Source organism: Pseudomonas putida (assembly GCF_028682635.1).
Taxonomy (GTDB): domain Bacteria; phylum Pseudomonadota; class Gammaproteobacteria; order Pseudomonadales; family Pseudomonadaceae; genus Aquipseudomonas; species Aquipseudomonas putida_AE.
This window is the reverse complement of the sequence record NZ_JANHLK010000002.1, coordinates 335,511-378,832: the sequence shown is the minus strand read 5'-3', so window position 1 is coordinate 378,832 and position 43,322 is coordinate 335,511. Positions and strand designations below refer to the sequence as shown.

General features: G+C 61.0%; 38 protein-coding genes, 1 tRNA gene and 1 pseudogene (1 of these 40 only partly in view). 24 read left to right on the top strand and 16 right to left on the bottom strand.

The features are described from left to right. Positions 1-1,266 (bottom strand): retention module-containing protein (locus NPS56_RS04215; RefSeq protein WP_274073595.1); only part of this gene is annotated, 1,266 nt, incomplete at its 3' end. On the opposite strand from NPS56_RS04215, the gene NPS56_RS04210 reads away from it, so the two are divergent. From NPS56_RS04210 to NPS56_RS04195, 4 genes are all read left to right on the top strand, one after another. Next, on the top strand, positions 1,267-1,734 hold the full coding sequence (locus NPS56_RS04210) for a hypothetical protein (RefSeq protein ID WP_274073594.1): 468 nt from the start codon (positions 1,267-1,269) through the stop codon (positions 1,732-1,734). 57 nt (positions 1,735-1,791) lie between these two features. Continuing rightward, positions 1,792-3,150, top strand: coding sequence for a TolC family outer membrane protein (locus tag NPS56_RS04205; protein ID WP_274073593.1), 1,359 nt, complete (start codon positions 1,792-1,794; stop codon positions 3,148-3,150). A 73-nt stretch (positions 3,151-3,223) separates the two neighbouring features. Next, positions 3,224-5,383, top strand: coding sequence for a type I secretion system permease/ATPase (locus NPS56_RS04200; protein WP_274073592.1), 2,160 nt, complete (start codon positions 3,224-3,226; stop codon positions 5,381-5,383). A gap of 9 nt (positions 5,384-5,392) precedes the next feature. After that, positions 5,393-6,757: an HlyD family type I secretion periplasmic adaptor subunit gene (locus tag NPS56_RS04195; protein WP_274073591.1), complete on the top strand. Its 1,365-nt coding sequence runs from the start codon at positions 5,393-5,395 to the stop codon at positions 6,755-6,757. A 138-nt stretch (positions 6,758-6,895) separates the two neighbouring features. Here the strand turns inward: NPS56_RS04195 and NPS56_RS04190 are convergent, their stop codons facing one another. Next, positions 6,896-7,492, bottom strand: coding sequence for a tRNA-uridine aminocarboxypropyltransferase (locus tag NPS56_RS04190; RefSeq protein WP_274073590.1), 597 nt, complete (start codon positions 7,490-7,492; stop codon positions 6,896-6,898). A 5-nt stretch (positions 7,493-7,497) separates the two neighbouring features. Further along, positions 7,498-8,391, bottom strand: a complete 894-nt coding sequence (locus NPS56_RS04185; RefSeq protein ID WP_046816836.1) for a LysR family transcriptional regulator — start codon at positions 8,389-8,391, stop codon at positions 7,498-7,500. Positions 8,392-8,738: 347 nt separating this feature from the next. On the opposite strand from NPS56_RS04185, the gene speB reads away from it, so the two are divergent. The 6 genes and pseudogenes from speB to NPS56_RS04155 all read left to right on the top strand — a co-directional run. Then, positions 8,739-9,689 (top strand): agmatinase, encoded by a 951-nt coding sequence (gene speB / locus NPS56_RS04180; RefSeq protein WP_110752643.1) that lies wholly within the window; start codon positions 8,739-8,741, stop codon positions 9,687-9,689. 9 nt (positions 9,690-9,698) lie between these two features. Further along, complete coding sequence (locus NPS56_RS04175) at positions 9,699-10,121, top strand: YybH family protein (RefSeq protein WP_077047813.1); 423 nt, start codon at positions 9,699-9,701, stop codon at positions 10,119-10,121. A gap of 54 nt (positions 10,122-10,175) precedes the next feature. Beyond that, positions 10,176-11,687, top strand: coding sequence for a purine-cytosine permease family protein (locus tag NPS56_RS04170; RefSeq protein WP_274073589.1), 1,512 nt, complete (start codon positions 10,176-10,178; stop codon positions 11,685-11,687). A gap of 156 nt (positions 11,688-11,843) precedes the next feature. Next, positions 11,844-13,223 carry a sodium:solute symporter gene (locus tag NPS56_RS04165; protein ID WP_274073588.1) on the top strand — a complete coding sequence of 460 codons (1,380 nt, stop codon included), beginning with the start codon at positions 11,844-11,846 and terminating at the stop codon, positions 13,221-13,223. Positions 13,224-13,309: 86 nt separating this feature from the next. After that, positions 13,310-14,035: an MBL fold metallo-hydrolase gene (locus NPS56_RS04160; RefSeq protein ID WP_274073587.1), complete on the top strand. Its 726-nt coding sequence runs from the start codon at positions 13,310-13,312 to the stop codon at positions 14,033-14,035. Then, positions 14,032-14,196 (top strand): annotated as a pseudogene (locus tag NPS56_RS04155) (acyl carrier protein); the annotation flags it as partial. The gene NPS56_RS04160 and the pseudogene NPS56_RS04155, both read left to right, overlap by 4 nt. A 77-nt stretch (positions 14,197-14,273) precedes the next feature. Here NPS56_RS04155 and NPS56_RS04150 read toward each other — a convergent pair. From NPS56_RS04150 to NPS56_RS04140, 3 genes are all read right to left on the bottom strand, one after another. Continuing rightward, positions 14,274-14,402, bottom strand: a complete 129-nt coding sequence (locus tag NPS56_RS04150; protein ID WP_007914492.1) for a PA1414 family protein — start codon at positions 14,400-14,402, stop codon at positions 14,274-14,276. A 174-nt stretch (positions 14,403-14,576) separates the two neighbouring features. Further along, on the bottom strand, positions 14,577-15,509 hold the full coding sequence (locus tag NPS56_RS04145) for a DMT family transporter (RefSeq protein ID WP_274073586.1): 933 nt from the start codon (positions 15,507-15,509) through the stop codon (positions 14,577-14,579). A gap of 33 nt (positions 15,510-15,542) precedes the next feature. Further along, the gene (locus NPS56_RS04140; protein ID WP_008060121.1) at positions 15,543-16,379 is read right to left on the bottom strand and encodes a CvfB family protein; all 837 of its coding nucleotides are present in this window, start codon (positions 16,377-16,379) and stop codon (positions 15,543-15,545) included. 348 nt (positions 16,380-16,727) lie between these two features. Here NPS56_RS04140 and NPS56_RS04135 point away from each other — a divergent pair, with 348 nt between their 5' ends. From NPS56_RS04135 to NPS56_RS04125, 3 genes are all read left to right on the top strand, one after another. After that, on the top strand, positions 16,728-16,916 hold the full coding sequence (locus NPS56_RS04135; RefSeq protein WP_172668627.1) for a hypothetical protein: 189 nt from the start codon (positions 16,728-16,730) through the stop codon (positions 16,914-16,916). A 206-nt stretch (positions 16,917-17,122) separates the two neighbouring features. Next, complete coding sequence (locus tag NPS56_RS04130) at positions 17,123-17,845, top strand: TorF family putative porin (protein WP_274073585.1); 723 nt, start codon at positions 17,123-17,125, stop codon at positions 17,843-17,845. Positions 17,846-17,922: 77 nt separating this feature from the next. Next, on the top strand, positions 17,923-18,792 hold the full coding sequence (locus NPS56_RS04125) for a DUF6279 family lipoprotein (RefSeq protein ID WP_274073584.1): 870 nt from the start codon (positions 17,923-17,925) through the stop codon (positions 18,790-18,792). A gap of 81 nt (positions 18,793-18,873) precedes the next feature. On the opposite strand, the gene NPS56_RS04120 is transcribed toward NPS56_RS04125, so the two are convergent. Beyond that, complete coding sequence (locus NPS56_RS04120; RefSeq protein ID WP_274073583.1) at positions 18,874-19,263, bottom strand: transcriptional regulator; 390 nt, start codon at positions 19,261-19,263, stop codon at positions 18,874-18,876. Between the two features lie 176 nt (positions 19,264-19,439). Here NPS56_RS04120 and NPS56_RS04115 point away from each other — a divergent pair, with 176 nt between their 5' ends. Then, positions 19,440-20,174, top strand: a complete 735-nt coding sequence (locus tag NPS56_RS04115; protein ID WP_274073582.1) for a DUF899 domain-containing protein — start codon at positions 19,440-19,442, stop codon at positions 20,172-20,174. A gap of 68 nt (positions 20,175-20,242) precedes the next feature. After that, positions 20,243-20,518, top strand: a complete 276-nt coding sequence (locus NPS56_RS04110; RefSeq protein ID WP_274073581.1) for a hypothetical protein — start codon at positions 20,243-20,245, stop codon at positions 20,516-20,518. Positions 20,519-20,613: 95 nt separating this feature from the next. Here NPS56_RS04110 and NPS56_RS04105 read toward each other — a convergent pair whose 3' ends face one another. Further along, the gene (locus NPS56_RS04105) at positions 20,614-21,954 is read right to left on the bottom strand and encodes a DEAD/DEAH box helicase (protein ID WP_046816823.1); all 1,341 of its coding nucleotides are present in this window, start codon (positions 21,952-21,954) and stop codon (positions 20,614-20,616) included. Between the two features lie 193 nt (positions 21,955-22,147). On the opposite strand from NPS56_RS04105, the gene NPS56_RS04100 reads away from it, so the two are divergent. Together NPS56_RS04100 and NPS56_RS04095 are read left to right on the top strand one after the other, a co-directional pair. Further along, positions 22,148-23,446 (top strand): mechanosensitive ion channel family protein, encoded by a 1,299-nt coding sequence (locus tag NPS56_RS04100; protein WP_274073580.1) that lies wholly within the window; start codon positions 22,148-22,150, stop codon positions 23,444-23,446. Between the two features lie 84 nt (positions 23,447-23,530). Continuing rightward, a tRNA-Phe gene (locus NPS56_RS04095) sits at positions 23,531-23,606 on the top strand. A 74-nt stretch (positions 23,607-23,680) separates the two neighbouring features. Here the strand turns inward: NPS56_RS04095 and NPS56_RS04090 are convergent. The 3 genes from NPS56_RS04090 to NPS56_RS04080 all read right to left on the bottom strand — a co-directional run bounded on the left by NPS56_RS04090 (position 23,681) and on the right by NPS56_RS04080 (position 25,852). After that, positions 23,681-24,547 carry a carboxylate/amino acid/amine transporter gene (locus tag NPS56_RS04090; RefSeq protein ID WP_274073579.1) on the bottom strand — a complete coding sequence of 289 codons (867 nt, stop codon included), beginning with the start codon at positions 24,545-24,547 and terminating at the stop codon, positions 23,681-23,683. A gap of 240 nt (positions 24,548-24,787) precedes the next feature. Further along, positions 24,788-25,387, bottom strand: a complete 600-nt coding sequence (locus tag NPS56_RS04085; protein WP_274073578.1) for an FMN-dependent NADH-azoreductase — start codon at positions 25,385-25,387, stop codon at positions 24,788-24,790. Positions 25,388-25,537: 150 nt separating this feature from the next. Next, positions 25,538-25,852, bottom strand: a complete 315-nt coding sequence (locus tag NPS56_RS04080; protein WP_274073577.1) for a 3-phosphoglycerate kinase — start codon at positions 25,850-25,852, stop codon at positions 25,538-25,540. 50 nt (positions 25,853-25,902) lie between these two features. Here NPS56_RS04080 and NPS56_RS04075 point away from each other — a divergent pair, with 50 nt between their 5' ends. The 5 genes from NPS56_RS04075 to aqpZ all read left to right on the top strand — a co-directional run bounded on the left by NPS56_RS04075 (position 25,903) and on the right by aqpZ (position 31,003). Further along, positions 25,903-26,826, top strand: a complete 924-nt coding sequence (locus tag NPS56_RS04075; protein ID WP_110964427.1) for a LysR family transcriptional regulator — start codon at positions 25,903-25,905, stop codon at positions 26,824-26,826. Positions 26,827-26,840: 14 nt separating this feature from the next. After that, positions 26,841-27,644 (top strand): alpha/beta fold hydrolase, encoded by an 804-nt coding sequence (locus NPS56_RS04070; RefSeq protein WP_274073576.1) that lies wholly within the window; start codon positions 26,841-26,843, stop codon positions 27,642-27,644. Between the two features lie 3 nt (positions 27,645-27,647). Beyond that, a complete protein-coding gene (locus tag NPS56_RS04065; RefSeq protein ID WP_008060092.1) occupies positions 27,648-28,205 on the top strand; it encodes a peptidylprolyl isomerase A in 558 nt (185 codons plus the stop codon). A gap of 93 nt (positions 28,206-28,298) precedes the next feature. Then, a complete protein-coding gene (locus NPS56_RS04060) occupies positions 28,299-30,131 on the top strand; it encodes an ABC transporter ATP-binding protein (RefSeq protein ID WP_274073575.1) in 1,833 nt (610 codons plus the stop codon). Between the two features lie 173 nt (positions 30,132-30,304). Continuing rightward, on the top strand, positions 30,305-31,003 hold the full coding sequence (gene aqpZ, locus NPS56_RS04055) for an aquaporin Z (protein WP_274073574.1): 699 nt from the start codon (positions 30,305-30,307) through the stop codon (positions 31,001-31,003). 18 nt (positions 31,004-31,021) lie between these two features. Here aqpZ and NPS56_RS04050 read toward each other — a convergent pair whose 3' ends face one another. After that, positions 31,022-32,146, bottom strand: coding sequence for a GNAT family N-acetyltransferase (locus tag NPS56_RS04050; protein ID WP_274073573.1), 1,125 nt, complete (start codon positions 32,144-32,146; stop codon positions 31,022-31,024). Between the two features lie 282 nt (positions 32,147-32,428). Between NPS56_RS04050 and NPS56_RS04045 the strand changes: the two genes are divergently transcribed. Further along, on the top strand, positions 32,429-33,748 hold the full coding sequence (locus tag NPS56_RS04045; protein ID WP_274073572.1) for a putative porin: 1,320 nt from the start codon (positions 32,429-32,431) through the stop codon (positions 33,746-33,748). A gap of 236 nt (positions 33,749-33,984) precedes the next feature. On the opposite strand, the gene NPS56_RS04040 is transcribed toward NPS56_RS04045, so the two are convergent. From NPS56_RS04040 to aceK, 3 genes are all read right to left on the bottom strand, one after another. Beyond that, the gene (locus NPS56_RS04040) at positions 33,985-35,106 is read right to left on the bottom strand and encodes a beta-ketoacyl-ACP synthase III (RefSeq protein WP_274073571.1); all 1,122 of its coding nucleotides are present in this window, start codon (positions 35,104-35,106) and stop codon (positions 33,985-33,987) included. 327 nt (positions 35,107-35,433) lie between these two features. Further along, positions 35,434-39,330, bottom strand: a complete 3,897-nt coding sequence (gene hrpA, locus NPS56_RS04035; RefSeq protein WP_274073570.1) for an ATP-dependent RNA helicase HrpA — start codon at positions 39,328-39,330, stop codon at positions 35,434-35,436. A 74-nt stretch (positions 39,331-39,404) separates the two neighbouring features. After that, on the bottom strand, positions 39,405-41,114 hold the full coding sequence (aceK, locus tag NPS56_RS04030) for a bifunctional isocitrate dehydrogenase kinase/phosphatase (RefSeq protein ID WP_274073569.1): 1,710 nt from the start codon (positions 41,112-41,114) through the stop codon (positions 39,405-39,407). A 157-nt stretch (positions 41,115-41,271) separates the two neighbouring features. Between aceK and NPS56_RS04025 the strand changes: the two genes are divergently transcribed. Then, positions 41,272-42,177, top strand: a complete 906-nt coding sequence (locus NPS56_RS04025) for a DMT family transporter (protein WP_274073568.1) — start codon at positions 41,272-41,274, stop codon at positions 42,175-42,177. A 110-nt stretch (positions 42,178-42,287) separates the two neighbouring features. Here NPS56_RS04025 and NPS56_RS04020 read toward each other — a convergent pair whose 3' ends face one another. Next, positions 42,288-43,322, bottom strand: the 3' portion of a protein-coding gene (locus NPS56_RS04020; RefSeq protein ID WP_274073567.1) for an aldehyde dehydrogenase (NADP(+)). Its footprint extends 546 nt past the window's final position; only the last 1,035 of its 1,581 coding nucleotides appear in the window; its start codon lies off the right edge, out of view; the stop codon is at positions 42,288-42,290.

Below are 43,322 nucleotides of genomic sequence, written 5' to 3'. Positions count from 1 at the left end.
ACCGTTGGCGTTGAGCACGAGGGTGCCGTAGGTGCCGACGAAGGTGCCGGGGGTGATTGGGCCACTGTTGGGGCCGGTCGCTACGCGGTCGGCGCCTTGCACGTCGTTGCCCAGGACGTTGCCTTCGAGGGTGAGTCGGGTTTCCGAGGCGGTGCTGAGATTGTTGTCATCGATCGCGTTGGGCAGGTCATCGGTGATGTTGACGTCCAGAGTGCCGGTGGCGGTGTCGCCGTTGCTGTCACCGGCCACCACGGTGAAATGTTCGCTGAGTTGGGTGCCGTCGCCGGTCGAATGGTTTTCGCTGCCGTTGAGGGTGTAGCTGTAACTCACCACGCCCGTGGTCGGGTTGTAGCCGGTGATGGTCAGGGTGCTGCCCAGCGGCGTGGTGATCGATTGCGGAAAACCGTTGGCCACGCCAGCGCTGATCACGCTGATCCCGCCGATGCTCAGGCTGGTCAGGCCGTCAGGTGCCGTGACGGTGAAGGTGCCGCTCTGGGTCAGCGCGTCGGGATTGCTCGCCGAACCTTCGGCCAGGTTGGCTTCCTTGACGGTCAGTTCACCGCCCGCCACCGACAGCCCGGTGAGGCTGACCGGATTGTTCTCGGGCGGGGTGACGACAGGGGGTATGACTTCCGGTGGTGTGACTACCGGCGGCGTGACTTCAGGTGGTGTTACCAAGGGTGGTACTACCACCACAGGCGGTGTAATGACTGGCGGCGTAATCAGCGGTGCAGAGGCGCCATCCTCAGGGTTGCGATCGCCGTCGTGCCGCTCCCGCGGAAACTCCGGAATACCGTTGAACCCGGCGGTTGGGAAACCGATGGTCGGATCGACATGTCCCCCCACTTCCTCAAGCATGACAAAACTGTGGCCCCCGCCCAGTGCGCCCCCAGCAGGTCCGGTCGAACCCGGGCCGGCCGCCGTGGCTTCAGCGGTCTGGGTCGGGTCGTCACCGGCGGCAATGGCTTTTTGCAGTTGCTCGACATCGGTCAACTGCGCCTGGCTCGGGGTCGTCGCTTCAGCGGTATCCACATGGGGCGAAGTTTGCGCCAGCAACTGGTCAGTCATCTGCAGGCTACTGCCACGGCCCAGCGTCAATTCCTGGCCGTTTTGCAGATGCACCGCCACCGCGCCTTCGGCCCCGGTCACCAGTTGATCGCCGGCAAACAACCGGTCCCCCTCGACCAGCACTCGACGGGCGCCGTCACCCGCCACCGCGAAGACCTGACCGACAACCTTGCTGACGATACCGATGAGCGTAGCCATGTGCATTCCCTCCGCTGCCAACGCTTTGTCGGCACCCTGTCTGAATGCGGAGAACATGCACATGGGCTCAAGCAGGTTGCCTGGCGAATTGCCGCCGCTGTTCGCGAACCGGATAACCCCTTTGCAATCAATGGCATTGGGCTACCTGTCGAAAATAACGTCATCCGCCAGCATTGCGTAACAGTCCTGAATCACCTTGGCGACAAAAAACCGTCACCCCAGTCTGCCTCGCACCCCTCCCCTCCAGCACTTCTCCGCTCTTTGTCGATAAGTGGACTTGAACTTTCCTCAAGCCGTGATGAGCGCCATAAGGCACATAAATCAAGGGCTTTCGCAGTGAACAATGTGCTGGATTTGGCAGAGTACATAAGTTTTTTTTGGCATAAGTCTTATGAGAAAAACTTCTTAGGTCCGCCTGAAAATGTTCTTAGCTCTCTTGTTACAAGCATGAAACGGTTTGACCTATAAATGTCGTCAAATAATTGGCGACGCATAAAGTACCACTAGGATTCAGGGAGATGGACCATGCGCCTTTTAAACCCCCTCTGCAGCGCGGTTTTGCTGGCAATTGCCTGCAGTTCCCAAGCGCATGCCATGTCACTGACCGAAGCGATCCAGAGCACTATCGCGACCCACCCGGAGCTGGCATCGCGGGTGGACAGCCGTCTGTCGGCTGATGAAGATGTTAAAGTCGCCAAGGGCGGTTTTTATCCATCGGTGGACCTGAATGCCGCGTACGGGCGCGGGTACAGCGACAACACCAACACCCGGGCGCTGGGCAATCACCACACCGAAATCCTCAACTACACCCAGTCTGAACTGCGTCTGCGGCAGATGCTCTTCGACGGGTTCAACACCGCCAACGAAGTCGAGCGGACCAAGGGCGTCGTCAACTCCCGGGCGTATTACGCCCAGGGCACCGCCCAGGACCTGGCCCTGCGCACCACCGAGGTCTACCTCGAAGTGCTCAAGCGCCGCGAGCTGGTGACATTGGCCAAGAACAACCTGCAAGCGCACTTGCGCGTCAACGATCAGATCGGCCTGCGCACCGAGCGCGGGGTCGGCAGCAACGCCGACGCCGACCAGTCCAGCGCCCGTCGAGCCCTGGCGGAAAACAACCTCGACACCGCCGAAGTCGATCTGGCCGACGCCGAGTCGAACTTCGCCGCCGTAGTCGGGCGCCTGCCCGATGAACTCGAAGCACCGCCGTCGATCCGTGGTGAAGTGCCAGCCTCGCTGACCGATGCCCAGCAAAGCATGGTCGACAACAACCCCTACCTGAAATCCGCCCAGGCCGACGTGCAATCGGCCGAGAGCCAGTACGAAGTCGCCAAATCGCCGTTCTACCCACGCTTCGACGCCGAAGCCGCGGTGGGCGCGAACAACAACATCGCCGGCGAAGAAGGCCATGACAACGAATGGCGGGTCGGCGTGGTGATGAACTACAACCTGTTCCGCGGCGGCAGCGACAAGGCGCGCCTGCAGTCCGATGCCCACAAGATCAATCAGGCGATGGACATCCGCAACAACGCCCTGCGCCAGCTCAACGAAAACATCAACCTGGCCTGGAACGCCATGGTCAACGCCAAGAAACAAACGCCGACCGCCCGCGAGTACGCCGAGACCAGCCGACGCGTGCGCGTGGCGTATCAGGATCAGTTCGGCCTCGGCCAACGTACCCTGCTCGACCTGCTGGACAGCGAAAACGAGCTGTACAACGCCAACCGCCGCTACACCGAGGTCCGCTACACCGAGGAGTATTCGATGTACCGCGTGCTGGCGAACATGGGCCAGTTGCTGAGCAAGCAACACGTGGTGCTGCCGGCCGACGCCGTCGCCCAGGCGGAAGTGAAAAGCGAAGCTCGCCTGCCTGAACTCAGATGAACACAAGGAGATGTGAACAGGGGGATGTGCAGATACCCATGCCAGATGCCGTAGCGCAACGGGAGCGATCAATGTGACCAGCATGGAAACCGCCAACACCGGTGTCGATCCACGCCTGAGCTTCGATGACCCGCTTCTGGACGGTCTGTTGATCCTCTGCAAACTCCACGGCGCGACGGTCAGTCGCGCCAGCCTCAGTGCCGGGCTCCCAATGGCACACCAACGCCTGAGCCTGGACCTGCTGCCCCGCGCAGCGGCCCGGGCGGGATTGCAGGCACGCCTGCTGCGCCGCGACCTGAAAGACATCAGCGCGCTCAACCTGCCGGTGCTGCTGTTGCTCAACAACGGCCGCACCACCGTGCTGCGCCGCTTTGGCGAGGATGGCCGGGTCCTGGTCCTGCCCAGCGAAGCCGATGGCGGCGAGCAATGGACCACCACACAAGAGCTTGCCGAACACTACAGTGGCCAGGCGCTGTTCGCCCGGCCCCGGCATGAACTCGAAGACCTCCGTTCCCCCCTGGTGCCGCGGGTAGAGGCCTGGTTTCGCGACACGTTGAAGCTGTCGAAATGGCTGTACAGCGACGCGATCCTGGCGAGCTTCCTGATCAACCTGCTGGGCCTGATGGTGCCGCTGTTCGTGATGCAGACCTACGACCGCGTGGTGCCGAACCAGGCCACCTCGACCCTGTGGGTGCTGTCCATCGGCCTGCTGATCGGTACCGGTTTCGAACTGGTGCTGCGGGTGGTGCGCGCGCACTTGCTGGACACCGCCGGCAGAAAGACCGACGTGATTCTCTCGGCGACCCTGTTCGAACGCATCACCGGCATGGCGATGAAGGCCAAGCCTGTGACCATCGGTGGCTTTGCCCAGAGCATTCACGACTTCCAGGGGCTGCGCGAGTTTCTCACCGCCGTGACCCTCACCAGCCTGATCGACCTGCCCTTTGCCCTGCTGATGCTGGTGGTGATCGGCCTGCTGGGCGGCTGGCTGGTGGTGATTCCGGTCCTGGCGTTTCCGATCACGATCATTTTCGCCATGATCATCCAGGCGCGCTTGCGCGACACCGTGCAGAAAAGCCTGAGCCTGGGCGCCGAACGCCAGGCCCTGCTGATCGAAACCCTCGGCGGCCTGGAAACCCTCAAGGCCTGCAGCGCCGAAAGCGAGCGCCAGCACAAATGGGAAAGCACCCACGGCGCCCTCACCCGCCTCGACAGCCATGCGCGCAACCTCTCGGCACTGGCCACCAATGGCACGCTGTTCATCCAGCAGTTTTCCGGCATGGCGACCATCGTCGCCGGGGTCTACAGCATCATCGCCGGTAACCTCAGCGTCGGCGCACTGGTGGCGACCTACATGCTCGGCAGCCGGGTACTGGCACCACTGGGACAGATCGCCGGCCTGATCACGCGCTACCAGCAAGCGCAACTGACCATGAAAAGCACCGACGCACTGATGTCCCTGCCGCAAGAACGCGATGCCAATCAAAGGCCGCTGGAACGCACGCAACTGCAAGGCGCGCTGGATGTGGTCGGCGCGACCTTCCACTACAACGGCCAGAATGCCCCGGCGCTAGCCAATGTCAGCTTCAGCGTGAAACCCGGCGAACGGATCGGCATCATCGGTCGCAGCGGCTCGGGCAAAAGCACCCTGGCGCGCCTGGTGATGGGCTTCTACGAACCGGCCCAGGGCCAATTGCTGCTCGATGGCCTGGACCTGCGGCAACTGGACGTCGCGGACCTGCGCCATCAGATCGGCTACGTCGCCCATGACCTGCCGCTGCTGGCCGGCAGCCTGCGCGACAACCTGACCCTGGGGGCGCGCTACATCAGTGACGCGCGCATGCTCGAAGTGGCCGAACTGACCGGCGTCACCGAACTGGCCCGGCAACACCCGCAAGGCTTCGACCGTCCTGTCGGCGAGCGCGGGCAATTGCTCTCCGGTGGTCAACGCCAGGCCGTGTTGCTGGCCCGGGCGTTGCTGCTCGACCCGCCGATCATGCTGCTCGACGAACCCACCAGTGCGATGGACAACAGCAGCGAAGACGCCCTGCGGCAAAAACTCCACACCTGGGTCCAGGGCAAGACCCTGCTGCTGGTGACCCATCGCACCTCGATGCTCAGCCTGGTCGATCGCCTGGTCGTGCTGGACAACGGGCGGATCGTCGCCGACGGCCCGAAAGAAGCGGTCATCGATGCACTGCGCAAGGGCCGTGTCGGCTCTGCGGCCGTCTAGGAGTTGCCTATGTCCGCTTCATCGGATTCTTCGAAAGCACGTGGCTACTTCGACAGCTTCAGCAAGAGTGCCGAAGCCGAGTTCATGCCGGAAACGGCCGGCGCCGCGTTGCAGGATTCCCCACGCTGGTCGCGGATTACCGTGTGGCTGGCCGCCGCGTTGCTGATCAGCGCGTTGGCCTGGGCCAGGTTCGCGGTGCTGCAGGAAGTCACCATGGGCGAAGGCAAGGCGATTCCGTCGAGCAAGGTCCAGGTGATCCAGAACCTCGAGGGCGGCATCGTCACCGAGATCTTCGTGCGTGAAGGGCAGATGGTGAACAAGGGCGACACCTTGCTGCGCCTGGATGACACGCGCTACCTGTCGAACAAGGGCGAAAGCGAGGTCGATCGCTACGCACTGACCGCGCAGGTCGAACGCCTGTCGGCCGAAGCCGAAGGCCGGCCCTTCAAGCTGTCGGAAGAAGTGATTGCCAAGGCGCCGCAAGTGGCCGAAGACGAACGCTCGCTGTACGAACAGCGGCAACGTCGACTGGCCAGCGAACAACGCACCCTGACCGAACAACTGCGGCAAAAAACCCAGGAACTGGCGGAATTTCGCTCCAAAGCCGGGCAATACGGCTCCAGCCTGGCGCTGGTCAACCAGGAAATGGCCATGTCCGAGCCCCTGGTCAAGACCGGCGCCGTGTCGCCGGTGGAGATCCTGCGGCTCAAGCGCAGCGCGGTGGAAATCCGTGGTTCGCTGAACGCCACCACCCTGGCCATTCCCCGGGCGGAATCGGCGATTGCCGAGATCCGCAGCAAGATTGATGAATCCGAACAGACATTCCGCTCGGAGGCGGCCAAAGAGCTGAACGAGAAACGCACCGACCTGTCGAAAATCACAGCCTCGAGCATTGCCATCGACGACCGCGTGACCCGTACCACGGTGCTCTCGCCGGTCAAGGGCATCATCAAGATGCTGAAGGTCAACACCATCGGCGGCGTGGTCCAGCCGGGCAGTGACATGGTGGAAATCGTGCCGCTGGAAGACAACCTGCTGATCGAGGCCAAAGTCCGGCCACAGGACGTGGCGTTCCTGCATCCGGGCCAGAAAGCCATGGTCAAGTTCAGTGCCTATGACTACACGATCTATGGCGGCTTGAGTGCCAAGCTGGAGCTGATCGGCGCCGACACCATCACCGACGACAAGGGCAACAGTTTCTACCTGATCCAGGTGCGCACCGACAAAAACCACTTGGGTGGGGACGTGAAACCGTTGCTGATCATTCCGGGGATGGTGGCGACGGTGGATATCATTACCGGGGAGAAGACGGTGTTGGATTATCTGCTGAAACCGGTGTTGAAAGCGCGGACCGAGGCGATGCGAGAGCGGTAGTCTGGCTGGATTTTTTTGGTGGCTGTTATACCGTCATCGCTAGCAGGCTAGCTCCCACCCTTGATCGCGTTTGTCCTGAAGGAACTCGGTCAAATGTGGGAGCGAGCCTGCTCGCGATGAGGCCGGCACAATCAACCCTTACCTGTCAGCATGATTACGCTGAAAAACCTCCTCCCCCATCGCCGCAATCTGCCCCTCGATCAACGCCTCGAACGGTCTGAGCAACGGCGCAAAGCGGGTTGGCGCTTCCAGGGTTTCCAACGCCTGCACAATCGCCTCCACCGTCGACAACGCCCCAGGCCCCGGTGCCTTGCGCAAGCGATAACGGGACACCCCGCCCTCCGCCAGCGTCACCCTCGGCAACGCTGCCAGCAACGGATTCAGATGCAGCATCTTGCGCGCCTTGCGCCAGGTACCATCCGGTACCACCAGCAACAGCGGCTCATCGGTGGCGGCATAGGCCTGCATCGGCTGCGCGTCGTCCCCGGGAAACAGCAACCGCGCCCGATAGCCCGGCTGGTTCAACAACGTCGGTAGATCCTCGAACACCTCACCGACGATCAACTCGGCATTCTTCAACCCAAGCGCCGCCAACCGCGCGGTGTTCAGGGCATGGTTCACTTCGCTGGGGTGTTGCAACAGCAACACCCGGGTGCGGCTGTCGAGGCTGGGGATCAGCGGGCACAGGCAATGGCTTTGCGGGCGCAGGCAGCGGGGACATTGAATTCTCGGCATCTTCTTCACGCCTGGTTGAGTTGTGCTTTGAGCAGATCGCGAAAGGTCTGGATCAGCGGCTCGCGGCTGCGGCCCCGGCGCACGATCATCGAGAACGGCGCCTGGTAACCGAAGGTGGCCGGCAACAGCACGCGCAGGTCGCCCTTGTCGGCCCAGGCCTGGGCGTAGTGTTCCGGCAGGTAACCGATGTAGGCGCCGGACAGCACCAGAATCAGCTGCGCCTCCATACTCTCCACGGTTGCGGCGCTGTGCTTGAAACCATGACGGGCCAGTTCGGCCTGGCTCCAGTAGCCGCGACCGACCATGCGTTGCTGGGTGATGACTTGCTCGGGGATGCGCCGCTCATTGAACAGCGGATGCCGGGTGCTGCAATACAACCAGTGCTGTTCGCGGTACAGCGGCATGTACACCAGGCCGCTCATGCGCGTGGAAAACGCGCCGATGGCCAGGTCCAGGCGGTTGTCCTGCACACCCAGTTGCAGTTCATAGGGGCTCATCACCGACAGGTGCAAGTGCACCGCCGGGTGCTCCTGGCTGTAGGCGCCGATGGCTTCGGCGAACGGCAGGGCCTTGTCGCTGACCGTGGAGTCGATCACCCCCAGGTTCAGGGTGCCGCGCAATTCGCCCTTGAGCGCGGCGGCATATTGTTCGAAACCTTCAAGCTCGGCTAACAGGCGCAGGGTTTCCTGATGAAACAGTTCACCCTTGCTGGTCAGGCTGAACCCGCCACGGCCGCGATGGCACAGGACCAGGCCCAGGGCGGATTCGAGCTGGCTCATGTAGGTGCTGATGGCCGACGTCGAGAGGTTGAGCTCTTGCTGGGCGTTGGCGAAGCCCTGATGGCGCACCACGCTGACGAAAATGCGCAAAAGTTTGAGGTCGGGTAAAGCGTTGGCCATGGGGGCTCCGTAACCTGTTCAGGTGAGTCCGCGTTGTCGGATGGGCGGTTGCTGCGCAACCGATCGCCAGCAAGCCGGCTCCTACAGGTTCAGCGATCAGGTCCGACGTAACGCAAATCTGTAGGAGCCGGCTTGCTGGCGATCAGCCCGCCCAGACAACACATCTCTCAAGCCGGGAAGTCTATCGCCGCTCCCGCCATTAGTTTAGAAAAATCTGAACTAAGTATTTGCCCGTAGCGATTCTTCCCGGCCACTACATTTCGCAGAATCGCCGCCACAAGGTTCGCCCGTGCCTTCCGCGAACGGCGAAACCCAATAAATAAAACAACGACGATGAGGCCCTACCCGTGGACAAGATTCTTCACCAACCACTGGGCGGCAACGAAATGCCGCGCTTCGGCGGCATCGCCACCATGATGCGACTCCCCCATGTACCCACCGCTGCAGGTCTGGACGCTGCTTTTGTCGGCGTGCCGCTGGACATCGGTACCTCCCTGCGCCCTGGCACTCGTTTCGGACCTCGCGAAATCCGCGCCGAATCGGTGATGATCCGCCCGTACAACATGGCCACCGGCGCTGCACCGTTCGACTCGCTGTCGGTTGCCGATATCGGCGACGTGGCGATCAACACCTTCAACCTGCTGGATGCCGTGCGGATCATCGAAGAATCCTACGACAACATCCTCGAACACGATGTGATCCCCCTGACCCTGGGCGGCGACCACACCATCACTCTGCCGATCCTGCGTGCCATCCATAAAAAGCACGGCAAGGTCGGCCTGGTGCACATCGACGCCCACGCCGATGTCAACGATCACATGTTCGGCGAGAAAATCGCCCACGGCACCACCTTCCGTCGCGCCGTCGAAGAAGGCCTGATCGACCCGGACCGTGTGGTCCAGATCGGCCTGCGCGCCCAGGGCTACACCGCTGACGACTTCAACTGGAGCCGCAACCAGGGCTTCCGTGTGGTCCAGGCCGAAGAGTGCTGGCACAAATCCCTGGCGCCACTGATGGCCGAAGTACGCGAGAAGGTCGGCGGCGGTCCGGTGTACCTGAGCTTCGACATCGACGGTATCGATCCGGCCTGGGCACCGGGTACCGGCACCCCGGAAATCGGTGGTCTGACGACCATTCAGGCCATCGAGATCGTTCGCGGCTGCCAAGGCCTGGACCTGATCGGTTGCGATCTGGTAGAAGTCTCGCCCGCTTACGACACCACCGGTAACACCTCGCTGCTGGCCGCCAACCTGCTGTACGAAATGCTCTGCGTACTGCCTGGCGTGGTCCATCGCTGAGGGTCGGTTATGAACGAACGTGATCAGGTCTTGAAAGCGGCCGCCGACCTGGTGTCCGCCTTCGCCCGTAACGATCGCGAAGCCTACTTCGGCGCGTTCAGTGCCGACGCCAGCTTCGTCTTCTACACCCTCGAACAGCCGCTGCTGTCGCGCGATGCCTACCAGGCGTTGTGGGACAGCTGGCGTGCCGAGGACGGCTTCGAGGTGCTTTCGTGCACCTCGAGCAACGCCTTCGTCAGCCTGCAGGGTGACGTGGCGATTTTCATCCATGACGTGGCCACCGAGCTGCGCATGCAAGGGGAGCAACACTTCAGCCAGGAGCGCGAGACGATTGTTTTCAAGAAACAAGCGTCTGGCCAAGAACAACAAGGCCTATGGCTGGCCTGCCACGAACATTTGTCCGCGATGCCGGAAGGGCTGCCAACCCCTTAGCCAAACAGGTGACGCTCACACACGATGAGCGCGCCTTTATGATCGGAGCAGATCATGAATAACAACAACAACGACCAAAGCCTTACGCAGATTGAAACCCACGGGGTCGAACAGATCCCGGACAACGAACGCACCGCCGGCCCCACGGACCTGTTCCGGATGATCTTCGGGGGTTCCAACACCTTTGCCACCGCCGTGCTCGGCAGCTTCCCGGTACTGTTCGGCCTGTCTTTCCAGGCGGGCGTGCTGGCGATCGTGCTGGGCGTGTTGCTGGGTTCGCTGATCCTCGCGCCGATGGGCCTGTTCGGTCCGATCAACGGCACCAACAACGCCGTGTCTTCCGGTGCACACTTCGGCGTGCACGGGCGGATCGTCGGTTCGTTCCTGTCGCTGTTGACCGCCATCGCCTTCTTCTCGCTCTCGGTGTGGAGTTCGGGGGATGCGCTGATCGGTGGCGCCAAACGCCTGATCGGCCTGCCGGAAACCGACTTGACCCTGGGCCTGGCCTACGGTCTGTTCGCGATCCTGGTGCTGACCGTGTGCATCTACGGCTTCCGTTTCCTGCTGTGGGTCAACAAGATCGCGGTGTGGAGCGCCAGCCTGCTGTTCCTGCTGGGCGTCTTCGCGTTTGCAGGGCCTTTCGATGCGAACTACGCCGGCACTGTGAACATGGGGCAACCGGGTTTCTGGGCGGCCTTCATCGGCGCCGCACTGGTGGCCATGAGCAACCCGATCTCGTTCGGTGCGTTCCTCGGCGACTGGTCGCGCTACATTCCGCGTGAAACCTCCAAGCGCCGGATCATGGCGGCGGTGGTGATTTCGCAGATCGCGACCTTCATCCCGTTCCTGTTCGGCCTGACCACCGCCACCATCGTAGCGATCAAGGCACCGGACTACATCGCGGCCAACAATTATGTGGGCGGCCTGCTGGCGGTTTCGCCGAGCTGGTTCTTCCTGCCGGTGTGCCTGATTGCGGTGATCGGCGGCATGTCCACCGGCACCACCTCGCTCTATGGCACCGGGCTGGACATGTCCAGCGTGTTCCCACGGGTACTGTCGCGGGTCAAGGCAACGCTGCTGATCGGGGTGATGTCGATTGCCTTCATCTTCATCGGACGCTTCGCGGCGAACCTGGTGCAGAGCGTGTCGACCTTCGCCGTGCTGATCATCACCTGCACCACCCCATGGATGGTGATCATGATCATCGGCCTGTTGGTGCGTCGCGGCTTCTACTGCCCGGATGACCTGCAAGTGTTCACCCGCGGCGAGAAAGGTGGCCGCTACTGGTTCACCCACGGCTGGAACTGGCGTGGCCTGGGCGCCTGGATCCCGAGCGCGGCCGTCGGCTTGTGCTTCGTGAACCTGCCGGGGCAGTTCGTCGGACCACTGGGCGAATTGGCCGGCGGTATCGACGTCAGCCTGCCGGTCACCCTGGGCCTGGCTTCGCTGGTGTACCTGGCGCTGCTGAGCCTGTTCCCGGAACCCCGCGCGGTGTTCGGCCCGAATGATCCACGCAGCAAGAGCACGGACCCGCTCGTTAAACCGGCGATGCGACAGGTCGCCTGAGTAAACGCATTACCCCTGTGGGAGCGGGCTTGCTCGCGAAAGCGATCGGTCAATCACATTAATTTTGAATGTGCCGCCGCCTTCGCGAGCAAGCCCGCTCCCACAGGGGATTGATTTTCAGCCTCACATAAAAAAGACAATCGGAGACACGCCATCATGGCTTTGGATTTATTCGTCGTACTCATCTACGCCGCTGCGATGCTGATACTCGGCTATTACGGCATGCGCAAGGCCAAGACCAACGAAGACTTTTTGGTCGCCGGTCGCAACCTCGGTCCGAGCCTGTACATGGGCACCATGGCCGCCACCGTCCTGGGCGGTGCGTCCACCGTGGGCACTGTGCGCCTGGGCTACGTGCATGGCATCTCCGGTTTCTGGCTGTGCGCGGCCCTGGGTTGCGGGATCGTGGCGCTGAACCTGTTCCTCGCCAAGCCATTGCTCAAGCTGAAGATCTACACCGTTACCCAGGTCCTGGAAAAACGCTACAACCCGATGGCCCGCTCCGCGAGCGCGGTGATCATGCTGGCGTACGCGCTGATGATCGGCGTGACCTCGATCCTGGCCATCGGCACCGTGCTGCAAGTGCTGTTCGGCCTGCCATTCTGGGTCTCGGTACTGCTCGGCGGTGGCGTCGTGGTGATCTATTCGGCCATTGGCGGCATGTGGTCGCTGACCCTGACCGACATCGTCCAGTTCGTCATCAAGACCGTCGGCCTGATGTTCATCCTCCTGCCAATCTGCATGTACCGTGTAGGTGGTTGGGATGAGCTGGTGTTGAAACTGCCGGCGGCAAGCTTCAGCTTCACCACCATCGGCTGGGACACCATCATCACCTACTTCATGATCTACTTCTTCGGCATCCTGATCGGTCAGGACATCTGGCAACGGGTGTTCACCGTCAAGACCGCCAAAGTCGCCCAGGTTGCCGGTACCGCTGCCGGTATCTATTGCATCATCTACGGCCTGGCCTGTGCCCTGATCGGCATGGCCGCTCACGTACTGATCCCGGACCTGGACAACGTCAACAACGCTTTCGCCGCCATCGTGAAGCTGTCCCTGCCGGACGGTATCCGTGGCCTGGTGATCGCTGCAGCACTGGCTGCCATGATGTCCACCGCCAGCGCCGGCCTGCTCGCCGCCGCCACCACCCTGACCGAAGACCTGCTGCCAAAACTGCGCGGCGGTAAACAGTCGAGCCTGGGCCTGAACCGCCTGGTCACCATGCTCACCGGCATTGTGGTGCTGGGTATCGCCCTGGTGGTGAACGACGTGATCAGCGCCCTGACCCTGGCCTACAACCTATTGGTGGGCGGCATGCTGGTGCCGCTGATCGGTGCGATCTTCTGGAAACGCGCCACCACCGCCGGCGCCATCGCCAGCATGGGCCTGGGCTTCGCTACCGCGCTGGTGTTCATGTTCAAGGACGGCCTGGATGCCAACACGCCGATCTACTACAGCCTCGGCGTAGGCCTGGTGAGCTTCGTGGTGGTCAGCCTGCTGTCTCGTCGCCCGATGACACTGGCCAGCGCCGCCTAAGCTGAACATAACGACTTGATGCTTTCTTCGACGAGTGTGGCGTCGGTTGCCACACTCGTTTTTTTTCGCCTGAAGGAAACTGCCCCATGAAGATCGTCAGCCGCGATCAGTGGTTCGAAGTCAAACAGCTCAGTGACGGCATCCGCCTGATTCACGAACCCTGGATTCGCCCCTTCTATCGCTGCAACCTCTGGCACATCCAAGGCCGCGACAAAGACCTGCTGCTCGACAGCGGCTCGGGACTGGTCAGCCTGCGCGAACAACTGCCGTGGATCACCGAGCGGCCGCTGGTGGCGGTGGCCAGTCACTGCCATTTCGACCACATTGCCGGGCACCACGAATTCGTCGAGCGCCTGGTGCATCCAGCGGAGGCGGACATCCTGGCCGCACCGGACGGCGAAAATGACTTGAGCAAGGCTTTCGTCGGCGACGACATGTTCGAAGCGCACCCCGATTGCCCATTGTGCTACGCCGAATATCGGGTCAAGGCCGCACCGGCCACCGGGACCATCGAGGAAGGCGATGTACTGGACCTGGGCAACCGGGTGCTGCAAGTGCTGCACACGCCGGGGCACTCGCCGGGCGGCATCAGCCTGTACGAAGCGGCCACCGAGACCCTGTTCAGCGGCGACATCATCTACGACGGGCCGTTGATCGAAGACGCCTACCACTCCAACCTCGACGACTACGCACACAGTCTGCAGCGCTTGCGCGCCCTGCCGATCCGTACGGTGCATGGCGGGCATTTCGGCAGTTTTTCCGGGGAGCACCTGCGCCACATGATTGACCAGTGGCAACGCTCGCACGCCTGAAGTCGTTGGGGTTGGACAAAGCGGATACCGAAGACCTGATCTTCCATCTGGAAGACGAACTCGGCTTGACGGCGTTCACCGTCGAGGAAAACCGGATGCTCAAGACCGCCAGGACGGCGAACGACTTGAGCCGGTTCTTGATGGAGATCGGACGGCGTTGACCTGGCCGATCTCCCTGGAAGCACTCATTGCTTATCGAGCAGCAGCCTTTGGCTGCTGCTGCAAAACGGCGTCGCGTTTACCGGCGACGCTGCTGGCGACGGCGTTGTTCGTCGTCGGTACGAATAGGCACAGGTTGCAGAGGCGGTTCAATCAAACCGAGCGCAACACCCAGGTCGTGCAGCCAGTTTTGGATTTTCTCTTTCATGATGCCCCCTTCAGGGTAGTGCCGGGCGACCGGAATTCTGTAGTCGCTTCGCACTGATAATAGTCCGAAGTGCCGAGCAATGCTCGCCAAACATAGCAACGATCTGTTACTGAATGGATCACAATCCGACGACAAGCGTTCAGCCAGGCGCGTTGCAGATGACGACCGGCATACTCAAGACTGCCCGAGCGCCCTGCGCAAACGGCGACGCACCCACTGTTCGGCGCTGACAAAGGTTATCCCCAGCAGCACCAGCACGGCACCGATGACGAAATTGAGGCTCAGCGCCTCCCCCAGCAGGACAACCCCGAACGTCACGCCGAACAAGGGCGTCATGAAGGAAAACACCGCCAGGTTGGCCGCCAGGTAACGGCGCAGCAGCCAGAACCAGACCAGGTAGCTGAAGAACGACACCACGATGCCCTGGAACAGCACGCTGGCCACCGCCACGCGGGTCAGGTTGACGTGGGTGATCTGGCCACTGAGCAGCGCAATCAGCAACAGGCCGACGAAACCGACGATCAGTTGGTAAAACAGGGTCAGGGTCACCGGCGCCTCAGACAGGCGCGATGCACGCACCACCACGGTGGTCGCCCCCCAGCAAGCTCCTGCCAGGACGCCCAGCGCATCGCCGAGCAACATGCGGCGATCGAGGTTATCCCAGGACACTCCACCGGCAAAGGCAATGCCGATCCCGACGAAGGCGAGGAAAATGCCCAGCCATTGCACGGGGCGCAAACGCTCGCTGGGCAACAACCAGTGCACGCCAAGCGCGGTGAAAATCGGTGCGGTGTAGAGGAACACCGACATGTGCGCCGCCGTGGTCAGCTGCAGGCCTTCGGAAATGAACAGGAACTCCAGGCCAAACAGGGCCCCGGCCAACAGCCCGCCGCGCCAGGTGGCGCCCACCTGATCCCAGCCGCCCTTCCAGCAGATCAACAACCCCACAAGCAGCGCGGACAGGCCCGAACGTCCGGCTGCCTGCATGACCGGCGCAATATCGGGCGCCGCCCATTTGATCATCACCTGCTGAATACCCCAGACCAGGCACAACCCCACCATCACTTGCAGGGCAAATCCATCGGCGCTGCGCCGGGTGGCGCTCACCGTTCTACCTCGGCAACACGGAACATTGGACGGTCAGCTCAGTTCAATACGATCGGCATGAATGACAATCTGGCCGTTCTTGTACAACGCACCAATGGCCTTCTTGAAGTTGCCCTTGCTGACGCCGAACATGCTGCTGATCAGGGTCGGATCGCTCTTGTCGCTGACGGCCAGGCTACCGTTGTTCTCGCGCAACTTGGCGAGGATCTTCGAGTTCAGGCTGCTGGCCGCTTCGACGCCCACCGGTTGCAGGCTCAGGCTGATCTTGCCGTCGCTGCGAACTTCCTTGATGAAGCCCTTCTCTTCTTTGCCGGCGCGCATGAACTTGAAGATTTCGTTCTTGTGAATCAGGCCCCAGTGCTTGTTGTTGATGATCGCCTTGAAGCCCATGTCGGTCGCTTCGGCCACCAGCAGGTCAACTTCCTGCCCCGGGGTGTAGTTGGCGGGCGTCTTGTCCAGGTACCGGTCCAGACGCGCCGTCGCGGTTATGCGGCGGGTGTGCTTGTCGAGGTAGACATGCACCACGGCGTATTCACCGGCCTGCATCTGGCGCTTTTCTTCCGAGTACGGCAGCAACAGGTCTTTGGGCAGCCCCCAATCCAGGAACACGCCAATGCTGTTGACTTCAACAACTTTCAAGCTGGCGAATTCACCGACTTGAACTTTCGGCTTTTCAGTAGTTGCGATAAGTTTGTCATCGCTATCCAGATAAACAAAAACGTTGAGCCAGTCTTCATCTTCGCTGGGAATATCCTTTGGAATATAACGATTCGGCAACAGGATTTCGCCATCCGCGCCACCGTCCAGATATAAACCGAAGTTAGTGTGTTTAACTACTTGCAAACTGTTGTAACGCCCGACTAAAGCCATGTCCAATACCCTCATTGCGTGGCGCCATTCTACCCGGTTTTAGCGGTCAGGTTCGGCGGTCAGCCCGGTGGAGCCAGAAATTCCCCGCAAAGCCTTAATTTTTCTCGGTTTTGCCCTGCTCGACCGGCCGCTCGTCTGACTGATCCGTCAGTTTCCCTGCCGCCCACGCTGGATGGAACGCTGTTTTCCAAGCCAGGTTCTTAGTTAAAACAGCGGCTTAGGGCAATATCGCAAATAACAACTTGCATTTTGTCGCACCACCACCCAATGTCCTCCAGCGGATATTTACCAAGCAAATAGGCAGTCAATCCTGTACGATGCCTGGCCAAGTTAATTTTCTACAGGTTAATGGCCGCCATGCGTGTAAAAGCATCCAACAGCAAAGCAAAGCCAGCTCCAGCCGTCGAAACCAGCGAGTCGATCAACAGCCAGATCGCTGCGTTTCTCAAATCCGGTGGTGAAATCCAGCAAATTGCCAAAGGTGTCAGCGGCCAGACATTCGGCCCGTCCAAGCAGATCACGCTCGGCAAGAAGTAATACCCTGCGCTGCACCTGGTCCCTAAGCGCTTTGAGCTTCGAAGCGCTTGGACTGGAACCCCGCTACACCCCCGCTGCAAAACCTCCAATCTTGTAGAAATCGACGAACGGGCCACGCTGCCTGTCATTCGTCGGTATCCTTGCACGCGTCTGGATCAAGCGTTTCAGCAGGCCCAAGCTTGCGCTCGCTGTTCATGGAGTGACGCATGCGCATACCTTCTTGTTTATCCTTGCTGCTTGCCGGCCTGCTGGCGTGTCCGGCGGTGCATGGGCAAATCTTTCAGCGCGAGCTGGGGGATTTCGACCTCAAGCTCGGAACCAGCCCCAGCCGCAGCATGGCCCAGGGCCTCGTCAAGCCATCGGCCGTCGGCTCGTTTCATGGCGGCCTGGACCTGACCCATGACAGCGGCTTCTACTTTGGCCAATGGTCGCCGAGCATGGGCATCAGCCCGGGAAAAAACCTCGAGATCGACTCTTACGCCGGCTTCAAGCAACCCTTCGACCAGGTCCTTGGCTACGAAGTGGGCGTCATCCATTACAGCTACCCCGAAGTCGATACCCTCGACAGCCAGGAAGTGTTCGGTGGCCTGACCCTGCTGGGCAGCCGATTCGGTGCAGCATTGAGCAACGACCCGGACAAACAGAACAGCACCCTGTTTGCCGACCTGCGCGGCAACCAGCCGTTCGGCATCGGGGTGAGCATGAAATACACCACCCATCAGCTGAACACGCCGGTCGCGGTAGACGGCGGTTACGTCGGCAGCTTCACCGACTGGTCGGTAAAACTGTCCCGACCGTTCATGGGCATCGACCTCGACCTGATCTACAGCGACTCCAGCCTCAGCGGCAGCTATTGTTCAGCCTATACCGGGCAAAATAGCCAGTGCGACGCGCTTCTCACCCTCAAGGCCGAACGCGCGTTCTACTGACGGGCTGAACTGCCGGGTTGATTCTGCGTTCAGATGAAAAACAGTTGCAGAAGCCAGGCTTTCGCAAGGATTCGCCCATGTCTTGCTGGATCAAAAACATCGCCTTTGTGCTCATGTTCACCCTTGCCCTCGGCGCGTGCAGCCGCATGGGCCTGGCTTATCGCAACCTCGACGTGATCATTCCCTGGACGCTCAGCGACTACCTGGACATGAACGGTGAGCAAAAGAACTGGCTGAGCGAACGCCTGAAGGAACACCTGGATTGGCATTGCACCACGCAAATGCCGGGGTATCTCGACTGGCTGGACCGCTTGCAGTCAATGATCGAGACCAATCAGGTGACCGATGCCGCACTGCAGGCGCGCACCGCGGAAGCCGAAGCGGCGATTGCCGAGACGGCCCGGGAAATCACACCATCGGCCATCGAATTGCTGCAGGGCCTGGATGACAATCAGGTCGCGGAAATGAACGAGGCCTTCGCCAAGGACCAGCGCAAGCGCCAGGAGCAATACCTGAAACCGTCGTTGGAGCAGCAGATCAAGCAGCGTGGCGCGCGCATGGAAAAACGCCTGAATGAATGGCTTGGACCGCTCAACGCCTCTCAACACCAGCGGGTCATGGCCTGGTCGAATGCCTTGGGCGACCAGAATACGCAATGGATCGCCAACCGCATCCACTGGCAGAAACAATTCAGTGCCGCCGTGGCGCAGCGCCATACCGCACAATTCCCACAGCGGATCGAGACGCTTCTGGTCAATCGCGAGAGCTTGTGGACACCGGCTTACCGCGAGGCTTTTGCCAAGACCGAAGCCCAGGCGCGGGCGCTGTTTGTGGATTTGATGGCGGAAAGTACGCCACAACAACGTCAACGCTTGCTGACGAAAATCGAGGGCGTGAGGAAGGATTTCAGTGATTTGAAGTGCCTGAAAGCGGTTAAGCAGGGTTGAAAGATCAAAAGATCGCAGCCTGCGGCAGCTACAGAATCACTCGATCCATGTAGGAGCTGCCGCAGGCTGCGATCTTTTTATTCAGGCAATCTGCGCCTTCGAAGCCACTTCATCGAACGTCAGTTCGTCCAGCGCATCTTCCTGATCATCGAGAACCTGCCGCGGATGGTCATTGCCCGGAATACTGCTGTCGATCAGGCTCAACAACCTCGAACCCCGGATCGTCAGAATGTAATTCGAACCGGTGCCACCCTGCTCTTCCGGCCGAGGTTCGATATAACCTCGCTCCAGCAGCAGCTTTTCGTACTCGCCGGCCACTGCCTTCAAGTGATCCAGGTTTTCCGTCTGCTCGCCTTCCGATGCTTTTTCTGCGGCGTACTGCTCGGCGTAGGGCCGTGGCGTGAAGCTGCTCGCACCGTTCTGGACTTCGTGCAGCAAGCGTTCAATCAAATCCCAGTTATAAGTCGTCATCCCGTTTCAACCTCCGGTACCCGTGAGAGAGGGCCTTCATAGGTTGTGACACGAGTGCGGGGTAGCCGTTCAGCCCACCTTTTTAGCGCTACCGACCGGCGGCATGTCGAATTACCGGCAAGTCAAACGACTAGGCTGTGTAAGTCACCTCCCCGCCTCACGCAGGAGAAAGCCCGATGAACATTCAGAATCACCCGGTCGTGTCCCGGGAAGACTGGCTCGCCGCCCGCAAGCAACATCTGGCCCACGAAAAGGCCTTCACCAGGGAACGCGACAGACTCAGCGCCGAGCGCCGCGCCCTGCCCTGGGTAAAAATCGACAAGGACTACCACTTCCAGGGTCCCGACGGCGAACTGAAACTCGCCGATCTGTTTGGTGGCCGCAGCCAGTTGGTCATTTACCATTTCATGTTCGCTGAAGGCTGGGATGAGGGCTGCCCGGGTTGCTCGTTCCTGTCCGACCACATCGACGGCGCCAACCAGCACCTGGCGCACCACGACGTCGCAGTGGTGGCGGTCTCCCATGCACCGTTCGCCGAGTTCCAGGCGTTCAAACGGCGCATGGGCTGGACATTCGACTGGGTGTCGTCCGAAGGCTGCGATTTCAATTATGACTTCGGTGTGACGGCTCGCCCCGAAGACGTCGCCGCCGGCAAGGCCACCTACAACTACGAAAAAACCGATGGCAGCGAAGAAGAACTTCCCGGTCTCAGCGTGTTTTATCGCAATGAGGCCGGCGAGATTTTCCATACTTACTCGACGTATGCACGGGGCCTGGATCTGCTGGTCGGTACCTACAACTACCTGGACCTGACGCCCAAGGGGCGCAATGAAGACGAAATCATGGATTGGGTGCGGCACCATGACCGGTATGAGGATCAGGCGCCCAAGAGCTGCTGCCATGGCGGATGAGGGTGAACTTTTTCCCTGTTCCAGCCCTCAACCGGTTAACCGCCTTAACCGGAACTGAGGCCCGACAGATGAAGATCCTGCTGAAACTCACCCTCGCCACCACCCTCGCCTGCGCCCTGCCCGTCTGGGCCTGCACACCCGAGGAGGCCACCCTCAAGCGCGAGCAGCTGGCCAAGGAAGTCACCAGGCTCACCGAACAGAACCCGGCCAAGGCCAAGGAAATCAACGACGAGCTGCAGAAGATGGACCTTGGAACGGCCTCCAAGGATTTGCCGGACAAGTGCCAGTTGATTGATCAGCGATTGAAGGAGCTCGGGACGGCAGAGAAGAAAGCCGAGAGCTAAAAGACAAGATCAAAGATCGCAGCCTTCGGCAGCTCCTACAGGTGGTCCCGTGTAGGAGCTGCCGCAGGCTGCGATCTTTTGATTTTTACGGGGCCTTATTCAGCGGCCGGCGCTTCCGGCTTGCGGCGCTTGAGCGGGGCCATGCCGTCCTTGCTCACCAGAGAGTCGCTCTTCGGGCGGTTGACGCTCTTGCGTTTGGTCGGGGTCTTGGCGGCGACTTTTTTCTTGTCGCCCTTGGCGTCGGTCTTTTTCTTCTTCACGCCAACGGCCTTGCCGGAGGCCTTGACCTTTTTCGGCCCGCCGTAGGTGCCTTTGACTTCCTTGATGGTGCGGCGCTCGAAGCTCTGCTTGAGGTAGCGCTCGATGCTCGACATCAGGTTCCAGTCGCCGTGGCAGATCAGCGAGATGGCCAGGCCATCGTTGCCGGCACGACCGGTACGGCCAATGCGGTGCACGTATTCGTCACCACTGCGCGGCATGTCGAAGTTGATCACCAGGTCCAGGCCGTCCACGTCCAGGCCGCGAGCGGCGACGTCGGTAGCGACCAGGATTTTTACCCCGCCCTGCTTCAGACGGTCGATCGCCAGCTTGCGATCCTTCTGGTCTTTCTCGCCGTGCAGCACGAACGCCTTGTATTCCTGGGCCACCAGGCGACCGTAGATGCGATCGGCCATGGCCCGGGTGTTGGTGAAGACGATGGCCTTCTGGTAGGTCTCGTTGGCCAGCAGCCAGTTGACGATCTGTTCTTTGTGCTGGTTGTGGTCAGCGGTGATGATTTGCTGGCGGGTGGTTTCGTTCAGCTGGCTGACCGCGTTGAGCTGCAGGTGCTCAGGGTTGTTCAGGACCTTGGCGATCATCTCGCGCAGGCCGGAACCGCCCGTGGTGGCGGAGAACAGCATGGTCTGCTGGCGGTTGGTGCACTCGTCCACCAGGCGCTGTACGTCTTCGGCGAAACCCATGTCGAGCATGCGGTCGGCTTCGTCGAGCACCAGCACTTCGACTTCCTTGAGGTCGAGGTTGCCGGCATTCAGTTGCTCGATCATCCGGCCCGGGGTACCGATCAGGATGTCCGGCACCTTGCGCAGCATGGCAGCCTGGACCTTGAAGTCTTCGCCGCCGGTGATCAGGCCGGACTTGATGAAGGTGAACTGCGCGAAGCGTTCAACTTCCTTCAGGGTTTGCTGGGCCAGCTCGCGGGTCGGCAGCAGGATCAGGGTCTTGATGCTGACGCGGATCTTGGCCGGGCCGATCAAGCGGTTGAGGATCGGCAAAACGAATGCAGCGGTCTTGCCGCTACCGGTTTGCGCTGTCACCCGCAGGTCACGACCTTGGAGCGCCAGCGGAATAGCCGCTGCTTGCACAGGCGTTGGCTCGACAAATTTCAGCTCGGCCACGGCTTTGAGCAGGCGTTCGTGCAAGGCGAATTCGGAAAACACGGGTGCTACCTCGAAGAAATGCAAAAAAACAGCTGCATAGGGTACCGGTTTCGAGCGCTCAGGCCGAGTTTCTTTATACAAATGGCGGTAAACAGTGGTTTTTTTGTTGCTCGAATTGTCACCGACGGTAATACAAAGCGTCTTAAATGCTCTAATCGCCCATCGCGTCCCACAGAAGAATCGTTTTTTGCCCATGGATATCAAACAGCTCTGGCTCAATGCCCAAGACCTCTGGGGTGCCCTCGACCAGCATCCGATCGTGCACGCCGCCCTGGCACTCGTGGTGTTGTTGCTCATTGCGCTGGTCCTCGGACGAGTGGCGCGCTACCTGATCCTGCACGCCAGCAAAATACTGGGCCGCCAGCCCGCGCTGCACTGGATCAACGACTTGCGGCACAACAAGGTGTTTCAGCGTCTGGCGCAGATAATTCCGTCGCTGGTGATCCAGTTCGGCCTGCACCTGGTGCCGGAGCTGAGTAAAACCGCGATGCTGTTCCTCGGCAACGTGGCGCTGGCGTTCACCATCCTGTTCCTGCTGCTGTCCGTCTCCGCCTTGCTGAATGCCCTGCTGGACATCTACGCCCGCACTGAACACGCCCGCACCCGCTCGATCAAGGGCTACGTGCAACTGGCGAAAATGGTCTTGTACGTATTCGGCGCGATCATCATCGTCGCCACCTTGATCGACCGTTCGCCGCTGTTGCTGCTGTCGGGCCTGGGAGCGATGTCGGCGGTGATCCTGTTGGTCTACAAGGACACCCTGCTGTCGTTCGTCGCCAGCGTGCAGCTGACCAGCAACGACATGCTGCGGGTCGGCGACTGGATCGAGATGCCCCAGGTCGGTGCCGACGGCGACGTGGTGGACATCACCCTGCACACGGTCAAGGTGCAGAATTTCGACAAGACCATTGTCTCGATCCCGACCTGGCGCCTGATGTCCGAGTCCTTCAAGAACTGGCGCGGCATGCAGCAGTCCGGTGGCCGGCGGATCAAGCGCAGCCTGTTCATCGACGCCAGTGGCGTGCGGTTCATCCGCGATGACGAGGAGCTGAAGCTGTCCCAGGTTCATCTGCTCACGGACTACATCAGCCGCAAGCAGGCCGAACTCAAGGCCTGGAACGAAGCCCAGGGCAATGTCGCAGCGATGTCAGCCAACCGCCGCCGCATGACCAATATCGGCACTTTTCGCGCCTATGCACTGGCGTATCTGAAGAGTCATCCGGAGATCCAGCCCAACATGACCTGCATGGTCCGGCAGATGCAGACCACGGCCCAGGGTATTCCACTGGAGATCTACTGTTTTACCCGCACCACCGCGTGGGCCGATTACGAGCGGATCCAGGGGGATATTTTCGATTACCTGCTGGCGGTGTTGCCGGAATTTGGCTTGAGCCTTTACCAGCAGCCCAGTGGAACGGATCTGCGCGCCGGGCTGCTACCGGCGGTGTTGGGCGCGAGCCACATCCCCACACCTGAAAAACACGTCATGTAATCTAGTCGTAAGCTTAGGTATTCATTAGGTTTTTGTGATTTCTTGCTTGACGCCTCAGCCGTAAAAACGTTTAATGCCGCCGCGGCCCAGATAGCTCAGTCGGTAGAGCAGGGGATTGAAAATCCCCGTGTCGGCGGTTCGATTCCGTCTCTGGGCACCATGATTTCCAAACCCCTGATGCCTGATGGCCTCAGGGGTTTTGTTTTTTTAGCGCCGGCTCTCTCCCTCGGGTTTTCAGTGTGCGACCGCGGATTGGCGAATGCCCAACCGACTGATCCACACCGCCATCAAGATTACCGATCCCCCCAGCAACAACCGCCCCAGCTCTTCATGCTGATTCCAGATCAGCAGATTGATCAGCAGCCCCACCGGCACATGCAGGTTGTTCATCACCGCCAGCGTCCCGCCGTTGACCAGGCACGCGCCCTTGTTCCACCAGTACAGCCCGAGCGCGGTCGAGACCAGGCCGAGGAACAGCAGCACGCCCCATTGCAGCGGTGCTTCGGGCAGGAAGTTGGATTTGCCGAACATCAGGAACGCCGGCAACGCCACCGCCAATGCACCCAGGTAGAAATAACCGAAGCGCCGGTAATGCGGCAGGTCACTCGGATGGCGCGCCACCAGGTGCTTGTACAGCACCTGCCCGGCGGCGTAGGTGAAGTTGGCCAGTTGCAGCAGCAGGAAGCCCATGAAGAAGTCCGGGTTGATCCGGTCATAGCGAATCACCGCTGCGCCGCCCACCGCCACCAGTGCCGCGATCAAGGCCCAGGGATTGAAACGACGGTTCAACGCGTCTTCGATCAGGGTCACGTGCAAGGGCGTGAGGATGGTGAACAGCAGCACTTCCGGCACCGTCAGCACACGGAAGCTCAGGTACAGGCAGACGTAGGTCACACCAAACTGCAATGCGCCGATCAGCAACATGCCGCGCATGAACGCCGGTTCCACCGAACGCCAGCGGGTCAGCGGGATGAACACCAGCCCCGCCAGCAGCACGCGTATCAGCACCGCGAAGTAACTGTCGACATGACCGGCCAGGTATTCGCCGATCAGACTGAAGGAAAACGCCTGGATCAGCGTGACAAAAAGTAGATAGCCCATGCTCGCCTCGTTTTGAATGGCGGCGAAGATAGCGGTTTTTGACGGGGATCGCGAACAGTCAAACGATACAAAAACCCCACAAAATCCTGGGCAAAAAAAAGCCCGATCTCGCTAAAGCGTTCAATCGGGCCAGAGCACTCAGGAGCAACAAGTGCAAAGGGAGGTTCGATGCGCGTGCAGGCTTGAAGGGTAACGCGCCAGGTCACTAGACCATCCGGTGATTATCTGGCGATTAACGACTCAGGCCACTTGGGAAAGCTTGGCGTTCGCCTGGTTCAGGCCTTTCTCCTGGAAGTCGCCGCCCAGGTTCATGCCTTCGGCGTGGATGAACGTCACGTCGTGGATGCCGATAAAGCCCATGACCTGGCGCAGGTAGGGTTCCTGATGATCCGCGGTGCTGCCGGCGTAGATCCCGCCGCGAGCGGTCAGTACGTAAGCGCGCTTGCCGCTGAGCAGGCCTTGCGGGCCGGTTTCGGTGTACTTGAAGGTCACGCCGGCACGCAGCACATGGTCGAGCCAGGCCTTGAGCGTGCTCGGAATGGCGAAGTTGTACATCGGCGCGGCCATCACCAGCACGTCGGCGGCGAGCAACTCGTCGGTCAGCTGGTTGGAGCGTTCCAGGGATACTTGCTCGATATCGCTGCGCTGATCGGCGGGTTTCATCCAGCCGCCCAACAGGTTGATATCCAGATGTGGCACCGGGTTGACGGCCAGGTCACGAACGGTGATCTGGTCCTTCGGATGCGCGGCTTGCCACTGGGCGATGAAGGTCTGGGTCAGTTGACGGGAAACCGAGTCTTGCTGACGGGCACTGCTTTCGATGATCAGAACGCGGGACATGGGCTGTAGCCTCCATCTGAGAATGCTGTAGGTCGATGGAGTGAAGGTTAAACAGCGTCATATCGATTAAAAAGCGCAAATAACTGCTATAACCGATCAAGAATTTCGTTTATAAGCGGAGCATCAGCGATGGGCGTGCTCCGCTGAAGGTCATTTCGGCTTGCAGGTCATGGTGATGTACAGCTTGATGATCTTGCGGTTGAACTTGGCGGAAAGATCGGCGCTTTTGCCGGCGTCGAGATTGATCCTGCGGGTCTTTGGCGATTCAGGACCGTTGCGAAACACCACCGCACATTCGGCAGCGGTGTCGCCGTAGTTGTTCACGGTGATCGAACCCATGTCGTAATCGGAGGCGTAGGTGGTGTAGTCGATTTTCAGTCCATTGAGCTCTTTCTGTACATCGATCGGATAAGCAAACGCAGTCAACGGCAACATTGCCAGTAATAAACAACAGATTTTTTTCATTCAGCAGTCTCCAATAAGAACTGCGCAGCTTAGGACAATAGGAGCCCATCATGAAAGCGCCCCGCGTGACCCTTGATCAATGGCGAACGCTGCAGGCCGTGGTCGACCACGGTGGCTTCGCCCAGGCCGCCGAAGCGCTGCATCGCTCGCAATCGTCGGTCAGCTACACCGTCGCGCGCATGCAGGACCAGCTCGGCGTGCCATTGCTGCGCATCGACGGTCGCAAGGCGGTGCTCACCGAGGCTGGCGGCGTGTTGTTGCGCCGTTCCCGCCAATTGGTGAAACAGGCCAGCCAGCTCGAAGACCTGGCCCATCACATGGAGCAAGGCTGGGAAGCCGAAGTGCGCCTGGTGGTCGATGCCGCCTACCCGAGCGCCCGCCTGGTCCGCGCGCTGACCGCGTTCATGCCGCAAAGCCGTGGCTGCCGCGTGCGCCTGCGCGAAGAGGTGCTGTCGGGTGTCGAAGAGGTGCTGCTCGAAGGCGTGGCCGACCTGGCCATCAGCGGTTTCAGCATTCCCGGTTACCTGGGCGCGGAGTTGAGCGACGTCGAGTTCGTCGCGGTCGCCCATCCGGAACACCCGCTGCACCGGCTCAATCGCGAACTGAATTTCCAGGATCTGGAAAGCCAGCTGCAAGTGGTCATCCGCGACTCCGGTCGCCAGCAGCCACGGGACGTCGGCTGGCTCGGTGCCGAACAGCGCTGGACCGTCGGTAGCCTGGCCACCGCCGCCACGTTCGTTGGCAGCGGCCTGGGATTTGCCTGGTTGCCAAGGCACATGATCGAACGGGAACTCAAGGAAGGCACGCTCAAGCTGCTACCGTTGGACCAGGGCGGCAGCCGTAACCCGAGTTTTTACCTGTATTCGAACAAGGACAAACCGCTCGGCCCGGCGACGCAGATTCTTATCGAGCTGTTGCGCACATTCGACACCGCCCCCCTGGACGCACCGTTCGCCGCCCCAGAACAAGCCTGACACGGAGGTAACGCATGGCCTATTTCGAACACGAAGGTTGCAACCTGCACTATGAGGAATATGGGCACGGCACGCCGTTGCTGCTGGTCCACGGCCTGGGTTCCAGCACCCTGGACTGGGAAGAACAGATCCCGGCGCTGGCCGCCCGCTACCGGGTGATCGTGCCGGACGTGCGCGGCCACGGGCGCTCCGACAAACCCCGCGAGCGTTATAGCATCGCGGGGTTCAGCGCCGACCTGGTGGCGCTTATCGAGCACCTGAACCTGGGGCCGGCCCACTACGTAGGGTTGTCCATGGGCGGCATGATCGGCTTTCAATTGGGCGTGGACCAGCCGCAATTGCTCAAGAGCCTGTGCATCGTCAATAGCGCACCCGAGGTCAAGCTGCGCAGCCGCGACGATTACTGGCAGTGGTTCAAGCGCTGGAGCCTGATGCGTGCGCTCAGCCTGCGCACCATCGGCGAAGCCCTGGGCGGCAAATTGTTTCCCAAGCCGGAGCAGGCCCAATTGCGACAAAAGATGGCCGATCGCTGGGCAAAAAACGACAAACGTGCTTATCTCGCCAGCTTCGATGCCATTGTTGGCTGGGGGGTTCAGGAACGACTGTCGAAGGTCACCTGTCCAACCCTCATCGTCAGCGCTGACCGTGACTACACGCCGGTCGCGCTGAAGGAAAACTACGTAAGACTGCTGCCCAATGCTCGGCTGGCAGTGATCGCCGATTCGCGTCACGCCACCCCGCTAGACCAGCCCGAACGCTTCAACCAGACGCTGCTGGAGTTTCTCGCCGCAGTCGACACTACCCCTCAGGATCACTGACCCATGCTGAAAAAAATCGCCCTCGCCGCTGGCTCCGTTCTGTTTGCCGCCAACCTGATGGCAGCAACGCCTGCCAAGGCGCCGCACGTTCTGCTGGACACCACCAACGGCCAGATCGAAATCGAACTGGACCCGGTCAAGGCCCCGATCAGTACCAAGAACTTCCTTGAGTATGTGGACAGCGGCTTCTACAACAACACGATTTTCCACCGCGTGATTCCGGGCTTCATGGTCCAGGGCGGCGGGTTCACTCAACAGATGCAGCAGAAAGAAACCAAGGCGCCGATCAAGAACGAGCACAAGAACGGCCTGGTCAACGTGCGTGGCACCCTGTCCATGGCCCGTACCTCGGTGCCTGACTCGGCCACCAGCCAGTTCTTCATCAACGTCAAGGACAACGATTTCCTCGACCAGGGTGACGGTTACGCGGTATTCGGCAAAGTGGTCAAGGGTATGGACGTGGTGGACATCATCGTCAATTCGCCAACCACCGTACGCAGCGGCATGAAGGATGTGCCGGCAGACCCGGTGTTCATCAAGTCGGCCAAGCGCATCGACTGAAACCAAGCTGGACAAGGATGTCCGAGCCGTTGCCGGTTTCTGCCGGCAACGCTCAAACCGTTGAAGGAGAGCCCGTTCGCGGGTGAATAACCGATGCTTTATCGCCGCTTTGAAAAACTGATCGACGTATTCCGCGACGCCCCGACAGCCGCCCCGCCAGATCGGGTCCTGCCGTTCTATACCTACTACCTCAAGCAAGTCTGGCCGAGTTTCGCCGCCCTGCTGATCGTCGGCCTGTTCGGCGCATTGATCGAAGTGGCGCTGTTCAGCTACCTGAGCCGCATCATCGACCTGGCTCAGGGCACGCCCAACGCGGATTTTTTCAAGGAACACGGCCTTGAACTGACCTGGATGGTGGTGGTGGCGCTGGTGTTGCGCCCGGTGTTCGTCGGCCTGCATGACCTGCTGGTGCACCAGACCCTCAGCCCCAGCATGACCAGCCTGATCCGCTGGCAGAACCACAGCTACGTGCTCAAGCAGAGCCTGAATTTTTTCCAGAACGACTTCGCCGGGCGCATCGCCCAACGCATCATGCAGACCGGCAACTCCCTGCGCGATTCAGCCGTGCAGGCGGTGGACGCGCTGTGGCATGTGCTGATCTACGCCATCAGCTCCCTGGTGCTGTTCGCCGAAGCCGACTGGCGCCTGATGATCCCGCTGCTGACCTGGATCATCGCCTTCATCAGCGCCCTTTATTACTTCGTGCCACGGGTCAAGGAACGTTCGGTGGTGTCCTCCGATGCGCGCTCCAAACTCATGGGGCGGATCGTCGACGGCTACACCAACATCACCACCCTGAAGCTGTTCGCCCACACCAATTTCGAGCAGCAGTACGCCCGCGAAGCGATCAAGGAGCAGACCGAAAAAGCCCAACTGGCCGGCCGTGTCGTCACCAGCATGGACGTGGTCATCACCAGCATGAACGGCCTGTTGATCGTCGGCACCACAGGCCTGGCCTTGTGGCTGTGGACGCAGTCGCTGATCAGCGTGGGCGCCATTGCCCTGGCCACCGGGCTGGTGATCCGCATCGTCAACATGTCCGGCTGGATCATGTGGGTGGTCACCGGCATCTTCGAAAACATCGGCATGGTCCAGGACGGCTTGCAAAGCATCTCGCAGCCAGTCAGCGTCACCGACCGTGACCAGGCCAAACCGCTGGCGGTGGCCCGTGGCGAAGTACGCTTCGACAACGTGGACTTCCACTACGGCAAGCGGAGCGGGATCATCGGCGGGCTCAACCTGACGATCAAACCCGGCGAGAAGATCGGCCTGATCGGTCCGTCCGGCGCGGGCAAATCGACCCTGGTCAATCTGCTGCTGCGTCTTTACGACGTCGAGGGCGGGCGCATCCTCATCGACGGCCAGAACATCGCCGACGTCAGCCAGGAAAGCCTGCGCGAACGCATCGGCATGATCACCCAGGACACGTCCCTGCTGCATCGTTCGATCCGCGACAACCTGCTTTACGGCAAACCCGACGCCACCGACGCCGAACTCTGGGAGGCGGTGCACAAGGCCCGGGCCGACGGTTTCATTCCCACCCTCTCGGACGCCGAAGGCCGCAGCGGTTTCGATGCCCATGTCGGGGAACGCGGGGTGAAGCTTTCCGGCGGCCAGCGCCAACGCATCGCCATCGCCCGCGTACTGCTCAAGGATGCGCCGATCCTGATCATGGACGAGGCCACGTCGGCCCTGGATTCAGAGGTCGAAGCGGCCATCCAGGAAAGCCTCGAAACCCTGATGCAGGGCAAGACCGTGATCGCCATCGCCCACCGGCTCTCGACCATCGCCCGGATGGACCGGCTGGTGGTGCTGGAAAACGGCAGGATCGCCGAAACCGGCAGCCACGCAGAATTGCTGGCCCATGGCGGTTTGTATGCGCGGTTGTGGCAACACCAGACTGGGGGTTTTGTCGGGATCGATTAGGCCCTGCACCCGCTAAAAAACCGCCACGCCCGCTACCCCGGGCGCTGGCGGTTTTTTTATGCCCACTGGAACTTTGGAAAAACAGTGCTGTACTCAGCCAAGGTTCTGGAGGTGGTTCTGCAGTCCATCTGCTGGATGCACAAGGCAGCAAAATCTCGAAAGGACACTCTCTCATGTCTCTGTTCAAACGTTCCGCTACAGAGTTGGTAGGTACCTTCTGGCTGGTGTTGGGTGGTTGCGGCAGTGCGGTGCTGGCCGCTGCTTTCCCGGACGTCGGCATCGGTTTGCTCGGGGTTTCCCTGGCGTTTGGCCTGACGGTGCTGACCATGGCATTCGCCATCGGCCACATTTCCGGTTGTCACCTCAACCCGGCGGTGTCGCTGGGGCTGGTGGTCGGCGGACGGTTTCCGGCCAGTGAACTGCCGGCCTACATCATCGCCCAGGTGCTTGGCGCGGTGATTGCCGCCGCCCTGCTGTACTTCATTGCCAGCGGCAAGCCCGGTTTCGAACTGGCGTCGGGCCTGGCGTCCAACGGCTTCGGTGAACACTCCCCTGGCGGCTACTCGATGGCGGCGGGATTTGTCTGTGAGCTGGTGATGACCGCCATGTTCATCCTGATCATCCTTGGCGCCACCGACAACCGCGCACCAGCGGGGCTCGCGCCGATCGCCATTGGCCTGGCACTGACCCTGATCCACCTGATCTCGATCCCGGTCACCAACACCTCGGTCAACCCGGCACGCAGCACCGGCCCGGCGCTGATCGTTGGTGGCTGGGCGATCCAGCAGTTGTGGATGTTCTGGGTCGCGCCGCTGCTCGGTGCGGTCGTCGGCGGCGTGCTGTATCGCTTTCTCGGCAAGGAAAGCAGCTGACCGGCAGCACCGCGAAGATCAGCCTTGCCGGTAAGGCAAGGCGGTCTTCGCCTCATCCGCGTAGGCCAATACCCCGACCCGTTCCTGCTGCAAAAAGTCCTTCACGGCTGCTTTCAAACCCGGATGGCGCAAGTAATGCCAGGAGTGCGTGATGACCGGCTCGAAACCGCGAATCAACTTGTGCTCACCCTGGGCTCCGGCGTCGAAACGCGCAAAGCCATTGGCGATCGCGTAGTCCATCCCCTGATAAAAGCACGTCTCGAAGTGCAGCCGATCGAACTCCGCCAGGCAGCCCCAGTAACGCCCGTAAAAACTGTCGCCGCCGATCAGGCTGAACGCCATCGCCACGGGACGGGCCCCTTGCCTGGCCAATACCACGCGAATGGATTGCGGCATGCGCTCAGCCAGCAGACTGAAAAACGCCCGCGTCAGGTAGGGTCTTTGCCGACGCACCGCGTAGGTATTGGCGTAGCAGGCGTAGACGAAATCCCACTGCGACTCGGTCAATTCCCGGCCTTCGAGCCATTCGAAATCGATCCCCTGCCCCGCCACTTGCTCGCGTTCCTTGCGCATCTGCTTGCGTTTGCGCGAACTCAGGACGTCGAGAAAGTCCTGAAAATCCCGATAACCACGGTTCTGCCAGTGATACTGACAGCCGATGCGCTGCAACCAGCCCGGTTGTTCGGCCAGTGCAGCGTCGGTGAACGGGTCGCTGAAGTTGATGTGGGCACTGGAGAGTTGTTCGATCTCCAGATAGCCCGGCAGACTCTTGAGTAATTCGAAACCGTCTTCGACCCGGGCCGCCAGCAAGCGCGGGCCGCTGACCGGGCTGAAAGGCACGGCCGTCAGCAGCTTGGGGTAGTAATCGATGCCCGCGCGTTCGCAGGCATCGGCCCAGGCGTGGTCGAACACGTACTCGCCATAGGAATGCCATTTGCGGTAGCTGGGCAATGCCGCGATCAGCCGATCCCCTTCCATGTGCAGCAAATGCTCGGGCTGCCAGCCGGAATGGGGCCCGACACTGCCGCTGTCTTCCAGCGCGCCGAGAAACCCGTGACGCAGGAATGGTTGATTCTCGGGTACCAGCGCGTCCCAGGTTTGCGGGTCGATTTCGGACAGACTTTGCAAGCGTTGCAACGGCATCACCATCCTCACTCTTCATGGCGTGAAAGCCTCGCGAGTATCGCCTATCGGTGTGCATTGCACACGGGCATTTCGACGACAGCGCTCTAGATCAAGGGTTCGCAACGACTGTACATCGTCACAGACATGCCATCACTCTGCCACTGCACTGTAATAAACCATCGCGATACTGGCGCCTGTTTTTAGAGCGCCGGGTTATATCCGGCCACTGTTTTCCGTCCACCCCATGGTCGGTTGTGCCCAGGATGGTCCAGCCATCCACTCTCATCTTCGGAGATTGATATGCGTCTTGCTTCCACGAAAACTGCGGCGGCCTTGTGTGGCGGCCTGTTGCTGGCCATGAGTGTTCCGGCCAGCGCCGCAGTCGACGCCAAACTGCTCGACATGCTCCGGGCTAACGGTTCGATTACCAACGCCCAGTACAGCGAATTGCAAGCCGAGTTGGCAAGGGATCAGAAGGACCAGCAAATCGCTCGTCAGGCCCAGCAAGAGACCAACGAGCAGATCGCGGCCACCGCGAAGAAAACCAATGAGCTGAGCACCTTCGACCAGAAACTGGCGTGGGCGGCCAAGACCCAATTCAAGGGCGACGTGCGTTTCCGTCAGGAAAACGTCCACAACGACGGCGTTTCCAACAACAAAGACCAGGACCGCCAGCGCATTCGTGCCCGCCTGGGTGCGTTCAGCGAAATCAACCCGCAAGTGGACACCGGCATCCGTATCGCCACCGGCAGCAGCGACGACGCTCGCTCCACCAACCAGGACCTGAACAACTACTTCGACAAGAAGCAGATCTGGCTGGACCTGGGCTATGTCGACTACCACCCCGACGCCATCAAGAACCTGCACGTGATCGGCGGCAAGATGCTGCAACCGTGGGTGAGCATGGGCGACATCATCTGGGACAGCGACATCAACCCTGAAGGCCTGGCCCTGACCTACAAGTACCCGCTGGGCAATACCGAACTGTTCGGCAGCGCCGGTCACTACACCCTCAAGGACAACGTCGATGGCGACGGCGTGCAGTTCAAGCACGACCTGCGTCTGTACGCTGGCCAGCTGGGTGCGCGTTTCGCCATTACCGACAACCTGAAATTGACCGTCGGCGGCAGCCTCTACAACTACGACAACGACGAAGACAGCACCTGCACCGCCACCACCTCGCCATGCGCTCTGGCCGTCAACGGTAACAGCCCGGGCGAAGAGTTCCGCCTGTGGGAAGGTTTCAGCCAGATCGACATCGGCGGCCTGCCAATGCCGCTGTCGCTGTACGGCCAGTACGTACACAACGCCGAAGCCAGCAACAATCAGGACACTGGCTGGCTGGCCGGGGTCAAGACCAAGCTCTACGGCTTCGGCCTGGACTACAACTACCGCGACATACAGCAGAACGCGGTGGTGGGTGCCTTCACCGACTCCGACTTCGCCAACGGCTTCACCGGTTCGCGCGGCAGCAAGCTGAAAGTCAGCTACGAGCTGGACAAGAACTTCACCCTGGGTGCGACGTACTTCATGGCGACTTCCGACTACACCAACGCCAGCGTCAACCTGAAAGACTCCGACATCAACACCCTGCAACTGGATGCCGAAGCGAAGTTCTGATGACCCCGCTACACGACTCCGGCATGGATGCCTGAGCCCCTTTTACAGCCTGGCGTTGATCTATCGGTCCCCATCATCCTCCGATATTTCAACGCTGGGCTGTTTCTATTGGCGCAAAAAAATCGCAGCCTACGGCAGCTCCTACAGGATCGGTTTCAACCGCGATATCGCGATTGAACATCGATCCATGTAGGAGCTGCCGCAGGCTGCGATCTTTTCGGCGACAGCGAAAAAAATCAGCGCTTGCGCAACAGCACGCTACCAATCGAATAACCCGCACCAAACGAGCTGAGCACCGCCAGCGAGCCGGCAGCCAGATCATCCTGGTGCTTGTGGAACGCAATCACCGAACCTGCCGAACTGGTGTTGGCATAGGTATCGAGAATCACCGGCGCCTCCTGCTCGGTGGCTTCACGTCCCAGCAGCTTCCTGACGATCAGGTGGTTCATGCTGAGGTTGGCCTGGTGCAGCCAGAAGCGTTTCACGTCATTGACGTTGAGTTGGTTCTCTTCCAGGTGCGCAGCGATCAGCTCGGCGACCATCGGGCAGACTTCCTTGAACACCTTGCGGCCTTCCTGCACGAACAGCTTGTCCTTGGCTCCGATGCCCTCTTCCGCGGCGCGGTTGAGGAAGCCAAAGTTGTTGCGGATGTTGTTGGAGAACTTGGTCAGCAACTTGGTGCTGACGATGTCGAACTGGTGGCTGGAGGTGGCCAGGTCAGCGCGCTCGATGATCACGGCGGTCGCGGCATCGCCGAAGATGAAGTGGCTGTCGCGGTCGCGGAAGTTCAGGTGACCGGTGCAGACTTCCGGGTTGACCATCAGGACCGCCCGGGCCTGGCCCAGCTGCACGCTATTGGCTGCGGCCTGGATGCCGAAGGTGGCCGAAGAGCACGCCACGTTCATGTCGAAACCGAAACCCTGGATGCCCAGCGCTTCCTGGACTTCGATGGCAATGGCCGGATAGGCGCGTTGCAGGTTGGAGCAGGCGACGATCACGCCGTCGATGTCCGCGGCGGTTTTGCCGGCGCGTTGCAAGGCTTGTTCGGCGGCGCCGATGGCCATCTGGCAGAGCACCGACCATTCGTCGTTGGAACGCTCCGGCAAGCGTGGCGCCATGCGTTGCGGGTCGAGAATGCCTTCCTTGTCCATGACAAAGCGGCTTTTGATGCCAGAGGCTTTTTCGATGAAGGCTGCGCTGGACTCGGTCAACGCCTCGACTTCACCACGGGCAATGGCCTGGGCGTTGTCAGCGTTGAATTGAGCGACATAAGCATTGAAAGACTGCACCAGCTCTTCGTTGGAGATGCTGTTGGCCGGGGTGTACAGGCCGGTGCCGCTGATGACGACGTTATGCATGGTCGTGTCTCTGATCTGTTCAGGCAGAAAGCATTGGTACAAACGTACCAATGCACAAAGGGTCTATTCCCATCCGTGGACGCAAACCTGGCATCGCTGTATTCCGGCCTGCCCGCGGCGGCGAAGGCTCAAAATCGCGGGGCCGGTGTTTATAGGCGCGAAGTTTGCCATAAACCTTGGATTTTGGCGCCTTTTTGCTGAATGTCGAATCCGCTTAAAGAACGACGCAAACCCTGTAGGAGCCCGGCTTGCCGGCGATGGCGTCTTCATGGGCGATGCAGGGCTCAAGGACGCTTTCGCTGGCAAGCCAGCTCCTACAAGGTCCGGTCAGGCTTCGACTTGACTCCACTGCTTGCTCAGGCGCTTGTCGGAGATCGGCACCTTGGTTCCCAACTGCTGGGCAAACAGCGAAACCCGGTATTCCTCCAGCCACCAGCGGTACAACTCCAGCTGCGGGTCGCGCTTACCTTCCTGGGCGTGTTTGTTGGCGCGGGTCTGGTATTGCGTCCAGAGGCCGGACAACTCGCCGCTCCAGACCCGATCCCGTTGCACTTGGGCGCCGATTTTTTCGAAACGCTGTTCGATGGCCTTGAGGTAGCGCGGCAGTTCCTTGAGCCACTGCATCGGCGTTTCCCGGACAAACCCCGGATACACCAGATGGCTGAGCTGCTGCTTGATGTCGTTCAGGGCCACGGCTTGCGCCAGGTCGATCTTGCCCTTGAAGCGTTTTTGCAGGCCGTGCCAGTGCTTGAGGATTTCCAGGGTCAGCCTGGCCACGCGTTCGGCATGTTCGGTCCAGGCCCCGCGCTTGCGTTCGGCCAACGCGGCCAATCCGGCGCCATCCCGTGGCAGCGGGTCTTCACCGTCGAGGATGCAGCTGTCGAGGCTGGCCAACAGAATGTCTTCCACCAACGCATCGACACGCCCCATGTCGCGATACAGCAGGCCCAGCTCGGTCAGGCCCGGCAACTTGCCACGCAGGAACTTCGCCGGCTCCGCCAGTTGCTGCATCAGCAGGCGCTGCAAGGCGCGGCGATGCTGGAACTCGGCTTCGGCCGGGGTCGAGAAACGTCCTTCCTTGACTGTCCCCGCCTCTTCCACCAGCGCCGGATAGACCGTCATCGACAGCCCGGCGATCTTCTGCTGGGTTTTCTCGGCCACGGCGGCAAACACTTTCGGTTCGACCGGCTGCTGGCTTTTCGCGGTTTGCGGCACGGCCAGGGCGGCCTGGCTGGCTTCGGCGAAACGCGCGGTCAGTTCGGCCAGGTCGCGCCCTTCGCCGAGGAACTTGCCCTGGGCGTCGACGATTTCCAGGTTCATCCGCAGATGGCTTTCGACCTGCTGCGCGGCCTCGCTCCAGGCTTCATCGCTGACCCGGGCGCCGGTCATGCGCAGCAACTCCCGACCCAGGGCCTGGGGTAATGAACCTTCAGCGAAGGTCATGCGCTGCAACGCGGCCTTGACGAAATCCGGCACCGGCACGAAATTCTTGCGCAGGGCCTTGGGCAGGTTGCGCACCAGGGCAATGCACTTGGCTTCGATCAGCCCCGGCACCAGCCATTCCAGGCGTTCCGGCGGCAGCATCGGCAACAGCGGTGCCGGTACCCGCAGGGTCACGCCGTCACGCGGGTGGTTCGGTTCGAAGTGGTAGCTCAGGGCCAATTCGAGGTCGCCGATGTGCAGCGTGTCCGGGTAATGCTGGGCGGTGACTTCACTGGCTTCGCGCGCCAGCACGTCCTCTTCGCGCATGATCAGCAGCTGCGGGTCTTTCTGGCTGTTGATCCGATACCAGCTGTCGAACGTCGCGGTCTGGTGGATCTCTGCCGGCAACCGCGCGTCGTAGAAGGCGTATAGGGTTTCTTCGTCGGCGAGAATGTCCCGGCGACGGGCCTTGGCTTCCAGTTCGTCGAGTTGTTCCAGCAGCTGCTTGTTGGCCGTCAGGCACTTGGCTTTCGACTGGATTTCGCCACGCACCAGCGCTTCGCGGATGAACAGTTCACGGGACACCACCGGATCGATCGGGCCGTAGTGCACCGGCCGGCGGCCGACCACGATCAGCCCGAACAGGGTGATCTGCTCGAAGGCCACGACCTGGCCACGCTTCTTCTCCCAATGGGGTTCGAAGTGGTTTTTCTTGATCAGGTGCCCGGCCAGCGGCTCGATCCAGTCGGCATCGATCTTGGCCACCATCCGCGCATACAGCTTGGTGGTTTCCACCAGTTCGGCAGTCATCAGCCACTGCGGGCGTTTCTTGCCGATACCCGACGACGGATGAATCCAGAAACGCCGCTGCCGCGCTCCGAGGTAATCGCCGTCTTCGGTTTTCTGGCCGATCTGGCTGAGCAAGCCCACCAGCACTGCCTTGTGCAGTTTCGGGTAATCCGCCGGCTCTTTGTTAAGGCTCAGCTGCATGTCGCGGCAGATGAGGCTCAACTGGCGATGGGAGTCGCGCCACTCACGCAGGCGCAGGTAATTCAGGAAATTCTTGCGACACCAGTTACGCAGCGGGCTGGCGGTCAGCGCCTGGCGCTGCTCTTCGAACCCACGCCACAGGTTGACCAGCCCGGCGAAGTCCGAGTCGGTATCTTTCCATTGCGCGTGGGCCTGGTCTGCGGCTTGCTGGCGCTCCGGCGGACGCTCGCGCGGGTCCTGGATCGACATGGCGCTGGCGACGATCAGCACTTCCTGCAGGCTGCCGAGCTTGGCCGCTTCGAGCAGCATGCGGCCCATGCGCGGGTCCACCGGCAGTCGCGCCAGTTGCCGACCGAGCGGGGTCAACTGACTGTTGCGGTCCACCGCCGAGAGTTCTTGCAGCAGGTTGTAGCCGTCGCTGATCGCCTTGCCATCGGGCGGCTCGATGAACGGGAATGCGCTGACCTCGCCAAGGCGCAGGTGCAGCATCTGCAAGATAACGGCGGCGAGGTTGGTGCGCAGGATTTCCGGATCGGTGAATTCCGGGCGTCCGAGGAAATCTTCTTCGCTGTACAGGCGCACGCAGATGCCCGGCTCGACCCGTCCGCAGCGGCCTTTACGCTGGTTGGCGCTGGCCTGGGAAATGGCTTCGATGGGCAGGCGCTGGACCTTGGCGCGGTAGCTGTAGCGACTGATGCGCGCGGTGCCGCTGTCGATCACGTAACGGATGCCCGGCACGGTCAGCGAGGTTTCCGCGACGTTGGTCGCCAGCACCACGCGACGGCCCGGGTGCGACTGGAAAATCCGCTGCTGCTCGGCCGGCGACAGGCGCGCGTACAACGGCAGGATCTCGGTGTGCTTGAGCTGGGCCTTGCGCAGCATGTCGGCGGCATCGCGAATCTCGCGCTCGCCGGGCAGGAACACCAGCACGTCACCAGGGCTGCGGCGTTCGCTGCGCTCGTAGGCGGCAATTTCGTCGAGGGTGGCGAGAATCGCCTGATCCACCGTCAGGTCGTCCTCGACCCGGTTGCCCTCCTCATCCTGTTCCAGGGTCAGCGGGCGATACCAGGTGTCCACCGGGAAGGTACGGCCGGAGACTTCGACAATGGGCGCATCGTCGAAATGCTTGGAGAAACGCTCCAGGTCGATGGTTGCCGAAGTGATGATGACTTTCAGGTCCGGACGACGGGGCAGCAGGGTTTTCAGGTAACCGAGCAGGAAGTCGATATTGAGGCTGCGTTCGTGGGCTTCGTCGACGATGATGGTGTCGTAGCGTTCCAGATAGCGGTCGTTCTGGGTTTCCGCCAGCAGGATGCCGTCGGTCATCAGTTTTATCAGGGTGTTGGAATCGCTCTGATCCTCGAAGCGCACCTGATAGCCGACCAGCGCGCCCAACGGCGTGCCGAGTTCTTCGGCCACCCGGGCCGCCACGCTACGTGCGGCGATTCGCCGTGGTTGGGTGTGGCCGATCAGGCCATGTTGCCCGCGGCCGATTTCCAGGCAGATCTTCGGCAACTGGGTGGTTTTACCCGAACCGGTTTCGCCGGCGATGATCAGCACCTGGTGCTTTTCCAGCGCTTTCTTGATTTCGTCGCGCTTGGCGGCGATCGGCAGGCTGTCGTCGTAACGAATCACCGGCAGGCTGGCGCGCCGGGCCAGCACCTGGTCACAGGACGCCTGCATCCGCGCCACCCATTGGGCCAGCTTGGCTTCGTCGGGTTTCTTGCGCAGCTCAAGCAACTGCCGCCGCAGCCGGTGGCGGTCGGCAAGCATGGCGTGATCGAGGTTTTTCAGCAGTTTGTCGATGGTCATAAAAGCAGCCGCAAGCGATAAGCCAAAAGCGACAAGGTTAACAGAGAAGCAGCTTCAAGCTTAAAGCTTGCGGCTTATTGCTGCTTCCTCCGATACGGAAACACATCGATCACCTTCCCCGCCCGAATCGCCTCCTGCAGGCTTTTCCAGTAGTCAGCGTTGTACAACTCGCCATGCAACTGATCGAACAACTTGCGCTGCCCCGAATCGGCAAACAAAAACGGCGGGAATTCCTCGGGGAACACATCCAGCGGCCCGATCGAATACCACGGCTCGGACGCCATTTCATCTTCCGGCGTGCGCGGTTGCGGGATGTGGCGGAAGTTGGCCTCGGTCAGGAAGCAGATCTCGTCATAGTCGTAGAACACCACGCGACCGTGGCGGGTAACGCCGAAGTTCTTCAGCAGCATGTCACCGGGAAAGATGTTCGCCGCCGCCAGTTGCTTGATCGCCAGGCCGTAATCCTCCAGGGCCTCGCGCACCTGCGCGTCGTTGGCGTTTTCCAGGTACAGGTTCAGCGGCGTCATGCGCCGTTCGGTCCAGCAGTGGCGGATCAGCACCGTGTCGCCTTCCACCGACACCGTGGACGGCGCGACGTCCAGCAGTTCTTCCAGGCACGCCGGGTCGAACTTGCTCAGCGGGAAGCGGAAATCGGCGAACTCCTGGGTGTCGGCCATGCGCCCGACGCGGTCGACGCTTTTTACCAGCCGGTACTTCTCGATCACAGTCGCGCGGTCGACGTTTTTTGACGGGGAGAAGCGGTCCTTGATGATTTTGAACACGGTGTTGAACCCCGGCAGGGTGAACACGCTCATGACCATGCCGCGCACGCCGGGGGCCATGATGAACTGGTCGTCGGTGTTGGCCAGGTGGTTGATCAACGCCCGATAAAACTCGGACTTGCCATGCTTGTAGAAACCGATCGAAGTGTACAGCTCGGCGATGTGCTTGCCCGGCAGGATGCGCTTGAGGAAACCGATGAACTCTGCCGGCACCGGCACATCGACCATGAAATAGGAACGGGTGAACGAGAAGATGATCGACACGTCCGCTTCGTCGGTGATCAGCGCGTCGATCTGGATACCGCGCCCCTCCAGGTGCAGCAGCGGGATCGCCAGCGGCCATTGTTCATCGGCGGTGTAGATGCGCCCCACCAGGTAGGCGCCCTTGTTGCGGTAGAGCACCGAGGAAAACAGTTCGACGCCAAGCTCCGGGTCCTTGCACACCCAGTCCGGCAGGTTCTCGCGCAGTTGCGCTTCAAGGCGGCGCAGATCGCCGGGCAGGTCGGCGTATTCCTCGCTGAAGCGATAGTCGGCAAAGATGCTCGCCAGCATCCCCGCCAACTGACCCTGGGGTTTGTAGGTGCGGGTTTGCGCGGCGCGGGCCCGGCGCAGGCTCGGCCGCGTGGTGTGGATGAACATGCAGCCGTCGCTGATCAGGTCATGGCTGAACAGCCCGCAGAAAATCGAGTTGTACCAGGTCTCGGACAATTCATCGTCGAAGCGCAGGTCGATCAGACTGATGTAGGCGCTCTTGACCAGCGGCCAGCAACTGACGTCCAGGGTGTCACTGTCGAACGCGATGCGCAGCCGTTCCACGGTTTCGCTGACTTTTTCTTCGTAGAGATTGATCCGCGCGGCCGACGCGACCTGCGTCTCCTGCCACTGGGCCTGCTCGAAGCGGGCCCGCGCACCGTCGGTGATCTGCCGGAAATGCTCGCGGTAATCGTCAAAGCCATCGAGGATCATTCGGGCGATATCGGCGGCTGGCCATTGCTGCGGCATGGTGAGACCTCTGCGGGAATTCGTGAGCCCTGAGCTTAGCCAGTGAAGCGGGTGCAGGAGAAGCGTAATTTTGCGCCCGGGTTATTTGCCGGTTTTTCGGTTGCCATCGATCAGCCGCTCGGCAACACTCTCGTCCCCATAAAGGAAGGAGAGCAGCGTGAACCCCGTCGATATTGTCCGTTTACTGTCACTGGCGGCCATCTGGGGTGCGAGCTTTCTGTTCATGCGCATCATCGCCCCGGTGATTGGTACCATCCCCACGGCCTTTTTCCGCGTGTCGATTGCCGCTACCGGCCTGTTGCTGATCCTCGGGCTGATGCGCATCAGCTGGGATTTCAAAGGCAAACTCAAGACTGTGATGCTGCTCGGGGTGATCAACTCGGGGATTCCGGCCACCCTGTACTCCGTGGCCGCCCAGGTGCTGCCGGCTGGGTACTCGGCCATTTTCAACGCCACCACACCGCTGATGGGCGTGTTGATCGGCGGCTTGTTCTTCCATGAGCGACTCACCGGCGCCAAGCTCGGCGGGGTATTTCTCGGCTTGTTCGGCGTTGGCGTGCTGACGCGCGCGGGCCCGGTGGCATTCGATATGCAATTGCTGATGGGCGCCCTCGCCTGCCTGCTCGCCACCACCTGTTATGGCTTTGCCGGTTTTCTAGCACGCCGCTGGCTGGATCAGGCCGGTGGGCTCGACAGCCGTTTGTCTGCGCTGGGCAGCATGCTCGGGGCGACGTTGTTCCTGCTGCCGCTGTTCGGCTACAGCGTGATCAGCCAGCCGCCGGCGAGCTGGGGTGGCTGGGATGTCTGGTTGTCGTTGCTGGGATTGGGGCTGGTGTGTACTGCGCTGGCGTACATCGTTTACTTCCGCTTGCTCAGCTCGGTCGGGCCCGTGAGGTCGATGACCACGACCTTCCTGATCCCGCCATTCGGGGTGTTGTGGGGCGCACTGTTGCTGGGTGAGCCGTTGTCGATGGCGCATGTGTATGGCGGGGTGTTGATTGCGGCGGCGTTGTGGCTGGTGTTGAAGCCTGCGGTGAAGGCAATTGAGGTGGGAGCCAGGTAATTTGTGGTGAGCTTGATGACGCCTTCGCTGGCAAGCCAGCTCCTACAGGTTTCGAGCACGCCGCAAAACCTGTAGGAGCTGGCTTGCCAGCGATAGCGGTCATCCAGACACTACAAGGTTGACTGACTCACCTCCCCATCCACCAACCGCCGAATCCCCAGCGGATTGGCGTTCTGCAACGCCTCGGGCAACAACGCATCCGGGTAATTCTGGAAGCACACCGGCCGCAGGAAGCGATCGATCGCCAACGTCCCCACCGAGGTCCCGCGCGAATCGGACGTTGCCGGATAAGGCCCGCCATGCACCATCGCCTCGCACACCTCGACCCCGGTCGGATAACCATTGAGCAAAATCCGCCCGACCTTTTCCTGCAACATCTCCGCCAGCCAGCGGTACTCCAGCAGCTCATCCGCCTCGCCAATCAAGGTCGCGGTCAGTTGCCCGCGCAACCCCTGCAGCGCCTGCGCCAACTGCGCACGGCTCTCGACTTCCACGACGATGGTGGTCGGCCCGAACACTTCTTCCTGAAGCAGTTCATCACCCTTGAGCAACAGGCTGACATCGGCCTTGAACACTTGCGGCTGCGCCTGACTGCCCTGCTGCGGCTTGCCCGCCAGATGGGTCAGCCCCGGATGTTCGTGCAGCTCGCCCAGGCCTCGGCTGTAACTGGCCAGCGCGCCAGCATTGAGCATGGTTTGCGCAGGTTGCTGGTTCATGCTCGCGCAAAAGGTTTCGAGAAAGGTGCTGAACTGCGGCGAACGCAGGCCGATGACCAGGCCAGGGTTGGTGCAGAACTGGCCACAGCCCAGGGTCACTGAACCGGCAAGCTGCGCCGCGATCTGTTCACCCCGGACGGCCAGCGCCTCGGGCAGCAGGAACACCGGGTTGATGCTCGACATCTCGGCGAACACCGGGATCGGCTGTGGCCGGGTCGCGGCCATGTGACTCAGGGCATTGCCGCCCTTGAGCGAGCCGGTGAAACCCACGGCCTGGATCGCCGGGTGCTTGACCAGCCACTCACCGACGCCACCGCCGTAGATCATGTTGAACACCCCCGCGGGCATTTCCGTGCGCTCGGCGGCGCGGATGATTGCGTCCGCCACCCACTCGGCGGTTGCCATGTGCCCGCTGTGGGCCTTGAACAC

Excerpts from the sequence above, each read along its gene's own strand:
- NPS56_RS04205 (WP_274073593.1), top strand. The coding sequence starts at position 1,792 with ATGCGCCTTTTAAACCCCCTCTGCAGCGCGGTTTTGCTGGCAATTGCC.
- NPS56_RS04195 (WP_274073591.1), top strand. The coding sequence starts at position 5,393 with ATGTCCGCTTCATCGGATTCTTCGAAAGCACGTGGCTACTTCGACAGC.
- NPS56_RS04190 (WP_274073590.1), bottom strand. The coding sequence starts at position 7,492 with ATGCCGAGAATTCAATGTCCCCGCTGCCTGCGCCCGCAAAGCCATTGC.
- NPS56_RS04185 (WP_046816836.1), bottom strand. The coding sequence starts at position 8,391 with ATGGCCAACGCTTTACCCGACCTCAAACTTTTGCGCATTTTCGTCAGC.
- NPS56_RS04175 (WP_077047813.1), top strand. The coding sequence starts at position 9,699 with ATGAACGAACGTGATCAGGTCTTGAAAGCGGCCGCCGACCTGGTGTCC.
- NPS56_RS04170 (WP_274073589.1), top strand. The coding sequence starts at position 10,176 with ATGAATAACAACAACAACGACCAAAGCCTTACGCAGATTGAAACCCAC.
- NPS56_RS04165 (WP_274073588.1), top strand. The coding sequence starts at position 11,844 with ATGGCTTTGGATTTATTCGTCGTACTCATCTACGCCGCTGCGATGCTG.
- NPS56_RS04160 (WP_274073587.1), top strand. The coding sequence starts at position 13,310 with ATGAAGATCGTCAGCCGCGATCAGTGGTTCGAAGTCAAACAGCTCAGT.
- NPS56_RS04150 (WP_007914492.1), bottom strand. The coding sequence starts at position 14,402 with ATGAAAGAGAAAATCCAAAACTGGCTGCACGACCTGGGTGTTGCGCTC.
- NPS56_RS04140 (WP_008060121.1), bottom strand. The coding sequence starts at position 16,379 with ATGGCTTTAGTCGGGCGTTACAACAGTTTGCAAGTAGTTAAACACACT.
- NPS56_RS04135 (WP_172668627.1), top strand. The coding sequence starts at position 16,728 with ATGGCCGCCATGCGTGTAAAAGCATCCAACAGCAAAGCAAAGCCAGCT.
- NPS56_RS04130 (WP_274073585.1), top strand. The coding sequence starts at position 17,123 with ATGCGCATACCTTCTTGTTTATCCTTGCTGCTTGCCGGCCTGCTGGCG.
- NPS56_RS04125 (WP_274073584.1), top strand. The coding sequence starts at position 17,923 with ATGTCTTGCTGGATCAAAAACATCGCCTTTGTGCTCATGTTCACCCTT.
- NPS56_RS04120 (WP_274073583.1), bottom strand. The coding sequence starts at position 19,263 with ATGACGACTTATAACTGGGATTTGATTGAACGCTTGCTGCACGAAGTC.
- NPS56_RS04115 (WP_274073582.1), top strand. The coding sequence starts at position 19,440 with ATGAACATTCAGAATCACCCGGTCGTGTCCCGGGAAGACTGGCTCGCC.
- NPS56_RS04110 (WP_274073581.1), top strand. The coding sequence starts at position 20,243 with ATGAAGATCCTGCTGAAACTCACCCTCGCCACCACCCTCGCCTGCGCC.
- NPS56_RS04100 (WP_274073580.1), top strand. The coding sequence starts at position 22,148 with ATGGATATCAAACAGCTCTGGCTCAATGCCCAAGACCTCTGGGGTGCC.
- NPS56_RS04090 (WP_274073579.1), bottom strand. The coding sequence starts at position 24,547 with ATGGGCTATCTACTTTTTGTCACGCTGATCCAGGCGTTTTCCTTCAGT.
- NPS56_RS04085 (WP_274073578.1), bottom strand. The coding sequence starts at position 25,387 with ATGTCCCGCGTTCTGATCATCGAAAGCAGTGCCCGTCAGCAAGACTCG.
- NPS56_RS04080 (WP_274073577.1), bottom strand. The coding sequence starts at position 25,852 with ATGAAAAAAATCTGTTGTTTATTACTGGCAATGTTGCCGTTGACTGCG.
- NPS56_RS04075 (WP_110964427.1), top strand. The coding sequence starts at position 25,903 with ATGAAAGCGCCCCGCGTGACCCTTGATCAATGGCGAACGCTGCAGGCC.
- NPS56_RS04070 (WP_274073576.1), top strand. The coding sequence starts at position 26,841 with ATGGCCTATTTCGAACACGAAGGTTGCAACCTGCACTATGAGGAATAT.
- NPS56_RS04065 (WP_008060092.1), top strand. The coding sequence starts at position 27,648 with ATGCTGAAAAAAATCGCCCTCGCCGCTGGCTCCGTTCTGTTTGCCGCC.
- NPS56_RS04060 (WP_274073575.1), top strand. The coding sequence starts at position 28,299 with ATGCTTTATCGCCGCTTTGAAAAACTGATCGACGTATTCCGCGACGCC.
- aqpZ (WP_274073574.1), top strand. The coding sequence starts at position 30,305 with ATGTCTCTGTTCAAACGTTCCGCTACAGAGTTGGTAGGTACCTTCTGG.
- NPS56_RS04050 (WP_274073573.1), bottom strand. The coding sequence starts at position 32,146 with ATGCCGTTGCAACGCTTGCAAAGTCTGTCCGAAATCGACCCGCAAACC.
- NPS56_RS04045 (WP_274073572.1), top strand. The coding sequence starts at position 32,429 with ATGCGTCTTGCTTCCACGAAAACTGCGGCGGCCTTGTGTGGCGGCCTG.
- NPS56_RS04040 (WP_274073571.1), bottom strand. The coding sequence starts at position 35,106 with ATGCATAACGTCGTCATCAGCGGCACCGGCCTGTACACCCCGGCCAAC.
- hrpA (WP_274073570.1), bottom strand. The coding sequence starts at position 39,330 with ATGACCATCGACAAACTGCTGAAAAACCTCGATCACGCCATGCTTGCC.
- aceK (WP_274073569.1), bottom strand. The coding sequence starts at position 41,114 with ATGCCGCAGCAATGGCCAGCCGCCGATATCGCCCGAATGATCCTCGAT.